Origin of the sequence: Streptomyces sp. NPDC049627 (assembly GCF_044465645.1) — a bacterium.
Classification (GTDB): domain Bacteria; phylum Actinomycetota; class Actinomycetes; order Streptomycetales; family Streptomycetaceae; genus Streptomyces.
On the sequence record NZ_JBITLW010000005.1, the window covers coordinates 263,989 to 320,316 of the forward strand.

The following is a 56,328-nucleotide window of genomic DNA, read 5'->3' on the forward strand; positions in this document are numbered from 1 at the left end:
CCACTCCCCCGCCGCTCAGCCCTCCGGGCCGCGCCGCCAGCCGGAGGCGGCCGGTCGCCCAGGAGCTCGCGACTGCCGGTTCGTCGGCGGCTGCGGGGCGTGCGTGGCCGGTCGCGCAGTTCCCCGCGCCCCTGAAGGGCGTTGCAGCGCCGGTCGCCTGCCCCACTCCCCCGCCGCTCAGCCCTCCGGGCCGCGCCGCCAGCCGGAGGCGGCCGGTCGCCCAGGAGCTCGCGACTGCCGGTTCGTCGGCGGCTGCGGGTCGTGCGTGGCCGGTCGCGCAGTTCCCCGCGCCCCTGAAGGGCGTTGCAGCGCCGGTCGGCTGCCCGGCTTCCCCGCTCGGGCGGGCGTCCCGACCCGGTCTCAGCTTCAGCGCCGGGCACGCGTCGACCGAACCCGCGTCTACCCGACGTACACCCGCATCGACCCGTCCCCCACAGCCTCGACCCGCACCCCTCGCAGGTCCCCGACCACTACATCCGGCCCATGGAACCCGGCCCGCGGCCCGACCCCGACGACCCGCATCCCAGCCGCCAGCCCAGCCTGAATCCCCGCCCCGGAGTCCTCGAACACCACACAGTCCTCCGGCGCGACCCCCAACTCGGCCGCCCCCTTCAAGAACCCCTCGGGATCCGGCTTGCTGGCACCCACCGACTCCGCGGTCACCCGCACCTCAGGCATCCCCAGCCCGGCGGCAGCCATCCGCGCCGCCGCGAGCGCCGCATCCGCCGACGTCACCAGCGCATGCGGCAACCCCCGCAGCGAGGCCAGAAACTCCGGCGCCCCCGCGATCGGCACCACGCCCTGCACATCCGCCGTCTCCTCGGCGAGCAGGCGCGCGTTGTCGGCGTGGTTCTGCTCCATCGGCCGGTCGGGCAGCAACAGGGCCATCGAGGCGTGCCCCTGCCGCCCGTGCACGACCTTCATCACCTCGTCGCCGTCCAGCCCGTGCTGCTCGGCCCAGCGACGCCAGATCCGTTCCACCACGGCGTCCGAGTCGACGAGCGTGCCGTCCATGTCGAGCAGGAGGGCGCGGGCGGTGAGCACGGAAGGCACGGAAGGCACGGTGGTGGCCGGCATCGGCAGCTCCAAGGCGAGGGGCACGGGGACACACGGGTGGCCCCCGGAGGGACAAGGTGGTCCCGCCCGCCGGTCAGGGAAAACGGGCGGGAGCCACTTTGTTCCTCCACGGTACAAAACCGAGCCCCGATCGCGCCACCACCTACAGAAACCGTTCACCGACAGTTCAGCCGACGACGGCCTCCCACAGGCTCCACACCCCCAGCCCCAGCATCACCAGCGCCGCCACCTTGGTGATCAACCGCAACGGCACCCGCCGCATCAGCGCCTTCCCGCCGAGGATCCCGATCGCCGCGACCGACCACAGCGCCAGCACCGCACCGATGCCGACCGACAGCGGATCGTCGTACCGCGCCGCGAGATTCGCCGTCATGATCTGCGTCAGATCCCCGAACTCGGCGACGAGGATGAGCATGAACCCGGCCCCGGACACCTTCCAGAAGGACTGGTTCTCCGGCTTGCGGATCTCCTCCTCGCCCTCGTCCTTCTTCATGAGGAGCACGGCGGCACCACCCAGGAAGAGCACACCGGTGAGCGCCTGCACGATCTGCTGCGGCAGCAGGGTCAGCACACTGCCGGCCGCCACGGCCAGGGCGACATGCAGCGCGAACGCGGCGGCGACACCGGCGAAGACGTAGGAGGCGCGGTAGCGCGTACCGAGGACGAGCCCGGCGAGCGCGGTCTTGTCGGGCAGTTCGGCGAGGAAGACGACGCCGAAGACGACCGCCGTCACGGTAAGGCTGATCAAGGTTCCTCAATCGGTCGGGGCTGCCCCACCGAGAGTGCTGTACATCCTGCGAAGACACCTCGGCACGGCAGCACAGAGTCAGTGCACTGCTTGCCGAAGGTCTCGCCGGCCGGCCCCTCGATCGAGGCCTGCCTCCGGGCGCCGGCTCAGACGAGCTGAGCAGTATGTCGACGGTCCGGCGAAGAGCTACTCCCCTTCAACTCCGACCATCGTACGTGATCGTTTCGCCGTAAACCTTGCCGTGTCATGTACGCGTCATTAGTTTCTAACCGAACGCACACCTCCCCGCAATGCGGCGCCGCGAGCATTCCCTCGCCCGCACGCCAACACCCCCACCCCCCAAGGGAGTTCGCATGTCGAAGTTCTACGCGCGTCGACGCGTCAGCATACTCGCGGCGCTGACCGGCGTCATTGCCTCCGTCGGACTTTTCAACGGCCCGACCGCCTCCGCCGCCCTCCCGACTCCCGTCAGCGCCGCCACCGCCCGCACCTACCTCGCCTCGCTCACCGTGGCCACCGAGGACCGCACCGGCTACGACCGCGACCTCTTCCCGCACTGGATCACCCAGTCCGGCACCTGCAACACCCGCGAGGTCGTCCTCAAGCGCGACGGCACGAACGTCGTCCAGGACTCCTCCTGCGCCGCCGTCAGCGGCAGCTGGTACTCCCCGTACGACGGCGCCACCTGGACCGCCGCCTCCGACCTCGACATCGACCACCTCGTGCCGCTGGCCGAGGCCTGGGACTCCGGCGCCGACAGCTGGACCACCTCGCGCCGCCAGGCCTTCGCCAACGACCTGACCCGCCCGCAGCTGATCGCCGTCACCGACAACGTCAACCAGGCCAAGGGCGACCAGGACCCGGCCACCTGGATGCCCTCGCGCACCGCCTACCGCTGCACCTATGTGCGCGCCTGGGTCCAGGTGAAGTACTACTACGGCCTCTCGGTCGACTCGGCGGAGAAGTCCGCGCTGACGAACTACCTGGCCAGTTGCTGATCGAACCGTGACCCGCGGAACCTCCCCGCCGACCTCCGTCGTTCCGTACCGTACGGGGCGACGGAGAGGGGCGATCACGTGGCCGAACTGCGCCTGGGACCACTGCTGAGGTACGCCGACGGCTCGTCCGCGACCGTCTGGGTCGAGGCGAGCCGTCCGTGCACCGCCGAGGTGCGCCGCGCGGACGGTTCCGGGGGCGAGGCCCGCACCTTCCAGATCGCCGGGCATCACTACGCCCTGGTGCCGGTGACCGGCCTGGTTCCGGGGACGTCACAGGCGTACGAGGTCTTCCTCGACGGCACCCGCGTCTGGCCGCTGCCCGAGTCCCGTTTCCCCTCCTCCGTCATCCGCACCCCCGCCGACGGCGATCCCGTCCGCCTCGCCTTCGGCTCCTGCCGCTGGGCCGCCCCGCCCGCCGACGAGAAGGACCCGGTCGGCCCGGACGCCCTGGACACACTCGCCGCGCGGATCGCGGCCGATCCGGAGGCCGAGCGGCCGGATGTGCTGGTGCTGCTGGGCGACCAGGTGTACGCCGACGAGACCTCCAGGGCGACCCGGCGATGGCTGGCCGCCCGGCGCGATCTGAGCGACCCGCCGGGCAGCGAGGTCGCCGACTACGAGGAGTACACCCGGCTGTACTACGAGTCGTGGCTCGACCCCGAGGTGCGCTGGCTGCTGTCCACCGTGCCCAGCTGCATGATCTTCGACGACCACGACGTCATCGACGACTGGAACACCTCCGCCGCCTGGCTCGCCGACATGCGCGCCACCTCGTGGTGGCGGGAGCGGCTGCTGAGCGGACTGATGTCGTACTGGGTGCACCAGTACCTGGGAAACCTGTCGCCGGACGAGCTGGCCGCCGACCCCCTCTACGCCGCCGTACGCGAAGTCCCGGACGGCACCGACCTGTTGCGCGACTTCGCCTGCCGCGCCGACGCCGATCCGTCCTCCGTGCGCTGGAGCTACCGGCGCGACTTCGGCCGCGTACGCCTGCTGATGGTGGACACGCGGGCGGCCCGGGTGCTCGACGAGGACGCGCGCTCCATGCTCCATCCGGATGAGGCGCGGTGGCTGCGCGAGCAGGCGCTGGACGCGCGGGGTGCGTACGACCACCTCCTCATCGGTACGTCCCTGCCGTGGCTGCTGCCGCACCTGGTGCACGACGCCGAGGCGTGGAACGCCGCCCTGTGCCGGGGCGAGCGCGGGGAGCGCTGGGCGCGGTTCGGGGAGGATCTGCGGCGGCGGGCCGATCTGGAGCACTGGGCGGCGTTCCCGGCGTCCTTCGACGCGCTGGCGGCGCTGATCGCCGAGGCCGGGTCGGGGGCTGGGGCGCCGGCGACGGTGTGCGTGCTGTCGGGGGACGTGCATCACGCGTATGTCGCCGAGCCGAGCTGGCCGGCGGGTCAGGGGCCCGACGCCCGGGTCTTCCAGCTGACCTGCTCCCCCGTCCACAACGCCATCCCTCTCGCGATCCGGCTCGGGTTCCGCTTCGGATGGAGCGCGTTCGCCCGGGTGCTCGGGCGGCGGTTCGCGGGGCACGGGGGGTGTCCACGGCCATCGGTCGACTGGCGTCGGACGGGCGGGCCGTGGTTCGGGAACCAGTTGATGACCCTGACGATGAGGGGGCGTTCGGCGCGACTGCGGTTGGAGCAGGCCCGGGAGGAGCGGGGAGGCGCTGCGCGGCTTCGGGTGGTGGCGGAGTCGGAACTCACGCCGTGAGTTGGGCGCCGTTGCGCTTGAGAGCTCGGGATGTTCGGTTCATCGGCGGCTGCGGGTCGTACGTGGCTGCGAACTCGCCCCGTATTCAAACCGTTCCGACCGCTTGCGACCGGCGTGACACATGATGCTCGTGATGCATCCCACACTCACCGACCCCCGGGACAGCGTCACCTCGTCGGCGACGGCATGATGAGCCGGACCGTCCGCTTCCGACCGGCGGTTCGCTCCGCCGCGCCCCCCACGCCCGGGAGTCCCCCCTTTGACTGCACCGATCTCCGCACCGACCCCGGAGTCCCCCACGGTCTCCGTCGCCCTGGTCGGCGCGGGCCCCCGTGGCACCAGCGTCCTGGAGCGCCTCTGTGCCTCCGCCGGCGAACTCCTCCCGCCCGGGGCGCGCCTCAGGGTCCATGTGATCGACCCGGCGCCGCCCGGTCCCGGGCGCGTGTGGCGGACCGCGCAGTCGCCCGAGCTGCTGATGAACACGGTGGCCTCGCAGGTCACGTTGTTCACCGACGACAGCGTGGACTGCTCGGGCCCGGTCCGGCCGGGTCCCAGCCTGTACGACTGGGCGGGGGGCGCGCTCGGCCCGGACGAGTATCCGACCCGCGCCCACTACGGCCGGTACCTGGAGTGGGTGTTCGCGAAGGTCGTGCGCGAGGCGCCGCCCTCGGTACGGGTCGAGACGCACGCGGCCCGCGCGGTACGGCTCGACGAGGCGCCCGACGGCCACCAGGTCCTCACCCTCGACGACGGCCGCACCCTGCCCGGCCTGTCCGCCGTCGTCCTGACGCAGGGGCACCTGCCGACGGCCGCCGACACGACACAGCGCCGCCTCGCCGCGTACGCCGAGCGGGGCGGTCTGCGGTACGTGCCGCCCGCGAACCCGGCCGACGTCGACCTCTCCGCCGTACTCCCCGGCGAACCGGTGCTGTTGCGCGGCCTGGGCCTCAACTTCTTCGACCACATGGCCTTGTTGACGACGGGCCGCGGCGGCCGCTTCGTACGCGCCGGCGGGGAGCTCCGCTACATCCCGTCCGGCAACGAGCCGCGGCTGTACGCCGGTTCGCGGCGCGGCATCCCGTACCAGGCGCGCGGTGACAACGCGAAGGGGCCGTACGGCCGCCATCTCCCGCTCGTCCTGACGCCCGCGGTGATCGCCGGTTTCCGCAAGCGGGCCGACTCGGGCGAGGCGCCGGACTTCCTCACGGAGATATGGCCGCTGGTGGCGAAGGAGGTGGAGACGGTGTACTACGCGGCACTGATGGGGGAAGCGGGAGATCGGAGGTCGGGGGCCCGGCGAGCGAGGACTCCGGTGACGGGGACTCGGCGGGCGGAGTTCACCGAGCGCTTCCTCGCCGTCCCCCACCGCGATCCCCAAGAGGCCCTCCTGCTGGACGAGTTCGGCGTCCCGGAAGGCGGGCGCTGGAGCTGGGACCGGGTCTCGCGGCCGTATACGGGACAGGACTTCGCGGATCCCGGGCAGTGGCGCGACTGGCTGCTGGCGTATCTGCGCGAGGACGCCGCACAGGCCGCCCGGGGCAATGTGGACGGCCCGCTGAAGTCGGCCCTCGACGTGCTGCGCGACCTGCGCAACGAGGTGCGGCTGACCGTCGACCACGGTGGCATCGCCGGCGTCTCCCGCCGGGACCACCTGGACCGCTGGTACACCCCGCTCAACGCCTTCCTGTCCATCGGCCCGCCCCGGCGCCGCGTGGAGGAGCTGGTGGCCCTGATGGAGGCGGGTGTGGTGGAGGTGCTCGGACCCCGGCTGGAGGTGCGGGAGGAGGCGGGGGCCTGGGTGGCACACTCCCCCGAGGTGCCGGGTTCGGCGGTCCGGGCGACGGCTCTGATCGAGGCGCGGCTGCCGGAACCGGACCTGCGCCGCAGCGCCGACGAGCTGCTGGCCCGACTGCTGAAGACCGGGCAGTGCCGCCCGCACACCGTCGACGGTTACGAAACCGGTGGGCTGGACGTGACACAGCGGCCGTACCGTCTGATCGACCGTCAGGGCCGGGCGCACGCAAGGCGGTTCGCGTTCGGGGTGCCCACGGAGGGAGTGCACTGGGTGACGGCGGCGGGGGCGCGCCCGGGGGTGGATTCGGTCACACTTTCGGACGCGGATGCGGTGGCTCGGGCGGCGCTACGTGCGGTTGTGTGCGGGACGGGAGGGGATTCCGAGGCGAAGCGTTGGCCGAATGTTGAACTTGCAAGTGTTGACCAGGGCTTCCTACGGTGGGGCTACCGCTCAGTACCCGTCCCCACGCCGTTCCCGACAGGGACCGGCACAACCTCAGACCGAGGGAGTCCCCCACATGACCGGACGCCTTGACAGCGCCCAGCCGTATGCCATCGGACTGTTCCGGGTCGTGGTAGGTCTGCTCTTCGCCTGCCACGGCGCCAGCTCGCTCTTCGGCGCCTTCGGAGGCCAGACCGTGCAAGCCGGCACATGGCCCGGCTGGTACGCCGCCGTGATCGAACTCGTCGGCGGCAGCCTCGTCCTGCTCGGCCTCGGCACCCGCGCCGCGGCGTTCATATCCTCCGGCGCCATGGCGTACGCGTACTTCAAGGTGCACCAGCCGCAGGCGCTGTGGCCCATCGAGAACAGCGGCGAAGGCGCCGCCATGTACTGCTGGGCCATGTTCCTGCTGATCTTCACCGGCTCCGGCGCGTTCGGCCTCGACCGGCTGTTCGCCAAGCGCTCCGGCGCGCAGAGCGGGGCGGCGGCCGACCAGACGCCGGTTGCGGCCTGACGCCTGCGGCTCGGGCCACGGCAGGAAGGTGACCTGACCCGTACGACGGCGCCCGTACCCGCGTGTCCCACGCGGTGCGGGCGCCGTGCCGGTCTCACGGCGGCCCGGTGAACATGCTGTGCCGAACACATGAGCCCCGATGAATCTCCTGTCCCACCCCACGCGTACGCTGTATGGCTGTCATAGGCCGCCCCTGCCGCTCCCCCGCGACATCGCGGCACGGTGGTCCGGCCACGGGGGACAACGGGGAGTTTGCGGTGCTCGAGGGTTTCGAGGATGTGGGTTCGCTGACGGCGAGCCCATGGATCTACGTCGTGGTGGGAGCGTCGATCCTGCTGGACGTGTTCCTGCCGGTCCTGCCCAGCGGTGTCCTGGTGATCATGGCGGCGACGGCGGCGGCCGCGGGATCGGGGGCCGCGACCGGTCGTGTCCCCGGCGAGGTCCCGGACATCCTCGCCCTCACGCTCTGCGCCGCGACGGCCTCCGTTCTCGGCGACCTCGTCGCCTACCGCCTCGCCTGGCGCGGCGGCGCCCGACTGGACCGTGCGATCGCCCGCTCCCGCCGTCTGACAGCAGCGCAGGAACGTCTCGGCGCGGCCCTCGCCCGGGGCGGCGGCGCCCTGGTGGTACTGGCCCGCTTCGCCCCCGCGGGCCGCTCGGTGGTCTCCCTGGGCGCCGGCGCGACGCACCGCAGCGCTCGCGACTTCCTCCCCTGGTCCGCCCTCGCGGGCCTCACCTGGGCCGTCTACAGCGTGGCCCTCGGCTATTTCGGCGCCCAGTGGCTTGGGGCGACGTGGCTGGCGACGGGGGTGTCGGTGGCGGCGCTGGTCGGGGCGGGGGCAGTGGCGACGTATCTGATGCGGCGCAGCCCTGCCGGGGGGCGGCCGGTCGCCTAGGAGGTCGGGCGTTCCGGTTCGTCGGCGACTGCGGGTGGTGGGTGGCTGGTCGCGCCCACGCGGCGGAGCCGCATATCGACTCGGCCCCGCGCCCCTGGGTCGGCTGCGGCACCGTCGGTTGGTCCACCCGCAGGCGGCACCCCGCCAGCGCGGGCGAGCGTCCCTACGTCCACATCGGCCCCCGCCGGGCACGCATCGTCCGACCCAGCGCTACCCGGCCTTACGAGCCGCCCCGACCCCCCGCACCTCCAACCCGGCGAGCAACTCGCCCGTAGCCTCGGCGATCGCGTCCACGGCGCGGTCGAAGACCTCCTGGTTGTGCGCGGCCGGGGCCCGGAAGCCGGAGACCTTGCGCACGTACTGGAGGGCGGCGGCCCGGATCTCTTCCTCTGTCGCCTCTTCGGGCAACACAGGCGGACGGAGTGTCTTGATGCTGCGGCACATGCCTCCAAGTCTCCACCCGCTCGCGGCCGGTCCGCCATGACCGACGGCGCGGCAGCCGGTGACTGCCGCGCCGTCGGTGCGGTGATTCCCACGGGCTAGGGAGCCACCGCACGGCCGCTCTGCGGAGAGATCATGCCGGAACACAGCCCCTTGGCGGCCAGCACCTGCGCGATCCGCGGGACCGCGGCGAGGGTGTTGGCGGGCCAGTCGTGCATGAGGATGACCTGGCCGTTGGTGAGCCGGCCGGCGGCCTGGACGATCGCGTCGGTGCTCGCGCCGTTCCAGTCCTGCGAGTCGACGTTCCAGAGGATCTCGGTCAGGCCGTACTTGGCCTCGACCGCCCGCACCGTCGCGTTGGTCTCGCCGTACGGCGGCCGGAACAGCTTCGGCGTACCGCCGCCCGCGCCCGCGACGGCCTGCTGGGTGCGGAAGATCTCCGAGTCGATCACCGCCCGGCTCTGCTGGGTCAGATGTGGGTGGGTGTAGCTGTGGTTGCCCACCCACATGCCGGCGGCGACCTGTGCCCTGACCTGGGCCGGGTTGGCGGCGGCGTTCTGGCCGGTGTTGAACATCGTCGCCCGCAGCCCGTTCTGCCGAAGCGCGTTCAGCAGCGCGGAGGTGTTCCCGGACGGGCCGTCGTCGAACGTCAGCCCGACGTACCCGTTGCAGGCGGCGGCCTGCGCCGGGGCGGCGGGGCCGGTCACGGCAGCCGTGGCCACCAGTGCGGCGGCGGCCAGCAGCGGGAGACCGGACCTGAGCCGGGTCACGGCTACCACACCGTGACGTTGGAGTTGCCGCTGCTCTGGTAACCCTCGGTGGCGAGGATCATGTAGTAGTTGAAGCTGCCCAGCCGCATGCCGGCCCGGCCCCAGGCGTCGAAGTGGTTGCCGGTGGTGATGGAGCCGCCGGTGCGCCTCGACTGCCGGACGCTCCAGTACTGGTCGAAGGTGCGGACGCCTTCGACGGACGGGGCGTTGTAGCGGGTGGTCTTGTAGATGTCGTACGTGCCACCGTCGCTGCCCACCGTGCCCCGGTACTGTCCCGTGGGCCGGTAGGTGCCCCAGTTGTCGACGATGTAGTACTCGACGAGCGGGTTGGACGTCCAGCCGTACAGCGCCAGGTAGGCGTTGCCGGACGGGTTGAAGCTCCCCGAGTAGTTCACGGTCCTGCGCGCGCCGTTGCTCCAGCCCTTGCCGGCCACGAAGTTGCCGGTGTTGCGCCATGAGGTGCTGTAGTTGCCGCCGGAGTTCAGGGTCATGGAGACCGTGCCCTGACTGTCCGTCCAGAACGAGTAGTAGTACCCGTTGTCGAATCCGGTCCGGTTCGTCGTGATGACCGTGGCCGCCTCGGCGGTGCCGGGCAGGGCCAGCGTGGCCCCGGTGGCCAGCAGAAGGCCGCAGACGCTGCGGCGCGTCGGATGTGCGGGTGTGTGAGTCATGGCCGTCAGTGTTGGTCTGCCCCTGACAAGCGTCAACACTTTCGGCAAACGCTTCGAAACGTTCGTTGATCGTTGTTCTCGATGCGCGGCAGGTTTCCGCAGGCAAAACGACATGCCGATCGATTCAGGCCAACGTCGGACGCAGGGCTGCATACCTGCCGTGAGCCCAACTCGATCAATCACTTCGAATGTTTCGAAGCCCTTTGTAAGCCTCCCGCCCACCCGTTCGCATGAACCCCCAGAAGACCCTCGCCACCCAAATTCGAACAGGCGTAGCATTGCGCCGTGGCTACGCCCTATGACTTCCCGAGTGACCTCCTCGCCGGCCAGGAGGAGCTGCATCAGGTCCGGGCCGAGCTGTCGGCCCTGCTGAGGCGGCTGCCCTGGTCGGTCGTACCCCTGGACGGATTCAGTGACGACAACGGCTGGCGCAAGGTCGAGCGCCCCGCCTCCCCCGGCTGGACGGAGGACGAGCAGGCCGAGGTGGAGAAGCTCCGACGGCGCGAGCACGAACTCGCGGTGTTCGTCAGCGGCCACCGCTTCTGGTCACAGCTGGCCGGAGCGGAGCGGGTCGACGCCCGCATGAAGCTGAAGCACGCCCACGAGGCGCCCACGGAGGAAGAGAGCCGAGACAAGGAGAACTGAGACGCGCGGGGCCCCGCCGCGAACGGCGGGGCCCTGTGCTGCTGTGGGCGCGGACGGTTTCGAACCGCCGACATCCTGCTTGTAAGGCAGGCGCTCTACCCCTGAGCTACGCACCCGAGAACGAGTCGACAGCCTACCTTGCCTGGGGCCATGTCCCGCAAACCCGTATCGGGGGTTATCCCCACCAGGAATCCGGGAGCAGCCCGGATCCTCTGCCGGACGCGAAGTCCGTACGGTCAGGGAATCGCAGGTCTCGTGAAGTCTCAGGGGGAGTTCGTCATGGCCCGTACCGTTGCCGCCCGGGCGGCCGCCGTCGCCGGAGTCGTCGTGGTGCTCGTCGCGGGTCTCGCCGCCTGCGGGGCCTCCGCGGGGGACGACAAGGATCCCGAGCACCGGTCCTTCGCGCTGGCGGGACGGACGCTGACCGTCGACTCCGACGACTCGGAGCTGGAGATCGTCGCCGCCGAGGGGATCAAGGAGGGCACCGTCGAGGTCACCCGGTGGTTCCAGGGGTCGGTCGCGATCGGTTCGGACCCCGAGGTGACCTGGGCGATGAAGGACGACCGGCTGGTGCTGCGGGAGAAGTGCTCCGGCATGATCGCCGACTGCTCGGCCAAGCACCGCATCGAGGTGCCGCGCGGCGTCACCGTGAAGGTCGAGGACGGGGACGGCAGCGTGCGGGCGCGGGGGTTCCGGGATGCGCTGAGCGTTCGTACGGCGGACGGGTCCGTGCAGGTCACCGACTCCAGCGGTCCGCTGGACCTGGAGACGGGTGACGGCTCGGTGCGGGTCTCCGATGTCTCCTCGCGCCGGGTGACGGCGAAGACCCGTGACGGCTCGGTCCGCCTCGAACTCGCCGCCGTGCCGGACCTGGTGGAGACCCGCAGCGGCGACGGCTCCGTGACGGTCGAGCTGCCGCGCGCCACGTACCGCGTGACGACCGAGACCGGCGACGGCGCGGTCGACGTGTCCGTGCCCCGGGACGACACCAGCCCCCATGTGGTCTCCGCGCGCACCGGCGACGGAAAAATCACAGTGCGAACGGCGAACTGACCGGCCCGTGTGTTCGTCCTGAACCGGTGGGAGAATGACACCGGGCAGGGTGAATCACAGCACGGGAGAGGGATGTGACGGCGACACCACCGCAGCCGAACTCGCCGTCAGCGCCGCGCGCACAGCGCCGCCCCGCGGGCTCCGCCCTGCGCGACACCCTCACCCTGGCCGCCCTCCCTCTCGTAGCCGTCCTCTCTCTGCCCGCCGCCTTCGCCGGTGGCGGTACCCGGCGGTGGTTCGGGGGGCGGGCCGAGAGTCAGCGCGCCGAGGCGCAGGCCGCGAAGGATGCTGCGGCGGCCGCGTTCTACGAGCTGGACACCGCCCAGCGGGATCTGCGGATCTCGATCGAGACGATCACGGCCGTCGACGACTCGCCCGCCGCGCGCCGCGCGATCACCGACTTCGAGGCGCTCGGGCGGCGCATCGACGAGGTCAGCCACCAGTACATCCAGGCCGTCGACGCCCATGACCTCGACCACGACGGTCTGGAGGCCTCGGCCGCCGCCCGCGCGCGTACCGAGCTGACCAGGGCCAAGGACGAGCTCGACAACGTGAAGCGCGAGCTGGACCGGTTCGCGGACGGGCTCGGGCCGCTGCTGGGCAAGGCCGAGACCCAGCTGGCCCGCCTCGCCCCGGCCGTCGAACGCGCCCGGCAGGGCCTGCTGGCCGCCTCGAACGCCCTGGATGCCGTCCGGGGATCGGGGCTGAGGGCGGACGATCTGGCAGCGCGGCTGGCCGCCCTCGCGCCCGAGCTGACCAAGCTGAACCAGGGCGCGGGGCAGCATGGCGTCCCGCAGACGCTGGAGCGTGCCGAGCGGGTCGCGCGGGAGGCGGAAGCGGTCCGGGTGGAGGCCGGGCGGCTGCCGGAGAAGGCCGCCGAGATCGACCATCGCCTCGTCTCGCTGCGTACGCGTGCGCAGGCGCTCACCACCCGTGCCGGGCAGGTCGAGCCGGTGCTGAGCGAGCTGCGGCGGCGGTTCACCGCGGCCTGCTGGCAGGACCTGCAGGGCGTCCCGGACCGCGCCGCGGAGAACGTACGGCAGGCCGAGCTGAAGCTGAAGGAGGCCCAGGCGGCGCGGGACGCCCAGCGCTGGCCGGACGCCACCGCGCTGCTGTCGACGGTCCGGGCGCTGCTGAACAGCACCGACGAGTCGGTCTCCGCCGCCGGTGACCGACTGCGCCGGCTGAACGCCGTGCAGAAGGACCCCCAGCAGGAGATCGACCGGACGCGGTTCGCCATCCGGGACGCCCAGCGGCTGGCCATGGCGGGGCGGAACACGCCCGATCCGCGGCACGCGCGGCCCCTGGACGACTCCGTCGCGCGGCTGGAGCGGGCGGTCGGCACGCTGGAAGGGCGCCATCCGGACTACTGGCACTTCCTGACCGAGACGGAGGCGGTGCGGCAGACGGTGGCCGGGGTGGTCGCGCGGATACGGGAGGAGCGGGGCGGCGCGCACTGACGGGGCTAATCTGTGCGCATGCCTCGCTATGAGTACCGCTGCCGCAGCTGCGGCGACACGTTCGAACTGAGCCGGCCGATGGCGGAGTCCTCCGCGCCCGCGAGCTGCCCTGCCGGGCATGACGACACGGTGAAGCTGTTGTCGACGGTGGCTGTGGGCGGCACGGCGTCGGCGCCCGCCCCCGCGCCGAAGTCGGGCGGAGGCGGGTGTTGTGGTGGAGGGTGTTGCGCCTAAGAGCTCGGGGCCTTGTGTTGTCTTGCGGCCCCGGGTTTCTTGTGGCTGGTCGCGCAGTTCCCCGCGCCCCTTTTAGGGCGTTGTCGTGCGGGTTGCCTTCAAAAACTCCCGCAAGATTCGCTCACCCGCCAACACCCCCCGCTCCGGCAGCGCAGTGATCGCCGGAGCCGTCCAGTCGGCGTCCGCCAGCTCGCCGTGTCCCGGGCGCCAACCCTTGTCCGCGGCCAGGAGTAGGTCTGCGTCCAGCAAGGAGTCGCCCGCCGCCAGCGTCAGCTCCGCACCCGACCGCCGGGCGACCTCGTGCATGGCGGCGCTCTTGGTGAGGGGCTTCGGGACGGCGTAGATCTTGCGGCCCTGCAGCGACACCGTCCAGCCGCGGTTCTCCGCCCACACCGCGAGCTCCTTCACCCACTCCTCGGGCAGCAGCTCGCGCTCGACGACCAGGTAGGCGAAGAGGTCCTCGGCGACGCGGTGCTTGCGCACCCACGCCGGGGACGCCGTCGCCATCAGGTGGTCCTGCACCTCCGCGAGCGGCGCGCACTGCTCGGCCAGCCGGGCCGTGACCTGTGCGTGCCAGGCGGGGTCGGAGACGCCGTCGACCAGCAGGTGGCCGCCGTTGGCGCAGATGGCGTACTTCGGCGGCGGGCCCGGCAGGTTGATGCGCTGGTACTGCTTGCGGGTGCGGGTCGTGGTCGGCACGAAGACCGCCGAGTCACCGAGGTCCGTCAGCAGCTGCGCGGCCGTCTCGGTCATGTACGACAGCGGCCTGCTCTCGTGCACCTCCACGCACAGCAGCCGGGGCGCCCGCGCGTCCGGCATGGTCAGCGCCAAGGCCGCCGACGAGTAGATGAGCGTACGGTCGAGGTCGCTCGCCACGAGCACCGGCATCAGACGTTCACCGCCTTGCCGTCGGCGCCCGTCGCGCCCCGCGTGTACTTGGGGTGGATCAACCCCACGCAGGTGTACGGCAGTTCGGCGACCTCTTCCACCGGGACCCCTCTCTGTTCGGCCAGCAGACGGACGTGGTCCAGGTCGGCGCCGGCACCGGCCCGAGCGAGGATCTTCCAGGGCACACGGCGCAGCAGCACCCGTGTGGTCTCGCCGACGCCCGGCTTGACGAGGTTCACGTCGTGGATGCCGTACTCCTCGCTGATGCGCTCGACGGCCTTCCAGCCCTCCCAGGTCGGCGCGCGGTCGGCGGACAGCAGTTCCTTGGCCTGGGCGTCGACGGCGTCCATGACCTCGGGGAAGCGGGCCGAGACGGCGTCGAGGAAGGCCACGGACACGTCGACGCCGGCGAGTTCGCGGTAGAACTTCGCGCCGTGGTAGTCGTTCGGGCCGACCAGGTCCGCACGCAGGACGGTGCGTGAAATCAGGCCGGACACCGTGGAGTTGAGGCAGGCGGACGGGATGAGGTAGTCGTCGCGGGTGCCGTACGTCCGCACACAGGAACCCGGGTCGGCCAGTACGGCGATCTCCGGGTCGAAGCCGGTGATGCCGTCGGACTGCTCGAACTCCTCGAGCGCGGCGGCGAGTTCGCGGGTGATGGCGCCCTTGCCGGTCCAGCCGTCGACGAAGACGACGTCCCGCGGGTCGTGGTGCTCGGCCAGCCAGCGCAGCGCGTTGGCGTCGATGCCGCGGCCGCGCACGATCGACACGGCGTAGTGCGGCAGGTCGAGGCCGTGCCGGAACTGGGCCCAGCGGCGCATGAGCACGCCGACGGGGGTGCCCGCGCGGGCGAGGGAGACGAGCACCGGGCGCGGCGACCGTTCGGCGAGGACGATCTCGGTGACCGCGCCGACCGCCTGCGCCAGCCGCGCCGCCGACTCCTCCAGCGCCGCGTGGAACAGCGCCTGGTACTGCTCGCTCGGCTGATACTCCACGGGCAGCGACTCCGCGTAGTGCGCGCCACCGCTCTGGATGGCCTCCTCGCGTTCCTCGGTCGGCGCCTCCAGCGTCACGTCCGAGAGGTCCTGCAGCAGCCAGCCGACCTCCTCGGGGGCGTAACTGGAGAAGGCGGGGCCGCGGAGGGGCTCGGGGAGCATGGGGGGCCTTTCGGGGACGTACGACGGGACGACCGCGAGGACGACGTGCGGGGTGTGGGCGGCCAGTTGGTCCAACAGGCCGTCGGGTGCGTGCAGTTCGGGGGTGTCGGCGACCGAGTCGACCACGGCGACGATGGCGTCGAACCCGGCACCGGCGACGTTGTAGGCGTAGCGCTCGCCGGGGCCGTCGGCGGGGTCGTCGTGGGCGGGGAAGACGAGACGGGTGCGTATCGCGTAACCCGGGTCGTCGACCGCGAGGACGGGTGAGCGGGTGGTGGTGGAGTACCGCACCTCGGCCTCCACGACCTGCTCCAGCTCACGGGCCAGCCTCAGCGGGGCGTACATCAGCTCCTCGAAGCCGAGGACGTGGACGCGGCGGGCGTCGGCGGGGAGCGCCTCTGCGAGGCGGGCTGCCATGGCGGGGAGGGCGCCCTCCAGCCGTATTCGATGCTGGGGGGTGAAGCCGTGGCGGCCGCCGTCGGGGAGGCCGGGGGGCCAGTGCAGATCGACGCGGGTGATGTGGGGTAGGTGGGGGTGGGTGCGGTTGTCGGCCGGGTGCGGGTCGGTGGGGGCTGGTCGCGCAGTTCCCCGCGCCCCTAGGGGGGTGGTCCGACCGTCGGTTGCAAGGCTCGCGGCGCCTGCAACGCCCTCAAGGGGCGCGGGGAACTGCGCGACCAGCCACGACGAAGCCGCAGACGACGAACGACCCTCCGCGGCACTCTCTTCCTCGTACCGCGCCACCAACTCCTGCCCCTTCTCCAGCACCCCCTCGGGCAGCCGTACGATCCCCGAAGCCGCCGCCACGAGATCCACCCGGGCACCGATCTCCCGCGCGAACTCCTCCAGTCGCCCGGCATCCGCAGCCGACCGCATGTCCACCAGCGCCACCACGACATACCGCCGCCGCGGGTACCGCCCGTGAAGGTCCCGGATGGTGTTCAGCACCGTGTTCCCGGTCGAGAACTCGTCGTCGACCAGGACCAGCGGCCCGTCCCCCACCAGCAGCGCCGGATCCTCCGGCAGCAGCAGATGCGAGGTGGCGTGCGAGTGGGACTCCTCGAAGCCGCCCGCCCGGGCGACCCCGGCGACCGGGCGGCGGGTGGAGTGCAGGTAGGGGGCGGCGCCGATGCCGTCGGCGACGGAGTGGCCGAGACCGGTCGCCGTCTCCGCGTAGCCGAGGACGACTGCGGCGCCCGCTTCCTCGGCGCCCAGAAGGTCCCGCACCCGGCGGCCCAGGGCGAAGCCGGCGCCGTACACCACGGACGGTGACTGCGGTACGTGCTTGCCGAGCACGTTGGAGACCAGCAGATGCGCCCGCTTGGGGTTGCGGCGCAGGGCGAGCCCCAGCAGCTCCGTGAGCTCGTCGTCGCCCATGAGCCGGACTCCGAGCCGCTCGGCGACCCAGCTGCCGGACCAGACCCCGTTGTTCACTGCGTTGTTCATGCGTCCCTTGGATAGAGGTGGGTTCAGCCGGGAATGGTGGCGGCCAGCAGATCCACGAAGCTGACGTCCTCGCGCGCGACGCCGAAGACCTCCGCGCGCAGCATGGTCCGCTCGGCCCAGGCTCGGTGCGGCTTCACCTCGTTCATCTTGTTCGTGTACGCCGACCTCAGCACGCCCCCGCCGCCGCGCTCCGGCCGCAGGATGTCGACGGCGTCGCCGTGCTCCTCGTGACTGACCACGGACAGTGCGTGCACCGCCGGCACATGGGAGGGGTGGATGCAGGTCTTGCCCAGCAGACCGTTGGCGTGGTCCAGGGAGATCTCCCGCAGCAACCCGTCCATCGCGTGCTCAATCAGTCTCTCGCGCAGCTCGACGGCCTGTCCCTCCAGGAACGGGCTGGTGCGCAGCATCGGCTTGAACATGCGCTCGGGGACGCGGAAGTACTCCCACACCGGACCGGTCACCGTGTACCCGGTGCCGTCGGCCCGCCCCAGCATGTTCACGACGTCGGCGATCACGGAGGCGACGATCTGGACGTCGTAGGCGGTCATGTCGGGGGCGCGCCGCAGCCCGTACGAGGAGCAGAAGTCGGTGACGCCGAGCCGCAGGGCGAGCACCCGGTCCCGGTACTTGTCGACGGCGCGGGCGATGCCCTCCAGGGCGTCCACGCGGGACTCCCGGTACATGAGCTCGGGCGTCTCCAGCACGGGCATGCCGAACAGCCGGCGCCCGCCGATGGCCTCGGCCGCGGTCAGGGCCTCCAGGAAGGGGATGCCGCGTTCCTCCGTGAACTTGGGGAACACGAAACCGGACAGCAGCCGCACGGACGGGCCCAGGCGCCGGACGAGGTCGGGGATCTGCTCGGGCGTGCGCACCCGGACGAAGAGCAGCGGCAGCTCGGTGACCGGCCGCTCGGCGAGATCCGCGAACTGCCGGACGAGGTTCTCCTCGCCCGCGGCGACGTCCTCGTCGCCGATGGAGTCCTCCAGGCACAGCACCATCGAAACCACGCCGTTCCCCGCCTGCTTGACGATGTCGTCGGCGAGCCGCGGCCGGGTGGCCGGACTGTAGAGCGTGGCGCCCAGGGCCGCGGAGAGCAGCCGGGCCGGGGAGTCGGCGGTGAACTCGCACGGCTCCTGGTGGAAGAGGCGCTGCCGCACCTCCGGGGCGATGTGCCCGAAATGACGCATAGAACTCCCCCGTGGTGTCTCAGTGACCCCTGTGAGCTGTTCACAGGTGGCCGGTAATAGTACGTAGATACCCATGTCAGGGGTTCCCGCAGGGCATGAATTTCTGGTAACGCGGACAAACACGAGCGCGCACGGTCCGCGTACCCCCCGCGTTGTCGTGACCAGGACGGAGAAGGCAGGATGACGGCATGACGCACGCGATGTTGAAGGGGTCGAACGTCCCGCTCAAGGCCACGACGGTGCGCGCCGTGCTGCGCTGGACGCCCGGGCAGGGGGTCCCGGATGTCGACGCCTCGGCTCTGCTCCTCGGCCCCGACGGTCGCGTGCGCTCCGACGAGGACTTCGTCTTCTACAACCAGCCCCGGCACCCCTCCGGGAAGGTCTGGCGCCTCGGCAAGAAGCGGCTCGCGGAGGGCCTCACCGACACCATCCAGACAGATCTCGCCGGTGTCGAGCCCGCCGTCGGTCAGATTCTGCTGGTCGCTTCGGCGGACGGCGTCACCTTCGACCGCGTACGGGACCTACGCATCCTGCTGTACGACGCGACGGCCGCCGAGGGCGACCCGCTGGCGTACTTCGACATCAAGCCGGAGACGGGCCAGGAGACCGCCCTGATCTGCGGCGAGCTGTACCGCCGCGGTGAGGGCTGGAAGTTCCGCGCCCTGGGCGAGGGCTACTCCGACGGCCTGAAGGGCCTGGCCACGGACTTCGGCATCTCGGTGGACGAGGCCGAGGCAGCGGAGGAGCCCGCCGCCCCCGCACCCGCGCCCGAGGTCTCCCAGCCCCTGCCGCCCGAGCAGCCGACGACCACGGTCCCGCCCCAGCCGTCCTACGGCTACCCCCAGCAGCCCCCGCCGACGCAGCCGGCGTACGGCTACCCCCAGCCGACCAGCCAGCCGGCCACGGCCCACTCGGGCTACGGCTACCCGCCTCCCGTGACGGCAGCACAGCCCCAGGAGTTCCAGCTGCCACCCCAAGGCCCACAATTCATCGGCCGGTGACGCGAGCGCCCCGTCAGGGGCGCGGGGAACTGCGCGATCAACCACGACGAACCCGCACCCGCCACACAGCCCAAGGTCCCGAGCTCTCAGGCGACTACTTCTCCGCCTTTGTCTTGTATCCGCGCCCCCACTGCAGCCCCCACCCGAACAACCGATCCAGCTCGGCCTGAAACCCGTAAACGAACTTCACCTCACGCCGGACCCACAGCTCACCCTTGACGTTCTCGATCATCACCACCGCACAGGACCGAGCCTGGGGGTGCCGCTCATCGAGACCTATCTCGATCCGGGGCCCGTTGCTCGGGTACAACGTGACGATCGCATGCGTACGGTCGAACGCCGGCGTCTGGTCGTAGATGTACACGAAGACCAGCAGCCGCTTGATGTTCTCCCGGTGATCCAGGTTGACGTACATCGTCTCCCCGGACGCCGACCCGAACCGGTCGTCCCCGCTGAGCTTGACGTACGGCGGCGAGTTCACGTCCCCGAAGAACCCGCCCAGCGGCTGGACGACCCCCTTCGTCCCGTCGGCCAGCTCATACAGGCACCCGAGGTCCAGGTCGACATTGACCATGCTCTGGCTGTGCCCGAGCACCTCCGGCGGCTTGAGCGCCTTGAACGGATGCCGCAGCAGACTCTCCCGCTGTGACCCCCCGATGTCGGACGTCCGCATCCGCCACGCGAGGTTGACCCGCAGATGCCCGGTCGCAGCACCCTGCTTGGTCAGGGAAACGCGATCGTGCCGCTTGGTCAGCGCGATCGCGTTCGTCGACGCACTGCCCGAGTCGAAATCGGCGGCTCGACCGCGCCAGAGTCCGTCCAAGAAGCCCATTCCGCCCCCACGTCCCACAAACGAACCGCGTTCACTTGGAAAAACCGGCGGGGCGGCCGGAGCCCGGCCGCCCCGCTCAGAGCGTTCCTCAGCTGCAGGGGTGTCACACCCCGGACGAGACCTCAGTCTTCTCGTCCGAGGCCGCCGCTTTTCCCTCCGCTGCGGCGAGCGCGCGGTTGCGGCGCACCGAGGACCAGAAGGAGGCACCGATCAGGACCACACCGATCAGGCCGGTGACGATCTCGCTGATCTGGTACTGGATGGTGACCATGAGGATCACGGCGAGCGCGCCGATCGCGTAGTGCGCGCCGTGCTCCAGGTAGACGTACTCGTCGAGGGTGCCCTGGCGGACCAGGTAGACGGTGAGCGACCGGACGTACATCGCGCCGATGCCCAGGCCCAGCGCCATCATGATGATGTCGTTGGTGATGGCGAAGGCGCCGATCACACCGTCGAAGGAGAAGGACGCGTCCAGGACCTCCAGGTAGAGGAACATGAAGAACGCGGCCTTGCCGGCGAGGGCGACGGCCGAGCGGGGCTTGCCCGTGCGCGCGGCCTCTTCCTCCTCCTCGTGCTCGCGTTCCTCCTCCTCTTCGAGTTTGTCCTCGAAGTAGCCGGAGAGACCGCCCACGATCATGTAGGTGATCAGGCCCGCGATGCCGGCCAGGAGCACCGTCTCCGCCTTGTCGACGTGGGTGCCGCCGTGCTGGTGGGCGTGGGTCGCGAAGGTCATCGCGCTGATGAGCAGCACGACCAGGGCGATGCAGACCGACAGCATGTCGACCTTGCCGAGCTTGGCCAGCGGGCGCTCCAGCCAGCTCAGCCACTTGATGTCCCGCTCCTCGAAGATGAAGTCGAGGAAGATCATCAGCAGGAACATGCCACCGAAGGCGGCGATCGCCGGGTGCGCGTCCGTCACCAGCTGCTGGTAGTGATCCTTGTCGGTCAGCGCCAGATCGACCGCCTCGACCGGGTTCAGCTTGGCGGTGACGGCCACGATGACGACGGGAAAGACGAGCCGCATACCGAAGACGGCGATGAGGACACCGATGGTGAGGAAGATCTTCTGCCAGAAGGCATTCATCTTCTTCAGGATTCCGGCGTTGACCACCGCATTGTCGAAGGAGAGCGAGATCTCGAGGACGGAGAGGATCGCCACGATGCCGAAGGCCTCCCACCCCCCGTAGAAGACCGCCGCGACGAGGCCGAGCGCGGTGACCGCGAACGACCAGCCGAAGGTTTTCAGAACCACTGGCTACCCAATCCTCTGTGTACGGGGCTCCCCCGCGCCGCACTCGGCTTTACGAAGCTTTGAACCCGAAGTCTAGTCGGCTCCCCTTCGCACCCCACCGGCCCCCGGCTTTTGCTCATATCGCGTTATGAGACGTTGACCCCGAAGTCCAGTGCGATGCCGCGCAGGCCCGACGCGTACCCCTGTCCTACCGCGCGGAACTTCCATTCGCCCTGGTAGCGGTAGACCTCGCCGAAGATCATGGCGGTCTCGGTGGAGGCGTCCTCGCTCAGGTCGTAGCGGGCGAGTTCCTGGCCGTCGGCCTGGTTCACCACGCGGATGAAGGCGTTGCTGACCTGGCCGAAAGTCTGGCCGCGCTCGTCGGCCATGTGGATGGAGACCGGGAAGACGATCTTGTCGCAGTGGGCCGGCACCTTGGAGAGGTCGACCAGGATCGACTCGTCGTCGCCGTCGCCCTCGCCGGTGAGGTTGTCCCCGGTGTGCTCCACCGAGCCGTCCGGGCTCTTGAGCTGGTTGTAGAAGACGAACCACTCATCGCCCAGGACCCGTCCGCCGTTGCACATCAGGGCGCTGGCATCGAGGTCGAAAGGGGCTCCGGTGGTGGAGCGCGCGTCCCAGCCGAGCCCGATCATCACCTGAGTGAGGTTCGGTGCGGCCTTGGACAGGGAGACGTTTCCTCCCTTGGCGAGCGTGACGCCCATGATGCTGGTCCTCCCCAGGGTGATGCTTCTTTGGTTGTCCTGCCCCAGAGGGGGCACGCCCAGGCGCCGCACCCGAACGGTGCGGCGCCGGAGCCGGCCAGTGGCCTCAGACGTTGACGCCGAAGTCCTGTGCGATGCCGCGCAGGCCCGAGGCGTAGCCCTGGCCGATGGCGCGGAACTTCCACTCCGCCCCGTGCCGGTACAGCTCGCCGAAGACCATCGCGGTCTCGGTGGACGCGTCCTCGCTGAGGTCGTAGCGCGCGATCTCTGCGCCGCCGGCCTGGTTCACGACGCGGATGAACGCGTTGCGGACCTGGCCGAAGGACTGCTGGCGGTTCTCGGCGTCGTAGATCGACACCGGGAAGACGATCTTCTCGACGTCGGCCGGGACACCGGCGAGGTTGACCTTGATCTGCTCGTCGTCGCCCTCGCCCTCACCGGTGAGGTTGTCGCCGGTGTGCTCGACGGAGCCGTCGGGGCTCTTGAGGTTGTTGAAGAAGACGAAGTGCTGGTCGCTGGCGACCTTGCCCGCGTTGTTCAGCAGCAGCGCGCTGGCGTCGAGGTCGAAGTCGGTGCCGGTCGTGGTGCGGACGTCCCACCCCAGACCGACGATGACCGCGGTGAGGCCGGGGGCCTCCTTGGTCAGTGATACGTTGCCGCCCTTGCTGAGGCTGACTCCCACGAGTCCTCCATTGGTTTCCAGGGGCGGGGAGCCCCGCCATGCGTTTGATATCGGATCAACGAGTCGATCCTAGTGACGGGTTCCCGTACCTCGCAGGCCTTGATGCCGAAGAATCAGAGGGTGTCGAGCGCCTTGACGTACTCGCTCAGGTCGCGCGCGTCCGGCAGGGCGTTGACGACGGTCCAGCGCACCACGCCCTCCTTGTCGATGACGAAGGTGCCGCGCACCGCGCAGCCCTTGTCCTCGGCGAAGACGCCGTAGGCCCGGCTGACCTCGCCGTGCGGCCAGAAGTCGCTGAGCAGCGGGTACTCCAGGCCCTCCTGCTCGGCGAAGACGCGCAGGGTGTGGATGGAGTCGTTGGAGACGGCGAGCACCTGGGTGTCGCGGTCGGAGAACTTCGGGAGGTTGTCGCGCACCTCGCACAGCTCGCCGGTGCACACGCCGGTGAAGGCGAAGGGGTAGAAGAGCAGGACGACGTTCTTGGAACCGCGGAAGTCGGAGAGCTTCACGCTCGCGCCGTGGTTGTCCTTGAGCTCGAAGTCGGGGGCCTTGTCGCCGACCTGGATCGCCATCGTCGTGGATGTCCCTTCGGTGGGGCTGTTCGGGTGGCATCCACCCTATGCAGCGGCCACCGGGGCCCGTGCAGGAGGCCGGGCCGGGCGTTTCGGCCCGGCCCGGCACCGTCACCGGATCACTTCTTGGTCTTCGCGGCCTTGGGCGTCACCAGCCGGCTGCCGCTCCAGTCCTTGCCGACGCTGACGCTCTTGGACGCCGACAGCCCCGCCGTCGTCGCGGCTTCCGAGATGTCGCTGGGCTCCACGTAACCGTCACGGCCGGTCTTCGGCGTGAGCAGGAGGATCGAGCCGCCCTCTTCGATGTACGTGGTGGCGTCCACCAGCGCATCCGTCAGGTCGCCGTCCTCGTCGCGGAACCACAGCACCACGGCATCGGCGACGTCGTCGTAGTCCTCGTCCACGAGCTCGTTGCCGACGACTTCCTCAATGGCCTCGCGGAGTTCCTGGTCTACGTCCTCGTCGTAGCCGATCTCCTGGACCACCTGCTCGGGCTGGAACCCCAGCCTGACGGCAGGGTTCGTCCGCTCCTCCGCGTGGTCCGCGGTCGCGCTCACGGGTTGCCTCCTGATCATGTCTTGGGAATAACTCAGCCACGCGCGTGCGCGAAGCATTGGCCGTAGTCCACACGGGCGGGACGGATCGCGCAAGTACCCGGCCGTTGAGACCGCCGAAACGGTGACGATCCTGAACGTGTCACCGCAACTCCTGGCACACCTCATCGTCTCAAGGTGACACGCACCACGCCAATGTGCCCCCTTTGTGCGTTTGGGAACCATGCGTGGGCACTCAGCCGTTTACCAGGCAACGGTTACCCCACAGTAGAGATGACGTTTGGCGCCCCGAGGTACACGATGGGGAGCGGTGCAGACGCCCAGAATCCCCAGAAACACAGCCCTCTGACAGGTAAGGACCAGCGTGGCTTCCGGATCCGATCGCAACCCGATCATCATTGGCGGCCTTCCGAGTCAGGTTCCTGACTTCGATCCCGAGGAAACCCAGGAGTGGCTCGACTCCCTCGACGCCGCCGTCGACCAGCGTGGCCGGGAGCGGGCCCGCTATCTGATGCTGCGGCTGATCGAGCGGGCCCGCGAGAAGCGTGTGGCCGTGCCCGAGATGCGCAGCACGGACTACGTCAACACGATCGCCACCAGGGACGAGCCGTTCTTCCCGGGCAACGAGGAGATCGAGCGCAAGATCCTCAACGCCACCCGGTGGAACGCGGCCGTCATGGTGTCCAGGGCCCAGCGCCCGGGGATCGGCGTCGGCGGCCACATCGCCACCTTCGCCTCCTCCGCCTCGCTGTACGACGTGGGCTTCAACCACTTCTTCCGCGGCAAGGACGACGGCCTCGGCGGCGACCAGGTCTTCTTCCAGGGCCACGCCTCCCCCGGCATCTACGCGCGCGCCTTCCTGCTCGACCGCCTCAGCGAGGAGAACCTCGACGGCTTCCGCCAGGAGAAGTCCAAGGCCCCGCAGGGGCTGTCCAGCTACCCGCACCCGCGGTCGATGCCGGACTTCTGGGAGTTCCCGACCGTGTCGATGGGCCTCGGCCCGATCGGCGCGATCTACCAGGCGCGGATGAACCGCTACATGGAGGCGCGCGGCATCGCGGACACCTCCAAGTCGCATGTATGGGCGTTCCTGGGCGACGGCGAGATGGACGAGCCGGAGTCGCTCGGCCAGCTGTCCATCGCCGCCCGTGAGGGCCTGGACAACCTCACCTTCGTCGTCAACTGCAACCTGCAGCGCCTCGACGGGCCGGTGCGCGGCAACGGCAAGGTCATCCAGGAGCTGGAGTCGATCTTCCGCGGCGCCGGCTGGAACGTGATCAAGCTGATCTGGGACCGGACGTGGGACCCGCTGCTCGCGCAGGACCGCGACGGCATCCTCGTCAACCGGATGAACACCACGCCGGACGGCCAGTTCCAGACATACGCCACCGAGACCGGCGCCTACATCCGCGACCACTTCTTCGGCGACGACCAGCGGCTGCGCGCCATGGTCGAGGGCATGACCGACGACCAGATCCTGCACCTGGGCCGCGGCGGTCACGACCACCGCAAGATCTACGCCGCCTACTCGGCCGCCCGCGCCCACAAGGGCCAGCCGACCGTGATCCTCGCCAAGACGATCAAGGGCTGGACGCTCGGTCCCAACTTCGAGGGCCGCAACGCCACGCACCAGATGAAGAAGCTGACGGTCGACGACCTCAAGCGCTTCCGCGACCGGCTGCACCTGCCGATCGCCGACAAGGAGCTGGAGAGCGGGCTCCCGCCGTACTACCACCCCGGGCGGGACTCCGAAGAGATCCAGTACATGCACGACCGCCGCAAGGGCCTCGGCGGTTACGTCCCGACACGCGTGGTGCGCTCCAAGCCGCTGGCGCTGCCGGACGACAAGACGTACGCGACCGTGAAGAAGGGCTCCGGTCAGCAGTCGATCGCCACCACGATGGCGTTCGTACGGCTGCTCAAGGACCTCATGCGGGACAAGGAGCTCGGCAAGCGGTTCGTGCTGATCGCGCCGGACGAGTACCGCACGTTCGGCATGGACTCCTTCTTCCCGAGCGCGAAGATCTACAACCCGCTCGGCCAGCAGTACGAGGCCGTCGACCGCGACCTGCTCCTCGCCTACAAGGAGTCGCCGACGGGCCAGATGCTGCACGACGGCATCTCGGAGGCGGGCTGCACGGCCTCCCTCATCGCGGCGGGTTCGGCGTACGCCACGCACGGCGAGCCGCTGATCCCCGTGTACGTCTTCTACTCGATGTTCGGTTTCCAGCGCACCGGCGACCAGTTCTGGCAGATGTCGGACCAGCTGGCGCGCGGCTTCGTGCTGGGTGCGACCGCCGGCCGTACGACGCTGACCGGTGAGGGTCTGCAGCACGCCGACGGCCACTCGCAGCTGCTCGCCTCGACCAACCCCGGCTGTGTGGCGTACGACCCGGCGTTCGGGTTCGAGATCGCGCACATCGTCAAGGACGGCCTGCGGCGCATGTACGGCAGCTCCGAGGAGCACCCGCACGGCGAGGACGTCTTCTACTACCTCACCGTCTACAACGAGCCGATCCAGCACCCGGCCGAGCCGGAGAACGTGGACGTCGAGGGCATCCTCAAGGGTGTCTACCGCTTCAGCGAGGGCACGTCGGGCTCGATCCCGGCGCAGATCATGGCGTCGGGTGTGGCCCTTCCCTGGGCGATCGAGGCGCAGAAGATCCTCGCCGAGGAGTGGAACGTCAAGGCCGACGTCTGGTCGGCGACCTCCTGGAACGAGCTGCGGCGCGAGGCCGTGGAGTGCGAGGAGCACAACCTGCTGCATCCGGAGGAGGAGCAGCGGGTGCCGTATGTGACGCGGAAGCTGACCGGGGTCCAGGGGCCGTTCGTGGCCGTGTCCGACTGGATGCGGGCGGTGCCGGACCAGATCGCCCGGTGGGTGCCGGGGACGTACCAGTCGCTGGGCGCGGACGGCTTCGGGTTCGCGGACACCCGCGGGGCGGCCCGCCGCTTCTTCCACATCGACGCGCAGTCGGTGGTCGTCGCCGTGCTGACGGAGCTGGCGAAGGAAGGGAAGGTGGACCGGTCGGTGCTGAAGCAGGCGATCGACCGGTATCAGCTGCTCGACGTCTCGGCCGCCGATCCCGGGGCTGCCGGGGGCGACGCGTAGCGTCAACGGCTCGACGGGGTGGTGTGCGCCGTGGGTGACCCGTGGGTGACCTGCGGGATACACCACCCCTTCACATTTCCTACGATGCGGACATGAAGCAAGCTCCTGCCCAGGTCCGTTGGGAACGGCATACCCAGCGGCCGCTGTTCGGTCTGGCTCTGGCGTTCGCCGTGGCCTATGCCGTGCCGATCGTCGAGCCGGACGCGGGCCGGGACGCGGTGACCGCGTGCCTCGTAGTGGAGTGGGTGGTGTGGGGGGCGTTCGCGCTGGACTACGTCGTGCGGCTCGCTCTCGCCGAGCGGCGGCGCGAGTTCGTACGGACCCACTGGCTCGATCTGTGTGCGGTCGTCCTGCCGCTGGTGCAGCCGTTGCGGCTGCTGCGGCTCGTGTCGACGTTGCTGCTCGTGGGGCAGCGGGCGCGGATGGCCTCACAGATCCGGCTGACGACGTACGTCGCCGGATCGGTGGTCGGGCTGATGATGTTCGGCTCGCTGGCCGTGCTGTCGGTGGAGCGGGATGCGCCGGGCGGGAACATCAAGACGCCGGGTGACGCGGTGTGGTGGTCCTTTACGACCATGACGACCGTCGGATACGGGGATCATGCGCCGACCACGGGGCTCGGGCGGATGATCGCCGTCGGGTTGATGCTGTCCGGGATCGCCCTGCTGGGTGTGGTGACCGCGAACATCGCCGCGTGGTTCATAGCTCGGTTCGAGATGGACGACGTGGAGGAGCGGCGGCAGACGGAGGCGATACGGGTGCTGACGGAGGAGGTTCGGGCGCTGCGGGCGGAGGTTGCCGAACTGTCGGGCAACCGGAAGGTCGGCGGGGAGCAGGTCCGTTAGCTGGTTGCCCGGCGTGGGGGCCGGCGGGGGTGGGTCGCGCAGCCCGGCGCTGACGGGTGCCGCCCGCGCCCACCCGTGCCGCCCCAGGCGGCACGAATGCCCGCGGTTGAGCGGACGGCACTGCAACGCCCTTAGGGGCGCGGGGAACTGCGCGATCAGCCACACACCGCCCGCAGCCGTCATCAAACCCGCGGCCCCGGGCTCTTGGGCACTAGAACATGCCGTTCCCCGGTGTTGCCGCCCCCGCGAGCCAGATGATGGCCAGCAGGGTGTCTATCGCCCCCAGCACCAACGCGATCAGCGCGGGAACGGGGCGGGCCCCGGTCCAGCTGCGGCCCATCGCCAGCCAACCGCAGGCAATCGCCACGGGGCCGAGGATGATGCCCAGGACGAAGAAGCCGGCGACCGCGCAGATGGTTCCGACGATCCCCAGCGTCGCGCGATCCGGCCCGGTCCGTGACCACGTCCGGCCACGTGAGCGGGGGTACCTGCGCGTTCCATGTCCGAAGCCCGCCATCGTCAACTCCCTGAGTCGGCGTTCGACTTGGCGAGTACCCACGGTGCGCCGGTCATTCCTACGCGTTTCCGGGCCGTCGGCGCGCTGTCCCCCTCCGGCAGCGCGCCGCAGGCCCTGGCTTGACCCAATGTGACGTGCCGCGCGTGCCGGAGGGGAGGGATCCCGGGCGCAGTCACCCTGATAGGCGAACTCCGCCGGAATCGGCGTCAGATGTGCGCCGCGCCCGCGCCCGCCTCCGCGTTCTCGCCCCGCTTGGTGAGGAAGGCGACGAAGACCGCGACGACGGCCACACCCGCGGCGACCAGGGACGCCAGGCTCATGCCGGAGAGGAACGTGTCGTGCGCCACGTCCGTGATCTTCGCGGCGATCTGCTCCGGGGTGCCCGGGGCCAGCGGTGCCACGCCGACCTGGACCGCCTCGGAGGCCTGGGCCTCCTGGGCCGCCGTGAGCGGCGGGAGTCCCGCGTCCGTCCAGTTGCCGGCGAGGTCGCTGTCGACCTTGGAGGCCATGACGGCGCCGAGGACGGCCGTACCGAGGCTGCCGCCGATCTGCATCGCCGCCTGCTGGAGACCGCCGGCCACGCCGGACAGCTCCATGGGCGCGTTGCCGACGATGACCTCCGTGGCGCCGACCATGACCGGCGCCAGGCCGAAGCCGAGCAGGGCGAACCAGACGGACATGATGCCGCTGCCGGTGTCCGCCGCCAGCGTGGACATGCCGTACATGGCGATCGCGGTGGCCGCCATGCCGCCCGCCAGCGGGATGCGCGGGCCCAGCTTGGTGATCAGCGCTCCCGCGAGCGGGGAGCCGACGATCATCATGCCGGTGAGGGGGAGCAGATGCTCGCCCGCCTCGATCGGGCCCATGCCGTGCACGTTCTGCAGGTAGAACGTCACGAAGAACAGGCCGCCCATGAAGGCGATGGCCATCAGGACCATCAGGACGACACCCGCGGAGAGCGGGACGGAGCGGAACAGTCCCAGCGGGATCAGCGGCTCCTTCACCTTCGTCTCCCAGAAGGCGAAGAACGCGAAGAGCAGGACCGACCCGGCGATGAACGCCCACGTCTTGCCGTCGCCCCAGCCCCAGGCCGGGGCCTTGATCAGGGCCCAGACCAGGCAGAACATGGCGCCCGACAGCAGGGCGATGCCCAGGAGGTCGAAGGAGCGCGGGGCGTTCTCGGCGCGGTGGTCGAGCAGGATCATGACGCCGAGGACGACGGCGACGATGCCGACCGGCACGTTGATGAAGAACACCGACTGCCAGTTGACGTGCTCGACGAGCACGCCGCCGAGGATCGGGCCGCCCGCGGTGGAGGCACCGATGACCATGCCCCAGATGCCGATGGCCATGTTCAGCTTCTCGGCCGGGAAGGTCGCCCGCAGCAGGCCGAGCGCGGCCGGCATCAGCAGCGCGCCGAACAGGCCCTGGAAGACGCGGAAGGTGACGACCAGCGCGATGCTGTCGGACAGGCCGATGGCACCGGAGGCGGCGGCGAAGCCGACCACGCCTATGAGGAAGGTCTGGCGGTGCCCGAAGCGGTCGCCGAGCTTGCCGGCCGTGATCAGGGAGACCGCGAGGGCGAGGAAGTAGCCGTTGGTGATCCACTGGACCTGGGCGAAGGTCGCGCCGAGGTCCTTCTGGATGGCCGGGTTGGCGATGGCCACGATGGTGCCGTCGAGGGCCACCATCATGACCCCCACTGCGACGGTGATGAGAGTGAACCAGGGGTGACCGCGCAACCCCTTGGTCTGCGTCGCGTCCGACGGAGCTGCCGGTGCCCTGCCCCCCGACCCCGTCGCTTCGATGGTGGTCTGACTAGTCATGTGTTCGAGGCTAGTGACAGCCACTGACAATTGACAAACCAATTCACAAGTCGGTAACTGACACGTATGGACACACTGCGCGAACGCAAGAAACAGCGCACCCGGGAAGCGCTGCTGCGGACCGCGCTGGAGCTCTTCACGAGCCAGGGCTACGAGCACACCACCGTCGACGACATCGCCGACGCCGTGGACGTCTCGCAGCGCACCTTCTTCCGCTACTTCGCCGGCAAGGAGGAGGCCGCCCTCGCGCTGCAGGAGATGACGGTGGCGCACTTCCTGCAGGCGGTGCGCGAGCGCCCGCCGCACGAGGCCCCGATGGAGGCGCTGCGGCAGGCCGTGCTGGAGGGCTGGGACACGCTCAACGACGTGGTCGAGGCGGTCGTACCGGTCGAGCTGTTCCTGCGCATGTACCAGGTGATCGAGTCGACGCCCGTCCTGCTCGCCGCCCATCTGCGGCGCTCGGTGGAGATCGAGGAGGCGATCGCGCGCATCCTGGCCGAGCGCGAGGGCGTCGACATCGACGCCGACCCGCGGCCGCGGCTGGCGGTGGCCGTCTTCGGCGGGGTGATGCGGCTGACGGAGCGTCAGTGGAGTACGGGTGCGGACTTCAGCCTCGACGCCATGCGGGCGTTGACCGTCTCATATCTCGAACAGGTGGGTCCCGCACTCAGCGAGAGCTGGCGAACACGCTGAGGTCATCGGGGTGTTCCCACCGGTGTGATCGAAACGTGATACCTGTCACTTGGTTAACGCGAGACCCTCCCGTTCTCCTAGTGTGTCCTCCCAGTGACTTCCTTCGACACGTCCCCGCAACTGAACGTCTGGCGCGCCCTGCTCGCGCTGGCCGTGGTGTTCGTGATGCTGGCGACCACCGGCTGGACCGCACTGCGCCATCACCGGAGCACCCCGCCGCTGCAGGCCTCGCTCAGCGCCTGGGAGCACGGCAGCATAGCCGGACACCGGTTGCCGGAGGCCGACTCCTCCCCCGCCCGGCTCGCCCGTTTCTTCGCCTCGCTCACCGATCAGCAGCGCGGCAGCCTCGCCCGCCGCTATCCGCTCGCGGTCGGCAACATGAACGGCGCCCCCGTCCAGCTGCGCTACCGCGCCAACCGCATCGCCCTCGACGAGGCGCGCAAGATCGAGCGGCGGCGGATGCACGACACGAAGCTCACGCCGGACGGGCAGCGTGAGGCGAGCCGCCGTATGCATCGCTTCGAGTCGATGATGCAGGCCGACCGGCACATCCTCGCCTTCGACCCGGAGGGGTCGGGGCGTGCCGCGGAGGTCTTCGGCGATCTGACGAAGGCCGAGCGGATCTCCGTCGTCGTCCCCGGCGTCGACACCAATCTGCTCACCTTCCAGCGCACCAGCCGCAAGTACTCGGCGCCGGTCGGCATGGCGCAGTCCCTGTACGCGGCCGAGCGCGCGGCGAGTGCCTCGACGCCCACGGCCGTGATCGCCTGGGCCGACTACACCACGCCGGAAGGCCTGGGCATCGACTCGGCGACGGCGATGCGGGCGCAGTCCGGGGCCGTCCGTCTGAACGCGCTGGTGCGGGCGCTGCCCGGCAGGTCACCGGTGTCCCTCTTCTGCCACAGCTACGGCTCGGTGCTGTGCGGCCTGGCCGCGCACACGCTGCCGGCACGGGTGGCCGACATAGCGGTGGCCGGCAGCCCGGGCATGCGGGTCGAGAAGGCCTCCCAGCTGCGCACCTCCGCACGCGTGTGGGCGATGCGGGACGCGGACGACTGGGTGCAGGACGTGCCGTACCTCGAACTCGGCGGTCTGGGACACGGGGAGGACCCGGTCTCGGCGGTGTTCGGGGCGCGGGTGCTGTCGGCGCGGGACGCGAAGGGACACGGCGGCTATTTCGAGCCGGGTACGGACAGCGTGCTGAACTTCGCCGAGATCGGGGTTGGCGCGTACGAGTCGGTGCGCTGCGCCGACGATGCCGAGGCCTGCCGGGCGGGTTTGTCCGGCACGGCGTCGGTCGGACGCGCGTAGAGGCGCAGGAACTGCGGTCTGCGCGAGGTGGCGACGGAGGAGCGCGTGCCGCATACGATGAGCCGCATGGGTGATGTACTGGCCGGATTTCATACCACCTGGGAGTTCGAGTCCGACTCCGTGCTCATCCGTCACGAACGGGGGATTCGAACTCCCAAGCTCTTCTCGGCGTTGGGGGAACGCCGTGTTCCCCTTGGGGCCATCGCCGGGGTGACGCTGACGCCGGGGAAGCGGGGCACCGTGGTGCTGCGCGTCGAACCCCGTCCCGGCGCCGATCCGCTGATGGAGGCGGCGGCCGGGCAGCTGAAGGAAGGGTGCGATCCGTATCGGCTGGTGCTGCCCGCGGACAAGGAGACGCTGGCCGAGTACTACGCCGACGAGTTGCGGGCGCAGTTGACGCACTCCGGGCCCGCCGAGGAGTTCCTCGTGGCCGCGCCCGAGGTGCCGTTGCAGTTCAAGGCGTACGACGGAAAGGCGTCCTTCGACGGCAAGACGGTGCACTTCCGGTGGTTCTGGACCGGGGCGTCGTCGGCGAAGTGGAAGGCCGGCGACCAGAGCTTTCCGGTGGCCGAGTTGAGCGGCGTCGAGTGGCGCTCTCCCGAGGTCTTCGAGGGACATCTGCGGTTGCTGCGGCGGGACTCCGCCGACGGCCGGCCGGCGCAGGCCGACCAGGATCCGGCGGCTGTGGTGTTCGGGCTCGGGTACGGGCCGGTGCATGAGTCGCTGCCCTTCGCCGCGGCCGTGCTGGCGGCGGTACGGAAGTCCGGGCCGGTCGCCGCGGTACCGGCAGCGGCACCGCGGCGTGACCCCGCCGACATCGCCGAGCGCATCCGCCACCTGGGAGAACTGCACAAGGCAGGGTTGGTGACGGATGAGGAGTTCTCGGTGAAGAAGGCGGAATTGCTGGCGGAGCTTTAGGACCTACTCCCGTCCGGCAGAAGCGAACCGCATGTCCGCGTACCTGTCGCCTGCCACCTTCGAGGCGATCGGCTCCAGCGCGGCCAACTCCTCCTCACTCAGCACGATCCGCGTCGCCGCCACGTTCTCTTCCACCCGCGTCGGCCTGCGTGTGCCCGGGATCGGGATCACCGGGAGGCCGTGCACCGCGGCCTGTTGCTGGACCCACGCCAGGGCTATCTGGCCCAGGGAGGCGCCGTGGGCCTCGGCCACCGTGCGGATCGGGTCCAGCAGAGCGGCGTTCGCGGCCGCGTTCTCCCCGGTGAAACGGGGCTGTTGGCGGCGGAAGTCATCGGAGGTGAGGTCCTCGGCCTTGGCGAAGGAGCCCGTGAGGAAGCCTCGGCCCAGCGGCGAGTAAGGGACCAGGGTCACGCCCAGTTCGCGGGCCGCCGGGACCACCTTCGGCTCGATGTCGCGGCTGAAGAGCGACCACTCGGACTGGACGGCCGCGATCGGGTGCACGGCCTGCGCGGCGCGCAGCTCGTCCGCCGTCACCTCGCTCAGTCCCAGCTGCTTGACCTTGCCCTCGCGGACCAGGTCCGCCATCGTGCCGACGGTCTCCTCGATGGGGACGTTCACATCGCGGCGGTGCATGTAGTAGAGGTCGATCACGTCGACGTCCAGGCGACGCAGGCTCGCCTCGACGGCCTGGCGGATGTACGGCGCGTCGTTGCGGATGACCCGGCGCGACGGGTCGTCCGGCGGGATCGACAGGGCGAACTTGGTGGCGATGACGACCTCGTCCCGGTGCGCCTTGAAGAACGGCGACAGGAACTTCTCGTTCTCCCCCGCGCCGTAGGCGTCCGCCGTGTCGTACAGCGTGACGCCCAGCTCCAGTGCCCGTTCCAGGGTCGCCCTGGACTCGTCGGCGTTCGTGGGGCCGTACGCGAAGCTCATGCCCATGCAGCCGAGGCCCTGGACACCCACCTCGGGTCCCGTCGCGCCGAGTCGTGCCGCCTCGATCCTGCTGTCCGTCATCCGGCCTTCTCCGTCTTCTCGTGCTCGTACGTGTTGCCCTGCGCGTGCGTCTTGTCCTGCTCGTACAGACGGCCCGCGTCCGCGTAGAAACTGATCTTCCGGTCGAGTACCGCCAGCGTGTCCTGCAGCTCGGCGATCCGGGCGAGGACGTCGCGGCGGGTGGACTCGAGGAGTTCGAAGCGCTCGCCGAACGTGTGGTCGCCCTCGCGCACCAGCTCGGCGTACCGGACCATGTCGGCGACCGGCATGCCGGTGAGCCGCAGCTTGCCGACGAGGTCGAGCCAGTCCAGGTCGCGGTTGCTGTAGCGGCGCTGGCCCGTGTGCGAGCGGCCGATGTGCGGCATGAGGCCGATCCGCTCGTACCAGCGCAGGGTGTGGGCCGTCAGCCCGGTGAAGGCGACGACCTCGCTGATCGTGTAGCTGTCCTGGCCTTCCGGCCGCCGGTGCGGGTGCGGCGGGGCGGCGCAGCTGTCGGTCCTGGTACTCGTGGTCTCCATCACCGTCATGCGCTCCACGCTATGACCTTGGAGTGCGCTCCAAGCAAGCGGAAACGGTAAGAAAACCACGGGACATGGCGTGATCACCGTGGTTAGCGTGCGGGCCATGAGTCTCGTACGCCGTGCCACGCCCGAGGACGCGCAGGAATCGCTGCGTCTGCGCCAGGTGATGATCGACGCGCTGCCCGATGGGGACAGTTCAACCGAGTGGCACGCGGAGTCCCTGCCGGGGCTCAGAGTGAAGCTGGGCGAGGCGGACGGGGACTTCGCCGCGTTCGTCGTCGACCACCCGGACCGGCCGGGGGCGTTGGCGGCGCTGGTGGTCGGCACGGTCGACTACCGGATCGGCAAGGCGGGCAATCCGCGCGGGCTGGCCGGGTACGTCTTCAGCGTCGCCACCGATCCCGGGGCCCGGCGTCGCGGGTACGCGCGCGCGTGCATGGACGAGCTGCTGGTGTGGTTCCGCGAGCGGGGCGCCGGGCAGGTCATGCTCACGGCGTCCCCGGAGGCCGAGCCGCTCTACGCCTCCCTCGGCTTCGCCCACAAGCCGGACCCCACGATGATTCTGAAGCTCTGAGCGGCTTAGGCTCACAGGCATGTCCTTGCAGAGCCTCGCACTGATCGAGAACTGGCCGGTCCCCACCGCCGCCGCGGGTGTCGTCCGGGCGGACGGCACGGTCCCGGGTACGCACGGTCCCGTCGGACACCGCTTCCCCCTCGCCTCGGTCACCAAGCCGCTGGCCGCCTACGCCGTCCTCGTCGCGTACGAGGAGGGGGCCGTCGAGCTCGACGAGCCGGCCGGGCCCGAGGGCTCGACGGTGCGGCATCTGCTCGCGCACACCTCGGGGCTGGCCTTCGACGAGCACCGGGTGACGGCCCCGCCCGGTGAGCGGCGGCTGTACTCCAACGCCGGGTTCGAGCAGCTCGGGGACCACATCGCCAAGGCGACGGACATCCCGTTCGCGGAGTATCTGCGGCAGGCGGTGCTGGAGCCGCTGGGCATGACGGCCACCTCGCTGGAGGGCTCCCCGGCGAAGGACGGGGTGTCGACGGTCGAGGACCTGCTGCGGTTCGCGGCGGAGGTGCAGGCGCCGCGGCTGCTGGACCCGCGGACGGTCGCCGAGGCGATGACCGTGCAGTACCCGGGGACGAAGGGCGTGCTGCCGGGCTACGGGCACCAGAACCCGAACGACTGGGGGCTCGGCTTCGAGATCCGCAACGGCAAGTCCCCGCACTGGACGGGCTCTTCCTCCTCGCCACGCACCTTCGGGCATTTCGGGCAGTCGGGTACGTTCCTGTGGATCGACCCGGACGCGGGAGCGGCCTGCGTCGCGCTGACGGACCGGGCGTTCGGGCCGTGGGCGATCGAGGTGTGGCCGGCCTTCACCGACGCCGTGCGCGCCGGGCTGTAGTCCGGTCGGCGGCCCCTTCTCCCGCCCGGGGCTCGGGCTCCGGACGGGCCCCAGGGGTCTCCGACTCTCCCTCGGCGTCGATGTGCGGCAGCACCCGGTCCAGCCACCTCGGGGTCCACCAGGCATGCGGGCCCAGCAGGGTCATCACGGCGGGCACCATGAGCAGCCGGACCACGCTGGCGTCGATGAGCACGCTGACGGCGAGCCCCAGGCCGAGCATCTTGACCACGATGTTGTCGCTGACGATGAAGGCGGCGAAGACGCTCATCATGATCAGTGCCGCGCAGGTGATCACACGGGCGGTGATCTCCAGTGCGTGGGCGACCGAGCCCTTCGCGTCCCCGGTGCGCAGCCAGGCCTCGTGCACGCGGGACAGCAGGAAGATCTCGTAGTCCATGCTCAGCCCGAAGATGATGGCGAACATCATCATCGGCACATAGCTCTCGATGGGCACCTTGCCGTTGACGCCCAGCGCGGGCCCGCCCCAGCCCCACTGGAACACGGCGACGACCACGCCGTACGAGGCGGCGATCGACAGGACGTTGAGGACGGCCGCCTTCAGGGCCACGAGCACGCCGCGGAAGACCGCGAGGATGATCAGGAAGGCCAGGGCGACCACGACGCAGATGATCAGCGGCAGCCGGCTCGCGACGATGTCGCGGAAGTCGACCTGCGCGGCCGTCGTGCCGGTGACGTAGCCCTTGGCGTCGGTGCCGGAGACCGCGTCGGGCAGCGTGTCGTCGACGAGCCGGTTGGTGAGATCGGTGGTGTCCGCGTTCTGCGGGGACTTCGCCGAGTAGACCGTGCCGACCAGGACGTCACCGTCCTTCGTCGGCGTCAGGGGTGTCACGAAGGAGGTTCCGGACGCGTCATTGAGGGCCTTCTGAGCCTTCGAGGCCAGGTCCGAGCGCTGCGAGTCCGGTACGGAGCTCTGGTCGACGACGACGGTGAGGGGCCCGTTGGAGCCGGCACCGAACGCGTCGGTCATCAGGTCGTAGGCCCGACGGTCGGTGAACGAGGTGGGATCGGCGCCGTCGCCGATGTGGCCGAGCTGGATCGAGAAGACGGGGATCGCCAGCACCGCCACGGTGGCGAGGCCCGCGGACAGGTACCGCAGCGGATGGCGCTCGACGCGCTGGGCGTAGCGGTGCCAGGTGCCCGTGACCTCGGCGCCCGGTTCGGCGTCGGTCTCGGCGATCGGGCGGCGCAGGTGGTAGCGGTCGATACGGCGGCCGATCAGCCCCAGCAGAGCGGGCACCAGGGTCAGCGCGCCCAGGACGGCCGAGACGACCGTGACGGCCGCGGCGACGCCGAGTTTGCCGATGAAGCTCACGCCGGACACCCACAGGCCCATGAGGGCGACGATCACCGTCGTACCGGACACGAGCACCGCACGCCCGCTGGTGGCGGCGGCGTGGCCGGCGGCGCGCACCGGGTCGGCGCCGTCCATGAGGCCCTGCCGGTGCCGGGTGATCAGGAACAGGGCGTAGTCGATACCGACGCCGAGGCCGATCATCGTGGCCAGGGTGGGCGAGACCGTGGCGAAGGTGAACGCGATGGCGAGCAGCCCGAGACAGGCGAGGCCGCCGACCACGCTGATCAGCGCGGTGATCAGGGGCAGCCCGGCGGCGATCACACTGCCGAACCCGACCAGCAGCACCACGATGGCGACGCCGAACCCGATCAGCTCGCTCACCCGGTCGTCGGCGGCGGGCCGCGCCAGCTCCCCGAGCGATCCGCCGTACTCGACGTCGGCGCCGGCGGACCGCAGCGGCTGTACGGCGTCGTCGACTCCGTGGAGGTAACTGTCACCGAGGAGGGACGGCTGCTCGTCGAAGCGGACGGTGATGTAGCCGGTCTTCCCGTCGGAGGACACCGGCCCGACCTTCGAGGAGGTGGCGCCCAGGGGGTTCTGCACCGCCAGGACGTGCGGCAGTTTCTGCAGGTCGGCGACGGCGGTCGACATCTGCGAGCCGAGCGAGGACAGCGCCTTGTCGTCGTCGTGCAGGACGATCTGGCTGCTGTAGCCGCCGGCCTGCGGATCATGCTGCTGGAGAACATCCAGGCCTTCCTGCGACTGGACGTTCGAGAGCGCGAAGTCGTCGGAGTAGGTCCCGCCATGGATGTGGTTGAGTGCTTGCAGCCCGCCCAGTGCGACCAGCCAAGCGACGATCACGATCACGAAGTGGTGCGCACACCATTCACCGAGCCGCCGCAGCCCCCCGGTGCCTTTCCGTCTGGCCATAGCCTCGGCTCTTCTCTGCCGAGCGGGTGTCCGACACCTCCATTGGACGCCTCTTGGGCCACTCCGTCATCTCGGGCACCACGGCTAGCGGCCCATCTCCCACACGAGCAGCTCCGCCGCGCTCACCCCCACCGCCTCCACGTCCTCGGCGTCCGTGATGCGCACCGCGTCCCCGGCGCTCAGCTCCTCGCCGCCCAGCCGCACTTCCCCGCGCACGACATGGACGTACACATACGCCCCGTCCGGCACCGCCGACCGCTCCCCCGCCCCCAGCCGCCGCACGTGGAGCAGGGCGCCCGCCTCCGCAACGGCGTACGGCGTCGAGTCCGCGATGCCGTGGACGATCTCGTACGACGGCTCGCCGCCCGGCGTCAGCGGGGCCAGCCAGGTCTGGATGAAGGTCAGGGGGGTGCCGGCGTCGTTGCGCTCCACGTGCCGTACCCCACCCGCCGAGCTGAGCCGCTGCACGTCGCCGGGCCGCACCCGGGTCTCGTGCCCCGCCGAGTCGCGGTGGGTCAGCTCTCCCTCGACCACCCACGTCACGATCTCGGTGTGGCTGTGCGGATGCTCGTCGAAGCCGGCGCCCGGGGCGAGCCGCTCCTCGTTGCAGGCGATCATCGCGCCGAAGCGGAGGTTGTCGGGGTCGTAGTGGGGCCCGAAGGAGAAGGCATGGCGCGACACGATCCCCGCTGCCGGATCCCCTCCCGGATAGCGCTCCGCAGCGCGCCGTACATCCATCACACGCACCACGGTAGCCGTGCCGACCAGCCCACACCGACGCCGGGCAAGAGCCCACCAACCTCCCCCGGTCCGACGACACCGGCCGCGAGGGAGCCGCAGGGGCGCGTCGGTGTCGAGAGGCCGAACGCGCGGAGGCCCGAAGGGCTGAGCACGATCGGCCTCTCGACACCGACATGTGGCGCCCCGAAGGCGACCGAGCCAGACATTCGGCACCCCACCTGCAAAAGGCACTGCACAGCCCACCAGCTGTCAAGCACACACCCTCCGGCGCACGCACCCGTCCCGATAAGGCAGTCTTGTCCCCGTGCCCGAACCCGAAGCCCGCAAGTCCCCCGCCCCCGCGCACGACGTCCACCCCCACGCCGCGACCCTGAGGCGGCTCGAGAAGTCCTCCGGTTCGCTCGCCGCGCAGGCGATCGCGCGGATGGACGAGACGCTGCCGTGGTACCGGGCCATGCCCCCGGAGAACCGTTCCTGGATCGGTCTCGTCGCCCAGGCCGGTATCGCCGCCTTCACCGAGTGGTTCCGGCGTCCCGACGCACCCCAGGCCATCTCCACCGACGTCTTCGGGACCGCGCCGCGCGAGCTGACCCGGGCCATCACCCTCCGCCAGACCGTCGAGATGGTGCGCACGACCATCGAGGTCATGGAGTCCGCCATCGACGAGGTGGCGGCTCCCGGTGACGAGAGCGTCCTGCGCGAAGCCCTGCTGGTGTACGCCCGTGAGATCGCCTTCGCCACCGCGCAGGTCTATGCCCAGGCCGCCGAGGCACGCGGTGCCTGGGACGCGCGCCTGGAGTCCCTCGTCGTGAACGCCGTACTCAGCGGCGAGGCCGACGAAGGAGCGGTGTCACGCGCCGCCGCACTCGGCTGGAACTCCCCCGAGCACGTCTGCGTCGTCCTCGGCACCGCGCCCGACGGGGACTCCGAACTGACCGTCGAGGCGATCCGGCGGGCCGCCCGGCATGCCAAGTTGCAGGTGCTGACCGGGGTGCTCGGGGACCGGCTGGTCGTCATCGCGGGCGGCAGCGACAACCCGCTCGCCGTGGCCAAGTCGCTGATCGGGCCGTTTGCCGCAGGTCCCGTCGTCGCGGGGCCCGTGGTGCCGGATCTGCTGGCCGGCACGCGGTCGGCGCAGGCCGCGGCGGCCGGCCTGAAGGCGTGTTCCGCCTGGCAGGACGCCCCGCGGCCGGTACTGGCGGACGACCTGCTTCCGGAACGTGCCATCGCCGGGGATCCGAGTGCGCGTGAGCAGTTGGTGGAGGAGATCTACAGACCGCTGGAGGAGGCCGGGTCGGCTCTTCTGGAGACGCTCTCCGTCTATCTCGAGCAGGCGAGCAGTCTGGAGGGCGCGGCACGGATGCTGTTCGTGCATCCCAACACCGTGCGCTACCGGCTTCGACGTGTGACTGACGTCACCGGCTGGTCGCCGTCCGATGTACGCTCCGCGTTCACGTTGCGGATCGCGCTGATCCTGGGGCGTCTGGTGGATGGAGATCTTCAGCTCTAGGCTTTTGTCGGGGGCCCACAAATCCCCCTCGCGTTCTTCGTCCTTGTCCCCACGGGCGGCGTCGGCCGTCCCCAAGAGAGAGTGTGAGAGTGCTCGTACTCGTCGCTCCCGGCCAGGGCGCCCAGACGCCCGGCTTCCTGACCCCCTGGCTCGAACTCCCCGGTGCCGCCGACCGCGTCGCCGCGTGGTCGGACGCCATCGGACTGGACCTCGCCCACTACGGCACGCAGGCCGACGCGGACGCGATCCGGGACACGGCGGTGGCGCAGCCGCTGCTCGTGGCCGCCGGCATCCTGTCCGCCGCGGCACTCGGTGACATCTCGCCGGGCGCCGTCGCGGGACACAGCGTCGGTGAGATCACCGCGGCCGCCTTCGCGGGCGTCCTCGACGACACCGCCGCGCTGACCCTCGTCCGCAAGCGGGGCCTGGCCATGGCCGAGGCCGCCGCGATCACCGAGACCGGTATGTCGGCGCTGCTCGGCGGCGACCCGGAGACCTCGGTCGCGCACCTGGAGAAGCTCGGCCTGACTCCGGCGAACATCAACGGCGCCGGCCAGATCGTGGCCGCGGGCACGATGGAGCAGCTCGCCGCGCTGAACGAGGACAAGCCCGAGGGGGTGCGCAAGGTCGTCCCGCTGAAGGTCGCGGGCGCCTTCCACACGCACCACATGGGCCCCGCGGTGGAGAAGCTCGCCGAGGCCGCCAAGGAGCTCGTGCCCGCCGACCCGAAGCTCACCTACGTCTCCAACAAGGACGGCCGGGCGGTCGCCGCCGGCGCCGAGGTGCTGGAGCGCCTCGTCGGGCAGGTCGCCAACCCGGTCCGCTGGGACCTGTGCATGGAGACCTTCAAGGAGCTCGGTGTCACGGCCCTGATCGAGGCGTGCCCGGGTGGCACGCTGACCGGTCTGGCCAAGCGCGCACTGCCGGGTGTGCAGACCCTGGCGCTCAAGACCCCCGACGACCTGGACGCTGCTCGCGAGCTCATCGCCGAGCACGCCTGACAAGGAGCCCCGGAGCATGGCGAAGCTGAAGCCCAGCAAGGGCGCCCCGTACGCACGCATCCTCGGTGTCGGCGGTTACCGCCCGACGCGGGTCGTGCCCAACGAGGTGATCCTGGAGAAGATCGACTCGTCCGACGAGTGGATCCGTTCGCGCTCCGGCATCGAGACGCGGCACTGGGCGAACGACGAGGAGACCGTCGCCGCGATGTCGATCGAGGCGTCCGGCAAGGCGATCGCCGACGCGGGGATCTCCGCCGAGCAGATCGGCGGCGTGATCGTCTCGACCGTCTCGCACTTCAAGCAGACCCCGGCCGTGGCGACGGAGATCGCGGACAAGCTGGGCACGAACAAGGCCGCCGCCTTCGACATCTCGGCCGGCTGCGCGGGCTTCGGCTACGGCCTCACCCTCGCCAAGGGCATGATCGTCGAGGGCTCCGCCGAGTACGTCCTCGTCATCGGCGTCGAGCGGCTGAGCGACCTGACCGACCTGGAGGACCGGGCGACGGCCTTCCTGTTCGGCGACGGCGCCGGCGCGGTCGTCGTGGGCCCGTCCAAGGAGCCGGCCATCGGCCCGACGGTCTGGGGCTCGGAGGGCGACAAGTCCGAGACGATCAAGCAGACCGTGCCGTGGACGGACTACCGCTCCGGCGAGGTCGAGAAGTTCCCTGCGATCACGCAGGAGGGCCAGGCGGTCTTCCGCTGGGCCGTGTTCGAGATGGCGAAGGTCGCCCAGCAGGCGCTGGACGCGGCCGGGATCACCTCGGACGAGCTGGACGTCTTCATCCCTCACCAGGCCAACGAGCGGATCATCGACTCGATGGTGAAGACTCTCAAGCTGCCGGAGCACGTCACGGTCGCCCGCGACGTACGCACCACCGGCAACACCTCGGCCGCCTCGATTCCGCTCGCGATGGAGCGGCTCCTGGCGACCGGCGAGGCGAAGAGCGGCGACACCGCGCTGGTCATCGGATTCGGGGCGGGTCTCGTGTACGCCGCCACGGTCGTTACTCTCCCCTAGGCACTCCGTGCCGGATCATGCGAACCGGCACGGGAGAACCGCACCACCCGCCGCTGCCGCGGTGGGAGCCAAAACCCTCTGAACAACCTGAACAATCAACGAAGGAGCGCCAAGATGGCCGCCACTCAGGAAGAGATCGTCGCCGGTCTTGCCGACATCGTGAACGAGATCGCCGGCATCCCGGTTGAGGACGTCCAGCTGGACAAGTCCTTCACCGACGACCTGGACGTCGACTCGCTGTCCATGGTCGAGGTCGTCGTCGCCGCCGAAGAGCGCTTCGACGTCAAGATCCCGGACGAGGACGTCAAGAACCTCAAGACGGTCGGCGACGCGACCGACTACATCCTCAAGCACCAGGGCTGATCCACCGATCAGGCCCCAGGGCTGAACTGCCCCGCCACCCGGCGGTGGCGCCGCTGAATCCCCATTCCTTGGAGAAAGAATTCCCGTGAGCTCGACCAATCGCACCGTGGTCGTCACCGGTATCGGCGCAACCACACCGCTGGGTGGCGACGCAGCCTCTACCTGGGAGGGCCTCATCGCCGGCAAGTCCGGCGTCAAGCCCCTGGAGCAGGAGTGGGCCGCCGAGCAGGCGGTCCGTATCGCCGCGCCGGTCGCCGTGGAGCCGACCGAGGTCATCCCCCGGCCGCAGGCCCGCCGTCTGGACCGCTCGGCGCAGTTCGCGCTGATCGCCGCCCAGGAGGCGTGGAAGGACGCCGGGTTCGAGGCCAAGGCCGGTGAGGACCCGAACGTCGACCCCGACCGCCTCGGTGCGGTCATCGCCTCCGGCATCGGCGGCGTGACGACGCTGCTCGACCAGTACGACGTGCTGAAGGAGAAGGGCGTCCGCCGCGTCTCCCCGCACACCGTCCCCATGCTGATGCCGAACAGCCCCTCCGCCAACGTGGGTCTGGCCGTGGGCGCCCGCGCGGGTGTGCACACGCCGGTCTCGGCGTGCGCGTCGGGCGCGGAGGCCATCGGCTACGCCATCGAGATGATCCGTACGGGCCGCGCCGACGTCGTCGTCGCGGGTGGCACGGAGGCGGCGATCCATCCGCTGCCGATCGCCGCGTTCGGCAACATGATGGCGATGTCCAAGAACAACGAGAACCCGCAGGGTGCGTCGCGTCCCTACGACGTCGCCCGTGACGGTTTCGTCCTCGGTGAGGGCGCCGGTGTCGTCGTCCTGGAGTCCGCCGAGCACGCCGCCAAGCGCGGTGCCCGTGTGTACGCCGAGGCGGTCGGGCAGGGCATCTCCGCCGACGCGCACGACATCGTGCAGCCCGAGCCGGAGGGGCGCGGCATCTCGCAGGCCCTGGAGAACCTCCTTGAGCGCACCGACCTGGACCCGGCGGAGATCGTGCACGTCAACGCGCACGCCACGTCGACGCCGGCCGGTGACATCGCCGAGCTGAAGGCGCTGCGGAAGGTGTTCGGTGACGACGCCGACCACATGGCCGTGTCGGCCACGAAGTCGATGACGGGGCATCTGCTGGGCGGCGCCGGTGGTGTGGAGACCGTGGCGACGGTGCTCGCGCTGTACAACCGGGTTGCCCCGCCGACGATCAACGTCGAGAACCTGGACCCGGAGGCCGAGGCGAATGCCGACGTCGTCCGTGGTGAGGCGCGCAAGCTGCCTGTTGAGGGGCGGATTGCTGCGCTGAACGACTCGTTCGGGTTTGGTGGGCACAACGTGGTTCTGGCGTTCCGGACGATCTGACACCGGCGTTAGCTGAAAGTGGCCCGGACTCTGGGAAGAGTTCGGGCCATTCGCCGTTGGTTGATCTGTTGTCGGCCGACTACCGGCCGGTGGGGGCTTGTCGCGCAGTTCCCCGCGCCCCTGAAAGACTCGGCGTTGCCGCCCCGGTCTGTCTAGACGACCTGGTGGAGCCAGCGGACCGGGGCGCCCTCGCCCGCGTACCTGAAAGGCTCCAGTTCGTCGTCCCACGGCTTGCCCAGGAGCTTGGCGATCTCCGCCTCCAGGTCCGTCTCGCCGCGCTGGGAGCGGGCCAGCGCCGCGCGCAGGCGGTCCTCGGGGATGAGGATGTCGCCGTGGATGCCCGTCACCGCGTGGAAGATGCCCAGGTCGGGGGTGCAGCTGTAGCGTTCGCCCTCGGCGGTGGGGCAGGGCTCGGCCGTGACCTCGAAGCGGAGGAGGTGCCAGCCGCGCAGGGCCGACGCCAGCTTCGACGCCGTGCCCGCCTCGCCCTGCCAGGAGAACTCAGAGCGCCAGGTGCCGGGCGCGGCCGGCTGCCGGATCCAGTCGAGGTTGACGCGCGTGCCGAGCACCCCGGCGACGGCCCACTCGACGTGCGGGCACAGCGCGCGCGGCGCGGAGTGCACGTACAGAACTCCACGTGTCGTCACCGGTACCTCCGGGCAGAGCGGACATCATGCGAACTGGCGGACGATAGTGGCCGGGCAGCCACGTTGATGGCGAGGCTACCGTGCGGCGGCGCAAGGAGTGTGACGTACCGTCGGTCCCGGTGCCGTGAAACGCCCGCCATTCACCCGGCAGGACGCTTGTACGGGTGTGAGCCGTTCCATGAGCCGGGCGGGAACCCTTGTGCGTTGTTATGGGTTGGAAACCATGACACGACCTGACGAGGGGATGGACCAGGCATGCGGACACGACGGCACGTTGCGCGCGCTGTCCTCGTCACCGTGACCGCGGCCGTCCTGGGCGTCGCCGGCTGTGATGCGGTCGGCGGCAACTCCCCGGGCCCGTCCGGCACCGAGGCGCAGAGTGCGCGTCCGTCCCCGAAGCCGACCCCGGACTGGGACCGCAGCCCGGCCTCGATCGCGGCCGTGGGCGACTCCATCACGACCGGTTTCGACGCCTGTTCGGTGCTGTCGGACTGCCCGGAGGTCTCGTGGGCGACCGGCAGCAGTCCCCGGGTGGACAGTCTCGCCGTACGGCTGCTGGGGAAGGCGAAGGCGGCCGGGCACAGCTGGAACTACGCGGTGACCGGGGCGCGGATGGCGGATCTGCCCGGTCAGATGAGCCGGGCGGTGGCGCGCAGGCCGGAGCTGGTGACGGTGATGGCGGGGGCGAACGACGCCTGCCGGGACACGACCGACGCGATGACCCCGGTGGCCGATTTCCGTTCCCAGTTCGAGGAGGCCATGGGCACGCTGCGGGACGCCCTGCCGAAGGCCCAGGTGTATGTCGCGAGCGTGCCGAACCTGATGCGGCTGTGGGAGCAGGGCCGTACGAACCCGATGAGCAAGCAGGTGTGGGGGCTCGGCATCTGCCCGTCGATGCTGAGCGAGCCCGACTCCCTGACCACGGCGGCGAAGCAGCGGCGCGAGACGGTGCAGGAGCGGGTCGAGGCGTACAACGAGGTGCTGGAGCAGGTCTGTGCGAAGGACCGGCGCTGCCGGTTCGACGACGGCGCGGTGTACGACTTCCGCTTCGGCACCGACCAGCTCAGCCAGTGGGACTGGTTCCACCCGAGTGTGAACGGGCAGGCGCGGCTGGCCGAGATCGCCTACCGGACGGTCACTCACTAGTCTTCCGCTCATGAGCGAACACTTCGGCACACTTTCCGACGGCACGCCGGTCCACCGTTGGACCCTGGAGCGCGCCGGCGTCCAGGTGCGGGTGCTGTCGTACGGCGGGATCGTGCAGTCGCTTCAGGTGCCGGACCGGGACGGACGCGCGGCGAACGTGGTGCTCGGTTTCGCCGACCTGGACGGCTATCTCTCCCACCCGGGGCCCTACTTCGGCGCCCTCATCGGGCGGTACGCCAACCGGATCGCGGGCGGCCGCTTCGCGCTGGACGGCCTGACGTACACCCTCGCACCCAACAACGCGCCCAACTCCCTGCACGGCGGCGAGCACGGCTTCGACAAGCGGGTGTGGGAGGCGACGCCGGTCGAGCACGGTGTGCGGCTCAGCCGGGTCAGCCCGCACGGCGAGGAGGGCTTCCCGGGGCGCCTGGAGGTCACGGCGACCTACACGCTGGAGGCGGACGGGGCGCTGCGGATCGCGTACGAGGCGGTGACGGACGCGCCGACCGTGGTGAACCTGACCAACCACAGCTACTTCAACCTCGCCGGATCGCAGGCCGGCGTCGCGGGCGGCCATGAACTGCGGCTGGCCGCCTCCCGGTTCACACCGGTCGACGCGGACCTGATTCCGACCGGCTCCCTGGACGAGGTCGCGGGCACCCGCTTCGACTTCCGCCAGGGACGGAAGGTGGGCGCCGGGTACGACCACAACTTCGTGCTGGACAAGGGGGTGACGGGGCGCGCGGAGGAGGTCGCCGAGCTGTACGACCCGGCGTCGGGGCGGGTGCTGACGGTGGCGACCACCGAGCCCGGCCTCCAGCTGTACACCGCCGACCATCTGACCGAGCCCTTCGCCCCGGGCGACGGCATCGCGCTGGAGACGCAGCACTTCCCCGACTCGCCGAACCGGCCGGAGTTCCCGAGCACGGTGCTGCGGCCGGGCGAGGTGTTCCGGTCGGAGACGGTGTACGGATTCTCGGTCCGTTAGGTGTACGGATTCCCGGTCCGCCAGAAGGGCCCTGACGAGGACCCCAGCCCCGGCCCGGGCGTCAGGACCCGGGCCGGGGCTGTTCCTGGGGTACTTCTCCCGGATCAGACGTTAATGGTCGTCGTGACCCGCCGGTCGGCGATCGAGCGCCCCACCTGGATCTCGTACGAACCCTTCACAAAGGTCCACGCATTGGTCTTCTCGTCCCACGTCTCGAACGCACGGCGCGGGATGTCGATCACCGCTTCGGCGGTCTCCCCCGGCCCCGCCTCCACGCCCGCGAACCCGGCGAGCCACCGCGCGGGACGGTCGGCGTCGGGCTCGCCCGGCGCCAGATAGACCTGGACGACCTCCCGCCCCGCGCGCTCGCCGGAGTTGCGGACGCGGACCCTGACCGTCGTGCCCTCGGCCTCGGCGGACTCGTAGGTCCATTCGGTGTAGCCGAGGCCGTGCCCGAAGGGGTACGCCGGGACGCGGCCCTCCTTCTCCCAGGCGCGGTAGCCGATGAAGACGCCCTCCGCGTAAGGGAGTTCGCCGTTCGAGGGGACGACCCTGCTGACCGGGGCGTCGGTCAGGGAACCCCAGGTGGTGGGCAGCCGGCCGCCCGGCTCGTGGGTGCCCGTGAGGACGTCCGCCAGGGCCGCGCCGCCCTCCTGGCCGGGGAACCAGCTGAGCAGGACGGCGTCGACGTCCTCGCGCCACGGCAGCTCCACCGGGGAGCCGGAGTTGACGACCACGACGGTGCGGGGGTTGGCGGCGGCGACGGCGCGGACCAGGTCGTCCTGGCGGCCGGGCAGCCTCAGGTCCCCGCGGTCGAAGCCCTCGGACTCGACGCGCTCGGTGGTCGCCACCACCACGACGGCCGTGTCGGCGTTCCGCGCCGCTTCGACGGCCTCGGCGATGAGTTCGTCGGGGTCGCGCTGCGGGTCCTGGTGGGCGAGGGCGAAGATGACCGCCTGCATCGGGATGTCGTCGGTGCCTTCGACGACGTGGGTGAGGGAGACCTCGACCGGTTCGCCGGCGGTCAGGTCGACCTGGGCGCGGGGCGTGGGCTCGCCGAAGAAGGTGATGAAGGGGTCGTCCTTCGGCGGGGTCTGGACGGCGTCGAAGTACGTGGTGCCGCCGATGGTCAGGGTGAAGGCGCCGATGCCCTGGATGCCGAAGGTGTGCGAGCCGCTCTCGCGCGGGGTGAAGGTGCCGGTCAGCTCGATGGTGTGCAGCCGCATGGGGGTCCCCCCGCTCGAGCGAAGTCGAGAGTGGGGGAGGGTGACGCCTTCGGGCAGGCCCGAGGGCCCCATCCACTTGATCTGGCCGCCCGGCGCGGAGTCGGTGCCGATGACGTCGCCGTCGGCGTCCCGGCACACGGCGCGCAGCGCGAACCGCGTGTCGAAGACGGAGAGCTCGGTGTTGGGGTCGGCGCCGACGGCGTAGGTGAGGGTCCCTTCGGGGAGGGCGGCGGTGAGGCCGTCGAGCGGGGAGACGATCCGGGCGGGGAAGACGGTGGCGGAGCCGCCGCCGAGGACGCGGGCGTCGCGGGCGGCGGCGCCGATGAGCGCGACGGTGCCGTTCGGCCGCAGCGGGAGGGCGCCCCGGTTGCGGACGAGGACGAAGGAGCGGCGGGCGATCTCGCGGGCCAGCGCGCTGCCGTCGACGGCCTCGGGCACCTCGGCGACGACGGGCTCGGCCCCTTCCAGGATTCCGACGCGGGCGGCGAGCCGCAGGACGTTGCGTACGGCGTCGTCGACCTTGGCCTCGGCCACCTCGCCGTCCCGTACGGCCCGGGCGAGGGCGGGGCCGTACACGGTCTGCGGGCCCGGCATGGCGACGTCGAGGCCGCCCTCGATCGCGCCGGCGGTCGAGCGGGCGGCCAGCCAGTCGGAGACGTTGTAGCCGTCGAAGCCCCATTCGCCGCGCAGGACTTCGTTCACGAGGTAGTGGTGCTCGGTCATCGTGGTGCCGTTGACCGTGTTGTAGGCGGTCATGATGCCCCAGGGGTGGGCGTTGGCGACGATGATCTCGAAGGGCGACAGGTACAGCTCGCGCAGAGCACGCTCGCTCACGGTGTTGTTCACCGTGAAGCGGTCGGTCTCGGCGTCGTTGGCGACGAAGTGCTTGACGGTGGTGCCGACGCCGCCGGACTGGACGCCGTTCACATAGCCCGCGCCGATCGTGCCCGTCAGATACGGGTCTTCGCTGTAGGCCTCGAAGTGACGGCCGCCGAGCGGGGAGCGGTGGAGGTTCACGGTGGGGGCGAGGAGCACGTGGACGCCCTTGCGGCGGGACTCCTGGGCGAGCAGCACCCCTGCCCTGCGGGCGAGTCCGGGGTCCCAGGTGGCGGCGAGGGCGGTGGGCGAGGGCAGTGCGACGGAGGGGTCGTCGGCGGTCCAGCGCACGCCCCGGACGCCGATCGGGCCGTCGGACATGACGAGGGACTTCAGGCCGATCTCGGGGAGCGCGGGAAGGGTCCACATGTCCTGGCCGGAGAGCAGCCGTGCCTTCGCGTCGAGGTCCAGCCGGGCGAGCGCTGCCTCGACGACCGCCTCGCGTGCTGCATCGGCCTGGGTGCGGGTTCCCGCCATGGCGGTGCCTCCTCGTTGGGTCCGGGGTGTGCCGGGTGCGCCTCCATCGTGCAGCGGTTACCTGTAGACCGGTAGGTTTCGTTATCCTGCTGTTATGTTCACGCCGCTGCCATGCCGTACGGTGGCGCCATGAACGCGAGGGTCAGGAGCGAGGAGCGCCGCGCGGAGATCGTGCAGGCCGCTCTGGAGGTGATCGCCGAGCGTGGATACCGGGGCGCCAGCCTGGCTGCGGTCGCGGAACGCGTCGGACTGACCCAGCAGGGGCTGCTGCACTACTTCCCGACCAAGGACGCGCTGCTCGTCGCGGTGCTCGAGGACCGGGACCGGTGGGACGCGATGCCCACCACCCGGCTGCGGGTCGAGCTGATCGCCTCGATCGTCGAGTACAACGCCATGCGGCCCGCCATCATCCAGACCTTCTCGGCGCTGCTCGGCGAGAGCGTGACGGAGGGACATCCGGCGCGCGAGTACTTCACCGAGCGGTACACGCGGGTGCGCGCCAACCTGGCGGAGGTGCTGCGCACCGAGTACGGCGACCGCCTGCCCAGCGGTCTCACACCCGAGCGGGCCGCTCCCTTGCTGGTGGCGATCATGGACGGTCTCCAGTACCAGTGGCTGCTGGACCCGGAGTCGGTGGACATGCCGGCCGCGTTCCGGGACTTCCTCACGCTGCTGGGTGAGAACTGACCGCCGCGATCAGCACCATGGCGTAGACCACTCCCGTCACGGGATACTTCCGGCGTCCCGCATCACGCACGTCCCCCACCGTGACGGAAGGACCGGAACTCCCTTGAATTCCATACGCGTTCGGATCGGCATCCTCGCAGTCGCCCTGCTGGCCGGGATGTCGGCCCCCGCAACCGGGGCGGCCGCCGCCGGGGCGGCACCCGCGCCGACCGTCGAGGAACAGCGCCTCGACAAGACGGTCCCCCAGGAGATCCTGCGACGGTCCGGATTCGACGCCGTGGCGGAGGACTTCGCCCGCGACCTCGGCGCCGCGCGCTCTTACGCGCAGGCCCGCCACATCGTCGTACGCGAGGGATCGGCGCTGTGGCGCAGGGCCGTCGACCGGGCGCAGGGGCGGGGGCCGGCCGGCGGTGATCTGAGCCGGGACGACGATCGGCCGTTGTACTGGGCGCGGCTGGGGATGACCAGGGAGGTGCGGACCTGGGAGCCGCGGTTCGGGCTGAGTGACGATCAACGGGCCGCACTGCTCGGCGAGTTGGAGCGGGCCTCGCGCGGACAGACCGCGATCCGGTATCCGCACGGCAAGGGGCTGAAGCGGATCCTGGTCACCGGCTTCGATCCCTTCACCCTGGACCGGGACATCCGTATCTCCAACCCGTCCGGTGCCACCGCGCTCGCCCTCGACGGCACGGTGATCGAGACGGCGGACGGGCCGGCGCGGGTGGAGACCGCCGTGTTTCCGGTGCGCTGGCAGGACTTCGCCGACGGGACGGTGGAGCGGACGCTGCGGCCCTATCTGAAGGCGGTCGACCTGTTCACGACCGTGAGTCAGGGGCGGGTCGGGCGGTTCGACGTGGAGCGGACCAACGGGGCCTGGCGGGGCGGCTTCCCGGACAACGAGAACCTCTCCCGCACCGAGACCGTCCCCGTCACCGATCCGGCCTCGCAGCCGCAGTGGACGACGACGACGCTGCCGTACAAGGAGATCGTCGCCGCGGACACCGGACGGTTCCCGGTGTACGACAACACGAGCGTGACGGAGATCCCGGCGGGAGGAACCGAGGCCGTCGTACGGCCGGACGGGCCGACGGCCGGCTCGACCGCGCGGGCCGGGGGCGGCGGGAACTACCTGTCCAACGAGATCGCCTACCGGGCGACGCTGCTGCGGGACCGGCTGGGGCTGCACGACACGCTGCCGGGCGGGCATGTGCACACGCCGGTGCTGCAGTTCGGGGCGGGCAACACGGATCCGGCGACGGGGTCGGTGACGGATCCGGAGTTCGTGCGCAACCGGCTGGACATCATCGCCCAGGTGCGGACGATCCTGAGGGTGGCGGCCGACAGCCCGGTCACCGGCTGACGGTCTCTCCGTCGGGGGTGGTCTCCGCCGCCTGCTCCTCCTGGGTCTCCTCACCCATCAGCTCCCGCGCCATGAGCGTGGCCCCGGCGACCGCCCCCGGCATCAGGAACACCGCGACGAACGGCACCAGGAAGGCGGCGGCGAGGGGCGTGCCGAAGCCCCAGACCAGGGTCTTGCGGGCGCGGAGCAGGGCGAGGCGGTCGGGGAGTTCCACGCCGCGGCGCTGGAGGGCGACGGCCGTGAGCTCCTCGGTGAGGAAGAAGCCGGTGACGACGACACCGATCACCGGTACGACCGTCTGGCCGACGACCGGGATGAAGCCGAGGGCGAAGAGCAGCACGCCCCAGACGGCGGCGCGCACGACGACCCGCAGGCTGTCGCGGCCCGAGAGCCACAGCTCGCGCCAGAGCGGCAGGCCGGACTCGGGGGCGGTGCCGTCCGGGGAGACGTCCCGGTCGACCTTCTCGGAGAGGTTCTCGTAGAAGGGCTGGCCGATGAGCAGGGTCACGGCCGTGAAGGTGAGGACGGACAGGAGGAGTGCCAGGGCGAACAGGACGGCCGTGAGGAAGCCACGGAAGAGTTTGGGCCAGGGGCTCGACCAGTCGTCGGCGAAGGGGGTCGCCCAGGTGACGAAAGCCTCACCCCACACGGCGAGGGCGACGAGCGCCGCCGCATAGAGGACGAGGGTGATCAGGCCCGGCAACAGGCCGAACTCGTACTGCTTTCCATGTCGGGCCACCCATCGCTGGCCCTTGAGGAGATAACCGAAACCGGCCCCAAGATCACGCATGGAGGGCACTCTAGCCGGGCCGTGTCACACGACCGTCACGGCGGCTTCGGGGGCCGGTCACCGCCGTCGGCCCTGAAGGGGCCTCGTCCTCGAACGCCGGACGGGCTGAGTTGCCGGGACCGGCGTCCAGCGGCGGAGCCCGCTGCGGGTGGGCGGGGTGCCGGCGTCGGGCAGTGACCGCCTCTCACCCCGGCGTCACCGCCACCACAACCCCCTGCTCGGCCGTCGGGCTCACCGCTGCCGACACCCGTACCGCCACCGCCCGGGCGACCCGGCCCGTGCGCGAGGCTCCGGTCAGGAGGAGGGGCTGGAGGCGTTCCAGGGCGGTCACCAGGAGTTCCTCCCCGGCTATCAGCAGGGGTCGGGCGGCCTTCGTCGTTGCCGCCGCTGCCTCCGTGAGGTCGGCCAGGGGCGGCAGGGCGGCTCGGACGACGTTCGCGCCGGCGGCGGCCGTGCGTTCCGCCAGGGCGACCTGGAGCGGCATCAAAGGCGCGAGCGCGGCCGTCAACGCGTCGGCGATGCGGCTCAATTCGGGCCGCGACTCGCGCAGGACCTCCGCCGCGGAGCGGAGCAGGGGGGTCACCGCGAGGAGTGTGCCCGCGGCCACTCCCGCCGTGGCCGGGAGCAGGGGTGAGGTCGCCTCGACCAGTTCGCCCAGGGCCGCCGCGAACTCCTCGACCGCCGGCTCCACCGCGTCCAGCACCGGCAGCAGGCTGTCGCCCAGCGCCGTCAGCAGGGCCTGCGCCGGTTCGCTCACCGGGTGGACCGCGAGGGGCGCCCCGCTGGTGCCGAGCCGGGTGAGGGTCTCGACGATGCGGTAGAAGGCCTCCTGGGCCTGTGGTGAGGCGCTCGCCTCGGCCAGTTCGGCGGTGGTCTGCCGCAGCACGCGCAGGACCTCGGCGCCCGAACCGTCTCTGGGATCGAAGGTGTTGATCGCGATACGGGTGATGTTCCCGGCCGTGTCCAGGAGCTGGCCGGTGATGTCGGTCGTGCTGCGTGCCATGCGAAGTACGTCGTCCCTGCTGGGGAGCGAAGGGATCGTTGCCATGGGCCCTCTTCCCTCGTGGTCGTGCGTCACCACCCGGACACACCCGACGCACTCAGCATGCCCGCTCCTAGGGCCCCGGTATGGGCCGTCCGGGGCATCCGTGACATCAACTCCCTCTTGTTGCCGTTGAGTCGAACAGGTACACCTCGCCGTACCGATCTCAGGAACTTCCGAGGAGGTACGCGTGCGCACCACGAGAACCGTTCCTGCAAGACCCGTTCCTGCGAGACCCGTTCTGTTCAGCGCCCTCGCCGTCACCACGGCGGGCTCCCTGCTCCTCACCCCACAACCCGCTGTCGCGGAGCCCGGACCGCCGGTGCACCGGGAGGCGGCGCTCGACCGGCACGCGGCGCGGACCCCCGCGAGCGCCGCCCAACGCGCCCTCGGCACCACCGAGGACGCCTCCCGCGCGGTCGGCGACGACAGCCGCGGCTACCCCCGCCGTCAGGTCCTCACCCCGGACCCGGAGAACCCGGCCGACAAGTCGATAAAGCTCGGTCTCACCCCGTACCACGCGATCGCCCCGAGACTGAACGCCCTCCAGGCCCTCGGCGACCGGGTGAGCGTCGAGGTCGTGGGCCGTTCGGCGGGCGGGCACCGGCTCTACCTCGTCACCGTCACCGCCCCCGAGACCACCCGCCAGGCCCGCGCCCAGGCCCGCATGCGCGAGCTCATCGAGAACGCGCCCGCCCTCGCCGCCAAGTCACCCGAGCTCAAGAAGGCGTACAAGGCTCCCGTCTTCGTCAACAACAACATCCACGGCAACGAGTGGGAGGGCACCGACGCCTCCCTGAAGCTCATCGAGCACCTGGCCACCGCCAAGGACGGCAAGACGCGTGACCTGCTCGCCCACAGCCGGCTCTACTTCAACATCACCGCCAACCCGGACGGCCGTATCGCCGGAACCCGCGCGAATGCCAACGGCTTCGACATGAACCGGGACTTCGTCACCGCCTCGCAGCCCGAGGTGCGGGCCATGCGGCAGATCATGACCGTCAAGCAGCCGGCCGTCATGCTCGACCTGCACGGCTACGTCAACGGCACCCTCATCGAGCCCACCACTCCCCCGCACGGCGAGAACTACGAGTACGACCTGTTCCTGAAGAACTCCTACGCCAACGCCCTCGGCATGGAGGCCGCCGTCAACGGCCTCGGCTACACGCCCGCGAAGGACGGCGTCGAGCCCGCGCAGATCCCGTTCCGGGACCAGGAGGAGGGCTGGGACGACTGGCCGCCGATCTTCACCCCGCAGTACGCGGCCTTCCACGGCACGGTCGCCGCGCACACGGTCGAGATCCCGATGCAGGTGAACAACGCCGCCTACGACACCCTGCCGGTCACCGAACTGCGCCGCCGCTCCGCGATCAACGTCGACGTCGCCGGGGCGGCCCTGCGCGCCACCCTCGACTTCGTCCAGGCCAGGCGCACGTCGCTCGTCGCCGACCAGATCGAGGTCTTCCGGCGGGGCTCGGCGGGCGCCGCACAGGTGCCGGTGTCGCCGGAGACCGTCCCGGGCGTCCCCGGCATCGGCCCCGAGGACGTCTACACGACGACGTTCCCCCGCGCCTACGTCCTCCCGTCCTCCGGCACGGCCACCGCCCGGCTCGTCGACCACCTCCTGGCCAATGACGTACGGGTCGCCCGCGCATCGCAGGCCTTCCGGCTCGGCGGAAAGACGTACCCGAAGGGCGCGTACGTCGTCGACATGCACCAGCCCAAGCGCGGCCTCGCGAACGCGCTCCTCGCGGACGGGCGGGACATCAGCGACAAGGTCTCGGTGATGTACGACATCTCGGGCTGGAGCCTCGGCCGGCTGTGGGGCGCGGCCGTCGGCACGCTGCCGGGTCTGCCGTACGGCGTCCTGCGCCCGGTGCGTGCGGCGGCCCCCGTCGCGTACGTCGCCCCGCGCGGCGACCTGCGGCTGCGGCTGGCCGACCCGAACGAGGTCGCCGCCCTCAACTCCCTGCTCCGGCACGGCGTCGAGGTACGCCGGGCCGCCGACGGCAGCGCGATCGTGCCGGGCTCGGCACGCCGGCAGGCCGCGGACGCCGCCCGCGCCTACGACGTCGCCTTCCACGCCACCAGGCTCACCGGCACCACGCCACTGCACCGCGCCCGTGTCGCCGCCGCCGCCACGGCCGGCGAGCTGTTCGCGCTGCGGGAGATGAACTTCGAGGTCGTACCGGTCTCGACGGACGTGCTGAACGCCGGTTTCGACTGGTCGGCGGTGGACGTGCTGTTCGTGTCGGCGGGCCTGGAGTACGCCGAGCTGACCGCGGGCGCCCGCACGTCCCTCGACGCCTTCCTCGACGGTCACGGCCTCGTCGGCCGCGGCGTCACCGGTGCCGCGATCGGCTCGGCGGCCGGGCTGCTGGCGGCGAAGCCGGTCGAGGGCAACGCGGACGCCAACGGCGTGGTGCGGGTGGTGAACTCGGCCGGCGCCCTGATGTCCGGTGCTCCGGACCACGGCTTCGTCTACGCGCCCGTGTGGTTCACGGATCTCGGGCCGCGGGTCCGGGTGGAGCAGTCGTACGCGGCCGGGAACCCGCTCGTCTCCGGGCACTGGCGGCCGTCGGACGACGGCTCCGGCGGGCCCAGGGACGCGGCGGGACAGGCCTCGGTGATCAGCGGCCCACGGGCGGTCCTGTTCGGCACAGAACCACTCTTCCGGGACCACCCGAAGGGGGAATTCGCCCAGGTGGGGCGGGCATTGTTCACCATGGCACTCGCAAGCGGCTCGGGTAAGGAGAGCGGATGACGCAAGAGATCCACGGCACCGTGGCGGACGGCTTCGAAGGGGTGCGCGAGGAGTTCGCCGCGTTCGTGGCCGGGGAACGCCCCGACTACGAGGGCCAGTTGTGCGCCTACGTGCACGGCCGGAAGGTCGTCGACCTGTGGGCCGGTGACGGCTGCGAGGCCGACTCGCTCTACGGCGTGTTCTCCTCGACCAAGGGCGCCGCTCATCT

At 70.6% G+C, this 56,328-nt stretch carries 52 protein-coding genes and 1 tRNA gene (1 of these 53 only partly in view); 28 read left to right on the forward strand and 25 right to left on the reverse strand.

What is annotated here, in order from left to right; genetic code table 11:
- Nucleotides 1–399 precede the first annotated feature (399 nt).
- Nucleotides 400–1,077: an HAD-IA family hydrolase gene (locus ACIBU0_RS15700; protein ID WP_398817584.1), complete on the reverse strand. Its 678-nt coding sequence runs from the start codon at nt 1,075–1,077 to the stop codon at nt 400–402.
- A gap of 166 nt (nt 1,078–1,243) precedes the next feature.
- Nucleotides 1,244–1,825, reverse strand: coding sequence for a TMEM165/GDT1 family protein (locus ACIBU0_RS15705; protein ID WP_398817587.1), 582 nt, complete (start codon nt 1,823–1,825; stop codon nt 1,244–1,246).
- Between the two features lie 353 nt (nt 1,826–2,178).
- On the opposite strand from ACIBU0_RS15705, the gene ACIBU0_RS15710 reads away from it, so the two are divergent.
- The 5 genes from ACIBU0_RS15710 (at nt 2,179) to ACIBU0_RS15730 (ending at nt 8,188) form a co-directional block, all read left to right on the forward strand.
- The gene (locus ACIBU0_RS15710; RefSeq protein ID WP_398817590.1) at nt 2,179–2,823 is read left to right on the forward strand and encodes an HNH endonuclease family protein; all 645 of its coding nucleotides are present in this window, start codon (nt 2,179–2,181) and stop codon (nt 2,821–2,823) included.
- A 78-nt stretch (nt 2,824–2,901) separates the two neighbouring features.
- The gene (locus ACIBU0_RS15715; RefSeq protein ID WP_398817593.1) at nt 2,902–4,542 is read left to right on the forward strand and encodes an alkaline phosphatase D family protein; all 1,641 of its coding nucleotides are present in this window, start codon (nt 2,902–2,904) and stop codon (nt 4,540–4,542) included.
- A 259-nt stretch (nt 4,543–4,801) separates the two neighbouring features.
- Nucleotides 4,802–6,871, forward strand: a complete 2,070-nt coding sequence (locus tag ACIBU0_RS15720) for an FAD/NAD(P)-binding protein (RefSeq protein ID WP_398817596.1) — start codon at nt 4,802–4,804, stop codon at nt 6,869–6,871.
- Complete coding sequence (locus ACIBU0_RS15725; protein ID WP_398817598.1) at nt 6,855–7,292, forward strand: DoxX family protein; 438 nt, start codon at nt 6,855–6,857, stop codon at nt 7,290–7,292. The genes ACIBU0_RS15720 and ACIBU0_RS15725 overlap by 17 nt, the downstream gene beginning before the upstream one ends.
- Nucleotides 7,293–7,549: 257 nt before the next feature.
- Nucleotides 7,550–8,188, forward strand: coding sequence for a DedA family protein (locus ACIBU0_RS15730; RefSeq protein WP_398817600.1), 639 nt, complete (start codon nt 7,550–7,552; stop codon nt 8,186–8,188).
- 210 nt (nt 8,189–8,398) lie between these two features.
- Here the strand turns inward: ACIBU0_RS15730 and ACIBU0_RS15735 are convergent, their stop codons facing one another.
- The 3 genes from ACIBU0_RS15735 to ACIBU0_RS15745 form a co-directional block, all read right to left on the reverse strand.
- Nucleotides 8,399–8,632, reverse strand: coding sequence for a DUF2277 domain-containing protein (locus tag ACIBU0_RS15735; RefSeq protein WP_398817603.1), 234 nt, complete (start codon nt 8,630–8,632; stop codon nt 8,399–8,401).
- A 95-nt stretch (nt 8,633–8,727) separates the two neighbouring features.
- Nucleotides 8,728–9,399 carry a polysaccharide deacetylase family protein gene (locus ACIBU0_RS15740; RefSeq protein ID WP_398817606.1) on the reverse strand — a complete coding sequence of 224 codons (672 nt, stop codon included), beginning with the start codon at nt 9,397–9,399 and terminating at the stop codon, nt 8,728–8,730.
- A 2-nt stretch (nt 9,400–9,401) separates the two neighbouring features.
- Complete coding sequence (locus ACIBU0_RS15745) at nt 9,402–10,070, reverse strand: glycoside hydrolase family 11 protein (RefSeq protein WP_398817610.1); 669 nt, start codon at nt 10,068–10,070, stop codon at nt 9,402–9,404.
- Nucleotides 10,071–10,355: 285 nt separating this feature from the next.
- On the opposite strand from ACIBU0_RS15745, the gene ACIBU0_RS15750 reads away from it, so the two are divergent.
- Nucleotides 10,356–10,715: a hypothetical protein gene (locus ACIBU0_RS15750; protein WP_398817613.1), complete on the forward strand. Its 360-nt coding sequence runs from the start codon at nt 10,356–10,358 to the stop codon at nt 10,713–10,715.
- A 44-nt stretch (nt 10,716–10,759) separates the two neighbouring features.
- On the opposite strand, the gene ACIBU0_RS15755 is transcribed toward ACIBU0_RS15750, so the two are convergent.
- Nucleotides 10,760–10,831, reverse strand: a tRNA-Val gene (locus ACIBU0_RS15755).
- 163 nt (nt 10,832–10,994) lie between these two features.
- On the opposite strand from ACIBU0_RS15755, the gene ACIBU0_RS15760 reads away from it, so the two are divergent.
- The 3 genes from ACIBU0_RS15760 to ACIBU0_RS15770 all read left to right on the forward strand — a co-directional run bounded on the left by ACIBU0_RS15760 (nt 10,995) and on the right by ACIBU0_RS15770 (nt 13,462).
- Nucleotides 10,995–11,768, forward strand: a complete 774-nt coding sequence (locus tag ACIBU0_RS15760) for a DUF4097 family beta strand repeat-containing protein (RefSeq protein ID WP_398817616.1) — start codon at nt 10,995–10,997, stop codon at nt 11,766–11,768.
- Nucleotides 11,769–11,842: 74 nt separating this feature from the next.
- Nucleotides 11,843–13,228, forward strand: a complete 1,386-nt coding sequence (locus ACIBU0_RS15765; protein ID WP_398817619.1) for a hypothetical protein — start codon at nt 11,843–11,845, stop codon at nt 13,226–13,228.
- Nucleotides 13,229–13,246: 18 nt separating this feature from the next.
- Nucleotides 13,247–13,462, forward strand: coding sequence for a zinc ribbon domain-containing protein (locus ACIBU0_RS15770; protein WP_398817622.1), 216 nt, complete (start codon nt 13,247–13,249; stop codon nt 13,460–13,462).
- 72 nt (nt 13,463–13,534) lie between these two features.
- Here ACIBU0_RS15770 and ACIBU0_RS15775 read toward each other — a convergent pair whose 3' ends face one another.
- Genes ACIBU0_RS15775 through ACIBU0_RS15785 form a run of 3 tightly spaced genes read right to left on the reverse strand, consistent with a single transcriptional unit; the run spans nt 13,535 to nt 18,140 of the window.
- The gene (locus ACIBU0_RS15775; RefSeq protein ID WP_398817625.1) at nt 13,535–14,350 is read right to left on the reverse strand and encodes an HAD family hydrolase; all 816 of its coding nucleotides are present in this window, start codon (nt 14,348–14,350) and stop codon (nt 13,535–13,537) included.
- Complete coding sequence (locus ACIBU0_RS15780) at nt 14,350–16,950, reverse strand: phosphoribosyltransferase (RefSeq protein ID WP_398817628.1); 2,601 nt, start codon at nt 16,948–16,950, stop codon at nt 14,350–14,352. Before ACIBU0_RS15780 ends, ACIBU0_RS15775 begins: the two co-directional genes overlap by 1 nt.
- Before the next feature lie 23 nt (nt 16,951–16,973).
- Entirely contained in the window at nt 16,974–18,140 is a 1,167-nt protein-coding gene (locus ACIBU0_RS15785; RefSeq protein ID WP_398817631.1) for an HpcH/HpaI aldolase/citrate lyase family protein, read from the reverse strand.
- A gap of 188 nt (nt 18,141–18,328) precedes the next feature.
- Here ACIBU0_RS15785 and ACIBU0_RS15790 point away from each other — a divergent pair, with 188 nt between their 5' ends.
- Nucleotides 18,329–19,141 (forward strand): TerD family protein, encoded by an 813-nt coding sequence (locus tag ACIBU0_RS15790; RefSeq protein WP_398817634.1) that lies wholly within the window; start codon nt 18,329–18,331, stop codon nt 19,139–19,141.
- 94 nt (nt 19,142–19,235) lie between these two features.
- On the opposite strand, the gene ACIBU0_RS15795 is transcribed toward ACIBU0_RS15790, so the two are convergent.
- From ACIBU0_RS15795 to ACIBU0_RS15820, 6 genes are all read right to left on the reverse strand, one after another.
- Complete coding sequence (locus tag ACIBU0_RS15795) at nt 19,236–19,973, reverse strand: Tellurium resistance (RefSeq protein WP_398817637.1); 738 nt, start codon at nt 19,971–19,973, stop codon at nt 19,236–19,238.
- Between the two features lie 103 nt (nt 19,974–20,076).
- The gene (locus ACIBU0_RS15800; RefSeq protein ID WP_398817640.1) at nt 20,077–21,225 is read right to left on the reverse strand and encodes a DUF475 domain-containing protein; all 1,149 of its coding nucleotides are present in this window, start codon (nt 21,223–21,225) and stop codon (nt 20,077–20,079) included.
- Nucleotides 21,226–21,350: 125 nt separating this feature from the next.
- On the reverse strand, nt 21,351–21,926 hold the full coding sequence (locus ACIBU0_RS15805) for a TerD family protein (RefSeq protein WP_398817642.1): 576 nt from the start codon (nt 21,924–21,926) through the stop codon (nt 21,351–21,353).
- 106 nt (nt 21,927–22,032) lie between these two features.
- The gene (locus ACIBU0_RS15810; protein WP_398817645.1) at nt 22,033–22,608 is read right to left on the reverse strand and encodes a calcium homeostasis/redox stress adaptation protein; all 576 of its coding nucleotides are present in this window, start codon (nt 22,606–22,608) and stop codon (nt 22,033–22,035) included.
- Between the two features lie 113 nt (nt 22,609–22,721).
- Nucleotides 22,722–23,180 (reverse strand): peroxiredoxin, encoded by a 459-nt coding sequence (locus ACIBU0_RS15815; protein WP_398817648.1) that lies wholly within the window; start codon nt 23,178–23,180, stop codon nt 22,722–22,724.
- Nucleotides 23,181–23,299: 119 nt separating this feature from the next.
- Nucleotides 23,300–23,737, reverse strand: coding sequence for a DUF3052 domain-containing protein (locus ACIBU0_RS15820; protein WP_031476285.1), 438 nt, complete (start codon nt 23,735–23,737; stop codon nt 23,300–23,302).
- A 361-nt stretch (nt 23,738–24,098) separates the two neighbouring features.
- Between ACIBU0_RS15820 and aceE the strand changes: the two genes are divergently transcribed.
- On the forward strand, nt 24,099–26,846 hold the full coding sequence (gene aceE, locus ACIBU0_RS15825; protein ID WP_398817652.1) for a pyruvate dehydrogenase (acetyl-transferring), homodimeric type: 2,748 nt from the start codon (nt 24,099–24,101) through the stop codon (nt 26,844–26,846).
- Nucleotides 26,847–26,938: 92 nt separating this feature from the next.
- Entirely contained in the window at nt 26,939–27,691 is a 753-nt protein-coding gene (locus tag ACIBU0_RS15830) for a potassium channel family protein (protein WP_398817654.1), read from the forward strand.
- A 211-nt stretch (nt 27,692–27,902) separates the two neighbouring features.
- Here the strand turns inward: ACIBU0_RS15830 and ACIBU0_RS15835 are convergent, their stop codons facing one another.
- Nucleotides 27,903–28,208, reverse strand: coding sequence for a small hydrophobic protein (locus tag ACIBU0_RS15835; protein ID WP_398817657.1), 306 nt, complete (start codon nt 28,206–28,208; stop codon nt 27,903–27,905).
- Between the two features lie 206 nt (nt 28,209–28,414).
- Nucleotides 28,415–30,034 (reverse strand): MFS transporter, encoded by a 1,620-nt coding sequence (locus ACIBU0_RS15840; protein ID WP_398817660.1) that lies wholly within the window; start codon nt 30,032–30,034, stop codon nt 28,415–28,417.
- 66 nt (nt 30,035–30,100) lie between these two features.
- Between ACIBU0_RS15840 and ACIBU0_RS15845 the strand changes: the two genes are divergently transcribed.
- The 3 genes from ACIBU0_RS15845 to ACIBU0_RS15855 all read left to right on the forward strand — a co-directional run bounded on the left by ACIBU0_RS15845 (nt 30,101) and on the right by ACIBU0_RS15855 (nt 32,956).
- Nucleotides 30,101–30,727, forward strand: a complete 627-nt coding sequence (locus ACIBU0_RS15845; protein ID WP_398817663.1) for a TetR family transcriptional regulator — start codon at nt 30,101–30,103, stop codon at nt 30,725–30,727.
- A 93-nt stretch (nt 30,728–30,820) separates the two neighbouring features.
- Nucleotides 30,821–32,038 (forward strand): alpha/beta hydrolase, encoded by a 1,218-nt coding sequence (locus tag ACIBU0_RS15850; protein WP_398817666.1) that lies wholly within the window; start codon nt 30,821–30,823, stop codon nt 32,036–32,038.
- A 57-nt stretch (nt 32,039–32,095) separates the two neighbouring features.
- The gene (locus ACIBU0_RS15855; protein WP_398818297.1) at nt 32,096–32,956 is read left to right on the forward strand and encodes a DUF4429 domain-containing protein; all 861 of its coding nucleotides are present in this window, start codon (nt 32,096–32,098) and stop codon (nt 32,954–32,956) included.
- A gap of 3 nt (nt 32,957–32,959) precedes the next feature.
- Here ACIBU0_RS15855 and ACIBU0_RS15860 read toward each other — a convergent pair whose 3' ends face one another.
- The gene (locus ACIBU0_RS15860) at nt 32,960–33,973 is read right to left on the reverse strand and encodes an aldo/keto reductase (RefSeq protein ID WP_398817669.1); all 1,014 of its coding nucleotides are present in this window, start codon (nt 33,971–33,973) and stop codon (nt 32,960–32,962) included.
- On the reverse strand, nt 33,970–34,479 hold the full coding sequence (locus tag ACIBU0_RS15865; protein WP_398817672.1) for a MerR family transcriptional regulator: 510 nt from the start codon (nt 34,477–34,479) through the stop codon (nt 33,970–33,972). The genes ACIBU0_RS15860 and ACIBU0_RS15865 overlap by 4 nt, the downstream gene beginning before the upstream one ends.
- A 97-nt stretch (nt 34,480–34,576) precedes the next feature.
- Here ACIBU0_RS15865 and ACIBU0_RS15870 point away from each other — a divergent pair, with 97 nt between their 5' ends.
- Together ACIBU0_RS15870 and ACIBU0_RS15875 are read left to right on the forward strand one after the other, a co-directional pair.
- On the forward strand, nt 34,577–35,047 hold the full coding sequence (locus ACIBU0_RS15870; RefSeq protein WP_398817675.1) for a GNAT family N-acetyltransferase: 471 nt from the start codon (nt 34,577–34,579) through the stop codon (nt 35,045–35,047).
- Nucleotides 35,048–35,066: 19 nt separating this feature from the next.
- Nucleotides 35,067–35,882 (forward strand): serine hydrolase domain-containing protein, encoded by an 816-nt coding sequence (locus ACIBU0_RS15875; protein ID WP_398817678.1) that lies wholly within the window; start codon nt 35,067–35,069, stop codon nt 35,880–35,882.
- Here ACIBU0_RS15875 and ACIBU0_RS15880 read toward each other — a convergent pair.
- Together ACIBU0_RS15880 and ACIBU0_RS15885 are read right to left on the reverse strand one after the other, a co-directional pair.
- A complete protein-coding gene (locus ACIBU0_RS15880; RefSeq protein ID WP_398817681.1) occupies nt 35,854–38,127 on the reverse strand; it encodes an MMPL family transporter in 2,274 nt (757 codons plus the stop codon). The genes ACIBU0_RS15875 and ACIBU0_RS15880 overlap by 29 nt on opposite strands.
- An 84-nt stretch (nt 38,128–38,211) precedes the next feature.
- Nucleotides 38,212–38,865 (reverse strand): pirin family protein, encoded by a 654-nt coding sequence (locus ACIBU0_RS15885; protein WP_398818300.1) that lies wholly within the window; start codon nt 38,863–38,865, stop codon nt 38,212–38,214.
- 307 nt (nt 38,866–39,172) lie between these two features.
- Between ACIBU0_RS15885 and fasR the strand changes: the two genes are divergently transcribed.
- The 5 genes from fasR to fabF all read left to right on the forward strand — a co-directional run bounded on the left by fasR (nt 39,173) and on the right by fabF (nt 44,117).
- Entirely contained in the window at nt 39,173–40,378 is a 1,206-nt protein-coding gene (gene fasR, locus ACIBU0_RS15890; protein ID WP_398817684.1) for a fatty acid biosynthesis transcriptional regulator FasR, read from the forward strand.
- Nucleotides 40,379–40,467: 89 nt separating this feature from the next.
- Nucleotides 40,468–41,379, forward strand: coding sequence for an ACP S-malonyltransferase (locus ACIBU0_RS15895; RefSeq protein WP_398817687.1), 912 nt, complete (start codon nt 40,468–40,470; stop codon nt 41,377–41,379).
- A 16-nt stretch (nt 41,380–41,395) separates the two neighbouring features.
- Entirely contained in the window at nt 41,396–42,397 is a 1,002-nt protein-coding gene (locus ACIBU0_RS15900; RefSeq protein ID WP_398817690.1) for a ketoacyl-ACP synthase III, read from the forward strand.
- Between the two features lie 114 nt (nt 42,398–42,511).
- On the forward strand, nt 42,512–42,760 hold the full coding sequence (locus ACIBU0_RS15905) for an acyl carrier protein (protein WP_004001566.1): 249 nt from the start codon (nt 42,512–42,514) through the stop codon (nt 42,758–42,760).
- An 85-nt stretch (nt 42,761–42,845) separates the two neighbouring features.
- Complete coding sequence (fabF, locus tag ACIBU0_RS15910; RefSeq protein WP_398817693.1) at nt 42,846–44,117, forward strand: beta-ketoacyl-ACP synthase II; 1,272 nt, start codon at nt 42,846–42,848, stop codon at nt 44,115–44,117.
- 152 nt (nt 44,118–44,269) lie between these two features.
- On the opposite strand, the gene ACIBU0_RS15915 is transcribed toward fabF, so the two are convergent.
- The gene (locus tag ACIBU0_RS15915; RefSeq protein WP_194046559.1) at nt 44,270–44,764 is read right to left on the reverse strand and encodes a DUF3145 domain-containing protein; all 495 of its coding nucleotides are present in this window, start codon (nt 44,762–44,764) and stop codon (nt 44,270–44,272) included.
- Nucleotides 44,765–45,019: 255 nt separating this feature from the next.
- Here ACIBU0_RS15915 and ACIBU0_RS15920 point away from each other — a divergent pair, with 255 nt between their 5' ends.
- Nucleotides 45,020–45,910, forward strand: a complete 891-nt coding sequence (locus ACIBU0_RS15920; protein ID WP_398817697.1) for an SGNH/GDSL hydrolase family protein — start codon at nt 45,020–45,022, stop codon at nt 45,908–45,910.
- A 10-nt stretch (nt 45,911–45,920) separates the two neighbouring features.
- Nucleotides 45,921–46,898, forward strand: a complete 978-nt coding sequence (locus ACIBU0_RS15925; RefSeq protein WP_398817700.1) for an aldose epimerase family protein — start codon at nt 45,921–45,923, stop codon at nt 46,896–46,898.
- 104 nt (nt 46,899–47,002) lie between these two features.
- On the opposite strand, the gene ACIBU0_RS15930 is transcribed toward ACIBU0_RS15925, so the two are convergent.
- Nucleotides 47,003–49,477, reverse strand: a complete 2,475-nt coding sequence (locus ACIBU0_RS15930; RefSeq protein ID WP_398817703.1) for a glycoside hydrolase family 3 protein — start codon at nt 49,475–49,477, stop codon at nt 47,003–47,005.
- A gap of 111 nt (nt 49,478–49,588) precedes the next feature.
- Here ACIBU0_RS15930 and ACIBU0_RS15935 point away from each other — a divergent pair, with 111 nt between their 5' ends.
- On the forward strand, nt 49,589–50,164 hold the full coding sequence (locus tag ACIBU0_RS15935) for a TetR/AcrR family transcriptional regulator (protein ID WP_398817705.1): 576 nt from the start codon (nt 49,589–49,591) through the stop codon (nt 50,162–50,164).
- Between the two features lie 103 nt (nt 50,165–50,267).
- Nucleotides 50,268–51,524 carry a pyroglutamyl peptidase gene (locus ACIBU0_RS15940; protein ID WP_398817708.1) on the forward strand — a complete coding sequence of 419 codons (1,257 nt, stop codon included), beginning with the start codon at nt 50,268–50,270 and terminating at the stop codon, nt 51,522–51,524.
- On the opposite strand, the gene ACIBU0_RS15945 is transcribed toward ACIBU0_RS15940, so the two are convergent.
- Both ACIBU0_RS15945 and ACIBU0_RS15950 read right to left on the reverse strand, forming a co-directional pair.
- Entirely contained in the window at nt 51,514–52,314 is an 801-nt protein-coding gene (locus ACIBU0_RS15945) for an EI24 domain-containing protein (protein WP_398817711.1), read from the reverse strand. The genes ACIBU0_RS15940 and ACIBU0_RS15945 overlap by 11 nt on opposite strands.
- Before the next feature lie 184 nt (nt 52,315–52,498).
- A complete protein-coding gene (locus tag ACIBU0_RS15950) occupies nt 52,499–53,317 on the reverse strand; it encodes a hypothetical protein (protein ID WP_398817714.1) in 819 nt (272 codons plus the stop codon).
- A gap of 229 nt (nt 53,318–53,546) precedes the next feature.
- Between ACIBU0_RS15950 and ACIBU0_RS15955 the strand changes: the two genes are divergently transcribed.
- Together ACIBU0_RS15955 and ACIBU0_RS15960 are read left to right on the forward strand one after the other, a co-directional pair.
- Complete coding sequence (locus ACIBU0_RS15955) at nt 53,547–56,120, forward strand: M14 family zinc carboxypeptidase (protein WP_398817717.1); 2,574 nt, start codon at nt 53,547–53,549, stop codon at nt 56,118–56,120.
- Nucleotides 56,117–56,328, forward strand: the start of a protein-coding gene (locus tag ACIBU0_RS15960; protein ID WP_398817719.1) for a serine hydrolase domain-containing protein. It continues 940 nt past the right edge of the window; only the first 212 of its 1,152 coding nucleotides appear in the window; the start codon lies at nt 56,117–56,119; its stop codon lies beyond the right edge, outside the window. Before ACIBU0_RS15955 ends, ACIBU0_RS15960 begins: the two co-directional genes overlap by 4 nt.

What these genes read in the sequence shown, in the direction of transcription:
- ACIBU0_RS15700 (WP_398817584.1), bottom strand. Translation starts at nt 1,077, where the DNA reads ATGCCGGCCACCACCGTGCCTTCCGTGCCTTCCGTGCTCACCGCCCGC.
- ACIBU0_RS15710 (WP_398817590.1), top strand. Translation starts at nt 2,179, where the DNA reads ATGTCGAAGTTCTACGCGCGTCGACGCGTCAGCATACTCGCGGCGCTG.
- ACIBU0_RS15725 (WP_398817598.1), top strand. Translation starts at nt 6,855, where the DNA reads ATGACCGGACGCCTTGACAGCGCCCAGCCGTATGCCATCGGACTGTTC.
- ACIBU0_RS15735 (WP_398817603.1), bottom strand. Translation starts at nt 8,632, where the DNA reads ATGTGCCGCAGCATCAAGACACTCCGTCCGCCTGTGTTGCCCGAAGAG.
- ACIBU0_RS15745 (WP_398817610.1), bottom strand. Translation starts at nt 10,070, where the DNA reads ATGACTCACACACCCGCACATCCGACGCGCCGCAGCGTCTGCGGCCTT.
- ACIBU0_RS15760 (WP_398817616.1), top strand. Translation starts at nt 10,995, where the DNA reads ATGGCCCGTACCGTTGCCGCCCGGGCGGCCGCCGTCGCCGGAGTCGTC.
- ACIBU0_RS15770 (WP_398817622.1), top strand. Translation starts at nt 13,247, where the DNA reads ATGCCTCGCTATGAGTACCGCTGCCGCAGCTGCGGCGACACGTTCGAA.
- ACIBU0_RS15775 (WP_398817625.1), bottom strand. Translation starts at nt 14,350, where the DNA reads ATGCCGGTGCTCGTGGCGAGCGACCTCGACCGTACGCTCATCTACTCG.
- ACIBU0_RS15780 (WP_398817628.1), bottom strand. Translation starts at nt 16,950, where the DNA reads ATGAACAACGCAGTGAACAACGGGGTCTGGTCCGGCAGCTGGGTCGCC.
- ACIBU0_RS15785 (WP_398817631.1), bottom strand. Translation starts at nt 18,140, where the DNA reads ATGCGTCATTTCGGGCACATCGCCCCGGAGGTGCGGCAGCGCCTCTTC.
- ACIBU0_RS15790 (WP_398817634.1), top strand. Translation starts at nt 18,329, where the DNA reads ATGACGCACGCGATGTTGAAGGGGTCGAACGTCCCGCTCAAGGCCACG.
- ACIBU0_RS15795 (WP_398817637.1), bottom strand. Translation starts at nt 19,973, where the DNA reads ATGGGCTTCTTGGACGGACTCTGGCGCGGTCGAGCCGCCGATTTCGAC.
- ACIBU0_RS15805 (WP_398817642.1), bottom strand. Translation starts at nt 21,926, where the DNA reads ATGGGCGTCACGCTCGCCAAGGGAGGAAACGTCTCCCTGTCCAAGGCC.
- ACIBU0_RS15815 (WP_398817648.1), bottom strand. Translation starts at nt 23,180, where the DNA reads ATGGCGATCCAGGTCGGCGACAAGGCCCCCGACTTCGAGCTCAAGGAC.
- ACIBU0_RS15830 (WP_398817654.1), top strand. Translation starts at nt 26,939, where the DNA reads ATGAAGCAAGCTCCTGCCCAGGTCCGTTGGGAACGGCATACCCAGCGG.
- ACIBU0_RS15835 (WP_398817657.1), bottom strand. Translation starts at nt 28,208, where the DNA reads ATGGCGGGCTTCGGACATGGAACGCGCAGGTACCCCCGCTCACGTGGC.
- ACIBU0_RS15840 (WP_398817660.1), bottom strand. Translation starts at nt 30,034, where the DNA reads ATGACTAGTCAGACCACCATCGAAGCGACGGGGTCGGGGGGCAGGGCA.
- ACIBU0_RS15845 (WP_398817663.1), top strand. Translation starts at nt 30,101, where the DNA reads ATGGACACACTGCGCGAACGCAAGAAACAGCGCACCCGGGAAGCGCTG.
- ACIBU0_RS15855 (WP_398818297.1), top strand. Translation starts at nt 32,096, where the DNA reads ATGAGCCGCATGGGTGATGTACTGGCCGGATTTCATACCACCTGGGAG.
- ACIBU0_RS15860 (WP_398817669.1), bottom strand. Translation starts at nt 33,973, where the DNA reads ATGACGGACAGCAGGATCGAGGCGGCACGACTCGGCGCGACGGGACCC.
- ACIBU0_RS15865 (WP_398817672.1), bottom strand. Translation starts at nt 34,479, where the DNA reads ATGACGGTGATGGAGACCACGAGTACCAGGACCGACAGCTGCGCCGCC.
- ACIBU0_RS15870 (WP_398817675.1), top strand. Translation starts at nt 34,577, where the DNA reads ATGAGTCTCGTACGCCGTGCCACGCCCGAGGACGCGCAGGAATCGCTG.
- ACIBU0_RS15875 (WP_398817678.1), top strand. Translation starts at nt 35,067, where the DNA reads ATGTCCTTGCAGAGCCTCGCACTGATCGAGAACTGGCCGGTCCCCACC.
- ACIBU0_RS15880 (WP_398817681.1), bottom strand. Translation starts at nt 38,127, where the DNA reads ATGGCCAGACGGAAAGGCACCGGGGGGCTGCGGCGGCTCGGTGAATGG.
- ACIBU0_RS15885 (WP_398818300.1), bottom strand. Translation starts at nt 38,865, where the DNA reads ATGGATGTACGGCGCGCTGCGGAGCGCTATCCGGGAGGGGATCCGGCA.
- ACIBU0_RS15900 (WP_398817690.1), top strand. Translation starts at nt 41,396, where the DNA reads ATGGCGAAGCTGAAGCCCAGCAAGGGCGCCCCGTACGCACGCATCCTC.
- ACIBU0_RS15905 (WP_004001566.1), top strand. Translation starts at nt 42,512, where the DNA reads ATGGCCGCCACTCAGGAAGAGATCGTCGCCGGTCTTGCCGACATCGTG.
- ACIBU0_RS15920 (WP_398817697.1), top strand. Translation starts at nt 45,020, where the DNA reads ATGCGGACACGACGGCACGTTGCGCGCGCTGTCCTCGTCACCGTGACC.
- ACIBU0_RS15925 (WP_398817700.1), top strand. Translation starts at nt 45,921, where the DNA reads ATGAGCGAACACTTCGGCACACTTTCCGACGGCACGCCGGTCCACCGT.
- ACIBU0_RS15930 (WP_398817703.1), bottom strand. Translation starts at nt 49,477, where the DNA reads ATGGCGGGAACCCGCACCCAGGCCGATGCAGCACGCGAGGCGGTCGTC.
- ACIBU0_RS15935 (WP_398817705.1), top strand. Translation starts at nt 49,589, where the DNA reads ATGCCGTACGGTGGCGCCATGAACGCGAGGGTCAGGAGCGAGGAGCGC.
- ACIBU0_RS15945 (WP_398817711.1), bottom strand. Translation starts at nt 52,314, where the DNA reads ATGCGTGATCTTGGGGCCGGTTTCGGTTATCTCCTCAAGGGCCAGCGA.
- ACIBU0_RS15950 (WP_398817714.1), bottom strand. Translation starts at nt 53,317, where the DNA reads ATGGCACGCAGCACGACCGACATCACCGGCCAGCTCCTGGACACGGCC.